Raw genomic sequence first — 56,440 nt, 5'->3', positions numbered from 1 at the left:
TGGAGCCTGTCCATGTATGAAAGATATCCGGGTGAAGTGAACGTGGCCTTACGCGCATCGTGCGCATCCATGTCGCCGCATGGCGGCGGCCAGCATAGCAAAGTTTCGAACCTGCTCCGCCTGAGGGGCCGGTGCGGGACGATCGTTGTTCGTGCAGGCAGCATGCGTCGTCGACGGGAGAACGCGGCGCAAGCATCGTGCGTCAGGATGAACGCACTTCCGGCTCCGCGATTCGCGACGATCGCATGCGCCACTTCGCCGGCGTCATGCCCACCTGCCGTTTGAACACCCGTTGGAACGCGGCCTCGGATCGATAGCCGACCGATTCGCCGATCTCGGCGACGGACATCGTCGTTTGCGCCAGCTTTCGCCCGGCCATCGCCATGCGGATTTCCGTCAGGACATCGCTTGCCGAGCGACTGATTGCCTCGTCGAAGTGGCGTGCGAACGTCGCGCGCGACATGTGGCATCGGTCGGCCAGCTGTGCCAGCGTCCAGGGTTTTTCGGGCTCGTCGAACATGGCTGCGAGCGCCGGCTGCAACCGATGACGTTGTGCCAGTGCAAGCAGCCCGCGCGGCGCGTGGCCTGCCTCGGACGCACTGCGCAAGGTCAACGCGAACAGCGCGCCGGACAGATGATCCACGACCGCGGCACTGCCGGCGCGTTGCTCCAGTACTTCCTCGCGCATCAGTTCGATGACCCGGGCGAGTCGCGTGGCTGCGAACGCGGCGTCGCGCGTCTGTCCATCGACCGCGGTTACGCTGCTCACGATCAGACGTCGCGGCAGATGGCCGCGCAGCAATTGCTGCGGGACAGCGGGCAGCACGAAGCGCCCGCACAGCACGTCGGTGTTCGCATCGGCGCTGCCGTTCGTCGCAACAGTCAGGCCGTTCCTGTGCCGTTCGCGCGTTGCGCGCGGCGCCTCGCCGCTGCCGTCGTGCAGCCGATGGGCGCTGCCGGACGGAAACACCACGATGTCACCCGCCTTCATCCGGAGCGTCGGTTCTTCTTCTCCGCCCGTCTCGCACTCGACGACAGCCTCGCCGCGCAACAGGATGTGATAGGGGAGCTCCCACTCGCTCGACTCGGGATGGTCGATGCGCCACGGCGCGCCGAAGTGGCACCGCACGTCAAGCCGCCCGGTGACCGGCATCATCGACAGCAATCGGTCGAGAATTTCCATATGAGACGTTTGAGCATGGAGTTGAGGCAGTATGGCATTAAAAAAACAGCCGCGCATCCCTACACTGACTCCCATGCCATACGACATGGCTAACCGTTCAACCACGAAGCAAGGAGTCGATCATGTCCCGTCTCACCACCATTCGCCCTGAAGAGGCAACCGGCGCGGCCGCCGAAGTGTTCGCGAAGATCAAGAACGCTGTCGGCAAGGTGCCCAACGCATATGCAACCGTTGGCACGCAAAGCCCCGAAGCGCTCGGCGCGGTGCTGGCGTTCGATGCCGCGGTCGCGGCGAGCACGCTCGGCAAGGCCGATATCGAAGTGATCAAGCTGGCGGTCAGCGAATACGCGGGGTGTGATTACTGCGTCGCCGCTCACACGCTGATGGGCAAGCTGGCAGGCCTGACGAGCGATCAGATGAAGCAGGTGCGCGCTGGCGCGGCTACCGGCGACGCCGCGCGCGATTCGCTTGTCGCGTATGTCCGTACGCTCGTCGGCACACACGGTACGGTTCCCGTTGCGGTCGTCGATGCGGTGCGGGCGGCTGGCTATACGGAACGCCAGCTCATCGAGATCAATCTAGCCATCGCATCGATCACGTTCACGAACCTCGTCAATCGCGTGAACGATACGACGCTCGATTTTCCGGCTGTGAAGTAACGGCCCGTCCGTGCGCGACTTCGGCGACTACTAGAATGCGGAGGTCCGCGGCCTGCGGATGTCGGAAATTCGGCAAGCGTCGACCAACACCACACCGTCGTGGATCGCGCCGGTCAGTTCGAAGGCTGTACAAAACAGACGTGGGGTCAACAAAGGAACGATCACGATGGCTTCCAGAGCCGTAGCGAGTACGGTATAGGCGAGCGCGCTCTCAAAGCAAGCAGTCCAGATTTATTGTCTGGTTGCGTGATTCCGAGTCGACTGCGACAGCCGGCGCCCGGGGGAATTGACGCCGGTCTTCGCGACACCACGCACGACGATTTTATTTCGAGGCACGCAAATCTTTGACTTCTCTGGAACCTTCCGTTGCCGCATCGGTGTCGCCCTTCGAAGTGGCATTTTTTACTTCGCAAACGTTGACAACTTTGCTTCGGTTTGCGTAAAGCGCTGGGGCAGGTGTAGCCTGTCGACAGGCTTTCCGTTGAATTGACGGTCGAATCGGACCAGTGCTGAACGTTGTCTGCCTGTCGTGGCGAATACGCAGTTGGTTGATGTGCACGGGTAAATCTGTGAGGTGGCGCAGCCAATGCGCGATCCGTGTGCGGACCGCGTAGTCGACAGTTTCTACGTAGAAACTCCAGCAAGCGAGTCAGGGCGTGCCTAGGTGTATCGTCAAAGGGCACCGGGGGGCTCTTTGTCGAAGTGGCTCGGTTCCATAGCGGACCATGCTGACGATGCGGCGACTTTCCTGCTGGCGTCCTGGGAGCGAGCAATGATGCGCATGAAGGTTGGCCGGAGTCCCCTGCCCCTTGAGCAGTTCAAGCGAGTCATTTTCACCACGTTGCTCGTGAGGCTGGTCCGGCTATGAAAGGCGAATTCTTCATGAGTTGCGGCCGCCGACGGGGTGAGGGCTCGGGCTGTAGTCGGCCATCATGAGCCATCCGCCGGAAGCGCCGGCCGGACATTCGAATGGCTAAAGCAATCCGAAAGCGGACATCGCCGCACGCGTCAGCCTGCTGAATTCGCGCGCCGGTTGCCCTGCAAGGATATGGACGGTTCGCAAGTATCGCGCCTAGGCGCGATACTATGCATGCGATCGGCGCATAACGGGGCTGTCGATGCCGCATATAAGGAAAATCAACATGGCAGAGAAATTGCAAGAATGTCTGGTGGAGTCTGACGGTGCGCATTTTTACCGGGGCGACCTCCATATCCACTCCTATCCCGCGTCCCACGATGTCACTGACAAGGCCATGACGCCTCAGGCCATCGTTGATACGGCGGTGCAGGAGAACCTGCGGATCATCGCGATTGCCGACCACAACGAGATCGGGAATGTCCAGGCAGCGGTGACGGCAGGGAACGCCGTTGGCGTTCTCGTTATTCCTGCCGTCGAGCTATCCACACCCGAAGGACATTTGCTCTGTTATTTCCCTTCAGTGGCAGCGCTAACCCAGTTTCACGGCCGCCTTGACCTCGCCGATCGCGGTCTTCCCAACAGTCGCTGCCGTAATTCGATGCACGCATGTCTTGATATAGCGCGGGGCTTGGGCGGCTTTTGTGTTCTCGCTCACGTTGACGGCGGTAACGGGTTGGAAACTAACTATCCTGGTGGCTCACCCCACAAGACGGACATCATCTGTCACGACGCCTTGCTCGGGATCGAACTCAGCAGCGCGGCGTCACCAGTGCGATATGCGCCGGATGACCCTGATCAGGTGCGTGTGAATATTGGCCGGCAGCGAATTGAACGGCTGGGTCTGGGCGAGCGCCAGTATCTGGCGCGCATCCTTAGTTCCGACTCTCACACGGTGAACGCCCTTGGCCGCAACGCCAGTCAGGATCGCAAGCTCACCCGCTACAAGATGGCGACCCCTTCGTTTGATGGTTTGCGCCATGCGCTGGAAGAGGGGGACTCCCGTATTCGCCTGGAAGATGAGGTACCTGCCGCGACGCCGTTCATTCTGGGGATGAAGATCGGTGGCGGCTTTCTGACAGGGCAGACCATTCAGTTCAGCCGTAACCTGAACTGCATTATTGGCGGTCGTGGAACCGGGAAATCCACGACGTTTGAGGCCGTGCGCTGCCTGACGGGCACCGAATCCGGTGCAGAGGTCGTCGATTCAGAGGTATGGCCACATCAGTTGCACCTGTTCTGGCAGGACGAGGCCGGCCAGCAGCACTCGTTGTCGAGAGCAATTGGCGGAAGTTTGACAAACCTCGATGATCCACTAGATGGGCCGATCGAATTCGGACTCGACTGTTTTGGACAGGGCGAAGCGGCCCGCGTTCGCGAGCAGGCGAAGGGTGATCCGCTCGCGCTTATGAAGTACCTTGATACCTTTACAGGAGTTCACGACGCGATCGGGGAGGAGCATCTGGTCCGGGACGACCTAGCGGCGCAGCGTAACAAGATTGTCGAGGCAGAGAAGAACGTCGCAGCCATCCCGCAGACGCAGCGTTCATTGACCGTGGTGCAGCAGCAGTTGAAATTGTTCGAGGCCGCAAAGGGCGCTGAAGTGATCAAGCTGCAGCGCAGCCTGGCAATCGAAAAGGCAAAGCGGGAACAACTGAAGGAGAAACTGGGAGATCTGAAGGAATTGGTCGAGGATGCGTCGCTCACCGAGACGGGAGCAGCCCTTCGGTCGATTGTCGATGCCGGTGACGTCGTCACAGGACGTAACGAGGCGGCGGAGATCGTCTCAGCGCTGGACGAATTCGCTGCAGCGGTAAAGCAGGCGCAGGCCACTATCGCAGCAGCGTATACGAAACTCAACGCCACGACGACGTCATCGATTACCAGATGGATGACCAACGAACGTCCGATTCGCGAAGATATTGAGGCAAAGCGGGTCGCGCTGGAGGCGCAAGGCGTCAAGCTAGATATGTCGCATGTCACGAAGCTGACGGCAGAAGAAACGAAGCAGCAGAAACTGCTGACAAACCTCAAGACGTGGGAGCCGCACTTGAAGGCTCTGCGTAGCGAGCATGCGACTATTCTTGAGAAGCGGTGGCAGGCGCGCAAGACGGTTGCAGCACTGCGACAGGCCTATGCAATCAAGGCGTCGCGCGCGCTCGCGGAGGTGCTCTCGGACTTGCAGGTGAAATTGCAATACGTGGAAAGCGGATTTTCCGAAGAGGCGGTGGGCATCATCGCATCTGTGTTGAGCTGGCGAACGGTGAATCACTACAAGGCGCGTGTCATTGTCGAAAAGCTGACGGTGCCAGGACTGCTCGGCGCGATTGCGAAATCCCAAACTGCGCCACTGACGTCAATCAGAATCGAAGACGGTGTTCAGCCGTTTTCGAATGCTGATGCCAGAGAAATTCTGGAGAAGCTCAGCGAACCGTCTATTCGTGCGGCGCTTGAACAATGCCATGTCGACGATCTGCCGAGGTTGACCGTGACACGACGCGTCGGGGAGGGGGCGAACGTCCGATATGCGCAGCGCGATTTTTCCCAACTCTCGCTTGGTCAGCAGCAATCGGTTTTGCTCGCACTGATCCTGTCGTCGGATAGCAAGCGCCCGCTGATCATCGATCAGCCGGAGGATAACCTGGACAGTGAATTCATCTTCCACACTTTTGTGCCAGTCCTGCGTCGCGCGAAAGAACGAAGGCAGGTCATCATCGTCACGCACAACGCGAATATTGCTGTCCTCGGTGATGCCGAACAATTGATTGTCTTTAAGAGCAACAGTGATCACAGCAAGATTGTGGCTCGTGGTTCGATCGACGATACCGATGCGCGGGATGCCGCATGCAAGATCCTGGAGGGGGCACGGGAGGCCTTTACCCGGCGTGCCAGGATCTATGGGATCAAGTGATAGCTTTTAGGGGCGTCGATGTGTTATGTCACGCCTGAGCGAGTTGCAACAGGGTGAACCGGGGACTGGGTCCGGTGATGAGAATACGTTCCACATGCAGCGCGGGTTGAACGTCGGCGAGCAACGAACTGCCGGGTGCGGTCAGCAACTTTGGAACGGTACTTCTACCACCCGGAGTACAGCGCTGGAACGCATGGGTCGCCACGTCTGCGTTAGCGTAGACGTCCTTGAGATGCTGGAACAGGTCGAAGTATGATGACGCCATAGCCGTCGGACGACGTTAGGCGATCCAGCGTTGTGAATATGATGCTATGCGGGGAAGGCGTATGCCAACACGTGAGGAAATGCAGGCCGCAGTTGCCAAAATTCAAGCATATTGTCGGGAATATTCGGGAAAACATCGAGCATTTTTTGATCGATTGCTCGATTCGCTCGATGACATCGAAAGAGTCACGGGAGAAGGACCTGAGAGTCGCCTGAACGCACAGTATCGCACGGCGATTTCAATGCTTATCGAATTGGCAGACCGGCCCAGCACTGTCACTCTGAATCGCGCCCTTGCGCGTATTAATCAACGGGCGGGCTCTGAGTTCAAAGACGTTGTTCTCGTTGGTGGAGCGCGAGATGGGCAAGAGTTGTCCACATTGCTACGAAAACCAGCCAGACGCAACAAGCGGCAGAAAGAAATCATTGAGAAGCTGCGCGGCAGTTTGATGCCTGATCATAAAATATTCAGCCGTCGGGAAAGGGGATAGAGATGGCGAAACCCAGAAAGGGCGCGAGTAAAACCCAAAAAGCACCGCCCGAAATGAATGAGATGGTTGAGGCGCTGCTGAGCATGGCAAGCAATGCCCCTAGCTATACCTTTGAAGACCAGGCCTCTGAGGCCAAGCTGTATGAAATAGTCGTTCTTGCTGAGGTACTGGACGCCTATCCAGGTTCAGTCAGCGCCGTCAGCCCCGGAATGGTGGAGAAGTTCAAGCTCGCTGGAGCTCCCGCGAAAGCGAACAAGGGAAAATTCACATTTTTTGAGCTTAGTCGTGGGAATGCACCGGAGGGCGAAGTTTGGCTTTCGGTTGAAGTTTCGACACTGAGTTGCTACAGAGCCGGAGGTCCGGACGACGCTCTCTCAAGTCGACACGAGATTGATGTCGGTGTCTTCGTTCCACTACCAATGGACTCGTATCCGTCGTTTGAGGAACTGGTAGCAGGCTTCAGCTGTAAGCATATGAATGCCAGCAAAGCTCATATTCGCGAGCTACTTGGCCTGCGCCGCGAGACTGCGATCCTAGGTGGTCCTATTCCGAGCCGCGCTCCATGGCTGGTGGCGGGCGGCCTGCCGGCGAATCCAGCATCGCCGCTGATCTTGATCTCTTCGGATGCTGGGGTGCTCGAGTACGCCTGCCCAATTGACGTACTGGGCGCATACGTTGACTACGTGTGCTTCAACTAAACCGAAGCAGCCGAATGGCCGTTAGCCTTCCAGAAACGGCCGTTGCCTTCGTGTGGGGCCGGGTGGCTCAAACGGGTCGGTAGCGGCCGCTCCCAATGAGAGAGGCGTAGATCGTGGCCTAACTTTAGTTACCGGGCCTGGTCCGAGCTTCGTGTTGCAGCCCTGTTCGGCGGACCAGCCTTGGCTTTCATATCACATCTGGCACTCGGCCGACGCGACTTCGCCTCCCTTCGAAGTTTGGCTAAGGACGAGAGTCCATCATCGCGCGTAGCGGTCGTTGGTGACGTCGTAGCGGTAACGACAAGCCCTTGCCTGGAGCGGCGCGCTCCTATTCGGTCCGGAGCTATGACGTCGTGCAAGACGAGGGGTGGATGCCCGGGCGTTGAAGCGGCCATATCCGATCAACGAACGGGCCGCTAGTCTGAATTGCCGCTGCTATTCAGAGGATTGACCTATAGGTCCCGCCCTCGACGCGTACCGCGGCGCCATTGGATGCGGCGCCTAAAGGACTCGCAAGCAACGCGACCATCGCGGCAATCTCGTCGGCTTCGATCATGCGGGCGATCAGCGAGCTTGGACGATACGTGTCGAAGAAGTGCGCTTCGATTTCTGCATCGGTCATACCGGGCCGAGGCGCGGTTTGCCGAAGATAGGTGACGATGCCTTCGGAGCGCGTGGCGGAGGGCAGTACACTGTTGACGGTCACGCCGGTCCCCTTCGTCAGTTCGGCCAATCCGCGCGAGACCGCGAGTTGAGCCGATTTGCTGACGCCGTAGTGCACCATGACTGGCGGCGTGAACGCGCCGACCTCGCTCGACATGAAAATTACACGCCCCCAGTTCTTCGCAAGCATGCGAGGAAAGTAGTGACGCGACAGCCTGACGCCCGACATCACGTTAACGTCGATCATTCGCAACCAGTCATCATCGGTGATCTCGGCGAACGGCTTCGCTTCGTAGTAGCCGAGATTGTTCACGAGAATATCCGTTTCCGGTTGGGCATCGATCAGTTCCGCGACGCCGCGGTCGTCGCTCACGTCCGCGACGATTCCGTGCACGCTGCCGCGTGGCGCTGCCGTCGAGAGTTCGGCGACGGTTGCGTCGAGCTTGTCCCGTTGCCGCCCAGTGATCGTGACGGCCACGCCCTCCGCGGCCAACGTCCGCGCGATCGCCATGCCGATGCCGGCAGTTGCGCCGGTGACGATCGCGGTTTTTCCTTCAAGTTGCAAATCCACGGTTTGCTTCTCCTTTATTCATCGAGGAACCGGCATGGCCGGCCCGTTGCACGGCATTACTTGAGCCGCTTCAGCATTTCGCCGGCGACGTCCAACGCTGAGGCCGGGTTCTGTCCGGTGATCAATTCACGGTCGGTCACCACGTGCGCGGTAAACGGCACCGTGTTACTGCTATAAATGCCGCCCGCGCGTTGCAGTGCAGTTTGCGGATAGAACTTCATCGCGCCGCCGCCGAGCAGTCCTTTGGCTTGCTCTTCCTCCGCATTGCTGATCACAGTCATCCGGTAACCGGCGTAGATCCATTTCGTGTCGCCGTCGCCCGTGTTGCCCGTCGCGATTTGTCGCGTAAAGCCCGGTGCATCCGGCAGGGTGGACAGCAACGCGATCGGGCCGTGGCAAACGAGCGCCGTGGTCTTGCCGCGGGCGTGAAAGTCGGCCAGCAATCTGCCCACGGCGGGGCTGGTCAACAGATCCTGCATCGGCGCATGACCACCGGGAACATAGACGGCATCGAAGTGCGCGTATCCAATCTGTTCCACCCGCGACAGGCTGATTACCGGCGAATGCTCGCTCGACGCGATATGTAGCCGATCGAGCAAGGCCCGGTAGTCGCGCATTGCGTTGTCGTCGCCGTTGAAGTACATCTTGTCGGCCGACGTGACGTCCATCGTCGGCGCCTTGCCCTCCGGCGTAGCGAAGGTCACCCGATGGCCGGCATCGAGTAGCGCTTTCACGGGCTGCATCAGCTCGTTCAGGTAGAAGCCCGTCGCGAAGACCTTGCCATCCTTCAGGTCGAGGTGATCGGAATCCGACAACACCACGAGCACGTTGGCCGCGTGGGCGCCGTACGCTGCAATGCCGAGCATTGCCGCAACGGCGAGCTTGCGAATCGAATGCGTCGATCTCGTGGCCGAGGGCTTTGACCTGGCGATCCGTCTGGGCGAATTGCCGGACAGCGGCCTGGTCGGGCGCAAGCTTGAGGACGCGGCACCGTGCCTGGTCGCATCGCCCGAGTACGTCGCTCACGCCGGCATGCCGGCAACCGTGGCCGACTTGGAGCACCATCTGTGTCTACCGTTCATGCTGCCCAGCAGCGGCCGCATCGCGCCGTGGGTGTTTCGTGACGGCGACCAAGACATCGATTGGCTGCCGTCTTCGAATGTCGCGGTGTCCGACGATGTACTTGGTGTCGTTTCGATGGCGCAGAGTGGCGCCGGCATCTGTCAAACCTATGACTTCATCGTTCACGATCGGATCCGGGCCGGGCATCTCGTCGAAGTGCTGCCCCATCTGCGGGGCCGCACACGGCCGTTCTCGGTCATTTATGCGCCGCATCGACGCCTGTCGGCCGCCTCCCGGAACTTGATCGATATGCTGATAACTTCGACGGCCGGGGCGTGACCGCGATATGGTTTGAGTAAAGGCATTGAGCATCGGCCGATCCGGCGTATTGGCCGCGAACGGCGAGTCGTTCGCGACGGCGAAAAGCGGCTGCCGACTCGCAACGGACCTTCGCCGATGCATTGCACGATCGCCCCAATGGCGGTCGCACTGTGCAAACGGCCATTGGATGGCATGCGGTGCGGCAACGATACGACGCTGCGCCCACCGACGTTACGTAACACCGAAGCATTCGTAGCACGAATGTAACGAAAACGGCGCCGCTCATGGGCGCGAAACGAGTCGGCCCCGGTCGCGGACGGTCGGCGCGTGAGCACGTGCAGCTTGGGCCGGCGGTGTGGGTTGCCGGGCCGTGCACATCCATGGCATGAATAGTGCTGCTCGTTTCCCGGTCCTCAATCGAACATTCCATTGCCCGGACCGCGAGGAGACCATCATGTATCGAACCCGCATTCTCACGTCCGCCGCGGTGCTGGCCGCTGCCGGCGTGCTGACCGCTTGCGGCGGCAGCGACGTCACCGCGCCGTCGAGCACGTCCGCCAATACCCGCGGCACGACAGTTACCGCCAACAATCCCGGATCGGGTGGCGTGAGCGACGGTGGCTGGAGCACGAGCGGCACGTCCGGCACGCCGGGCACGCGAGGCGTCGTCAATACGGCGGGCGCGCTTGCCGTCACGACCGGCTCGATCGTCGGCGACGTGACGCTGCCGGGCCTCGGCAACGGCGTGACGCGCAGCGCCGGCGACACGATTGCCAGCGTCAGCACGATCACGCGCGCCGCGACAAACGCGCTCAGCGACGGGCTCGGGCAGATCGGCTCGACCGCCAATCCGGTCGGCACGACGGTGGCCGGCCTCGGCGACGTCGTCAGCGTGACCGCGAATCCCGTGACGGGCCTCGCGCAGACCGTCCGCGCGCTCGGTGCCGGACCGTTGGCGCCGCTCGCGCCCGTCACGACACCGGTCGGCGCGGTGCTCGACACCGTGGCCGGCGGCCTCGGCGCCGCGGGCGGCACGCTGGGCTCGGCGCTATCGTCGGGGCCGGTGCAGCAAGTCACGCAACGGGTCAGCTCGGCCGTCACGCCGCTCGTCATCACGGCCGGCCAGGCGACGCAGCAGATCGGCGCGACGACGGGCCTCGGGCAACCGGTGGGCCATCTTCTCGGACAGGTCGGCGGCGCGCTGTCGACGGTGGGTTGGCGACTGGGGGTTCCGACGCAGCCGGCGGTCGGCCCTGCGAGCCAGCTTGCCGCGGCGGCAGGCGCGCTCGTCGGTGCGATCGGCGACACCGTGACGAACGCGGGCGGACTGGTCAACTACTACGGTCCGAACGGCGTGGCACCGATTCCCGGTCTGATCGTGAGCGTTGCGGGCGCGACGGTCACGACCGTGAAAAATGGTCCGCCGGCAGGCGGTTCGGCTGCGTCGGGGCCGCTCGGCGGCGCGCTGTCGGGACTCGGATCGACACCGCTCGGATCGCTGACCGGCGCAATCGGCGGCACGGCCGGCGCGGGCGCGGCGAGCCCGCTCGCGCCGGTGACCAATCTCGTGTCCACTGTCACGGGCTCGCTTGGCGGTGCTGCCGGTGCGGGCGCGGCGAGTCCGCTGGCGCCCGTGACGACCCTCGTGTCGGCGGTAACAGGCACGCTCGGCAGTGCGGCGGCCGGGGGCGCATCGAGCGCGGGCCCGGCGGCGAATCCCCTCGCGCCGCTCACCTCGCTGCTCGGCGGCGTGACCGGCGGTGCCGCGAAGTAACGGTGCACGGAACGGCAAGCGGTAGGGCGGCGTGCGGTGTGCTGCGCGCCGTTCATCGCTCGCCGTTGACGTTCGCGGTTCGCTGCACCGAGCGGCGGGCACTAGCATCCCGACCGCTCGGGTTTTCCCGTCGCCACTATCGTGCTGGATCCGACAAGGCCGCCGCGACGAGCAGCACGGCGCGGATGCGGAGCGCATTCGTGCTGGTGCCGACGCGCGCAGAAGAATCGCCGTGAACCGGCGCCGCTGCTCGCGATCGCATCCCGGACGCGCGCTGCCCCTGGTTGACCGCCGCGATCACCTTCGAACGAATCAGGCGCGCACGCAGCCCGTTGCGGCTGATCCCGGGCAACCGTACGGCGTGGACCTCGTTGCGGTGACAGAGCTCGAATGCGACGCGCGTCACCGTGTCCTCGATCCGTTCGGCAGGCTCTCGTGCGCGCCGCCGCACAGTGCGCACAGCATCTGCTCGAGCGCTACCAGAGCGGCTTGCGCACACCCCTTCAGCCGCGACCGGCGCGCATGACGCCGACAAGGTCAGGTCGGTATCCCGCAACGCGTCGTCGTGGCACACCAGCAGTGCGTGCCGAATCACGTTTTGCGGTTCGCCGACATTACCGGGCCGCGCATGCGCTTCGAGCCGGCGCGCCGCGGCCGTGTCGATGCTGCGCGGCACGTCGCCGGCGCGGCTTCGGTATTCGTCGAAGAAGTGCCGGGCAAGCGGCAGGATGTCGGCGGTCCGTTCTCGCCACGCCGGCACGCCTGCGCAGCAATCGTACTTTCGTTATCAGAAATCGATGTTTCCCGTTCGGCGCAAAACACTGAACACTTTGTCGAGCACGCAGCTGCCGGAACGCGGCGCCCGTCGTCGCGAACCCGACACGCCACCGGCGCGATACCGCGCCACTCGTCAACGGGAACATTGGATGAGCCACACCCTCAACGTCGTCGCCATCTCGGGCGGCCTGCAGCGGCCGTCGCGCACGCTGGCGCTGACGAACGCGATTGTCGCCGCGCTCGGCGACGCGCTTCCGGTCGACACCCGGCTGATCGAACTCGGCGAGATCGGCGGCCGGCTGGCCGGCGCGCTGAAGCGTGCTCAGGTGCCTCCCGATCTCGACGCGCTGATCCGCGCGATCGAGGCGGCCGATGTGCTCGTCGTCGCGAGTCCCGTGTATCGCGCGTCTTACACCGGGCTCTTCAAGCATCTGTTCGACCTCGTGCATCACGAGTCTCTGGTCGACGTGCCGGTGCTGCTCGCGGCTACCGGCGGCAGCGAGCGCCACGCGCTCGTGATCGACCATCAGCTGCGTCCGCTGTTCAGCTTCTTCCAGGCGCGCACGCTGCCGATCGGCGTGTATGCGTCGGAGAGCGATTTCGACCGGTACGAAATCGTCAATCCCGCGTTGCGTGCGCGCATCGCGCTCGCCGTCGAGCGCGCGGTGCCGCAACTGCAGCCGCGCACGCCCGCCGCCGTGGCCGCGTAGCGCCGTTTCGTTTCTCCATTCGATCAGGAGCCCTCATGAGCATTCACGAACCATCAGCCGACGGCGTCAAATTCGCGTACTGGGTGCCGAACGTCAGCGGCGGCCTCGTCGTCAGCACGATCGAACAGCGTACCGACTGGAGTCTCGAATACAACCAGAAGCTCGCGCGCACCGCCGAGGCGGCCGGCTTCGATTACGCGCTGAGCCAGATCCGGTTCACGGCCGGCTACGGCGCCGAATACCAGCACGAATCGGTGTCGTTCAGCCAGGCGCTGCTGCACGCGACCACCAAACTCAAGGTGCTCGCCGCAATCCTGCCGGGGCCGTGGCATCCGGCCGTGGTCGCGAAGCAGCTCGCGACGATCGACCACATTTCCAACGGACGCATCGCGATCAATGTGGTCAGCGGCTGGTTCAAGGGCGAGTTCACCGCGATCGGCGAGCCGTGGCTCGAGCACGACGAACGCTATCGGCGCTCGAAGGAATTCATCCAGGCGCTGAAAGGGATCTGGACGCAGGACAACTTCACGTTCAAGGGCGACTTCTACCGGTTCAACGATTACACCCTCAGCCCGAAGCCGGTGCAGAAGCCGCATCCGGAGATCTTCCAGGGCGGCAGTTCGCGTGCGGCGCGCGACAACGCGGCCAGCGTGTCCGACTGGTATTTCACGAACGGCAATACGCCGGAGAACCTGAAGGCGCAGATCGACGACATTCGCGCGAAGGCCGCCGCGAACAACCATCGCGTGCGGATCGGCGTCAATGCGTTCGTGATCGCGCGCGACACCGAGGACGAAGCGCGGGCCGTGCTCGACGACATCATCCGGCACGCGCACGTCGAGGCCGTGCATGCATTCGGCGATGCCGTGAAGGAGGCCGGCAAGGCTTCGCCGGAAGGCGAGGGCAACTGGGCGAAGTCCACGTTCGAGGATCTGGTGCAGTACAACGACGGTTTCCGCACGAACCTGATCGGGACGCCGCAGCAGATCGCCGAACGGATCGTCGCGCTGAAGGCGATCGGCGTCGACCTCGTGCTCGCCGGGTTTCTGCATTTCATCGAGGAAGTCGAGTACTTCGGCAAGCGCGTGCTGCCGCTCGTGCGCGAGCTGGAAGCGCAACAGCAGACGGTGGCCGCATAAGGCGACTCGGCTGCGCGCTGCCGCCGGTCGCTGCGCGCCGCGGTCCGCTCGATCATGCGAACGTCACGGCCGGCGACGCGCATCGCTACCCGGCTACGTTCGCAACCTCACCGCATGACGTACACGCGGCGCGTGCAGAGCGCTGGTCGCCCGCGCGTCGGCGCGCGTTCCGCGTTACGCAATCGTCGCCATTTTCGCCGCATCGACGAGCATTTCCATGCCGAGGCCGCCGAGCACCGCGCCCATCGCCCATCGCTGCGCGAGCAGCAGCGCCGGCCGCGCCCGCAGGAACGTCGCGATGCCGCTCGAGCAGATCGCGACGAACCCGTTCGCCGCAGCGAACGCGGCGATCAACAGCGAACCGAGAAGCAGCGACTGGCCGAACACGCTGCCGTGCCTGTAATCGATGAACTGCGGCAACAGCGACACGAACAGCATCGCGAGCTTCGGATTGAGCACGCTCGTCGTCGCGCCCATTGCGAGCAGCCGCAGCGGGTGCTCGCTCGGCAGCGCCTTCACGTCGAACGGCGAACGGCCGCCGGGCCGCACGGCCTGCCATGCGAGATAGAGCAGATACGCGGCGCCCACGACGCCGAGCGCAGTGCGTGCATGCGGCACGCTCAGGAACAGCGTCGTGATTCCGAACGCGGCGCCGAACATGTAGAACAGGTAACCGACCATCACGCCCGCCAACGAAATCAGCCCGGCGGTGCGCCCCTGCGCGATCGAGCGCGACATCACGTAGACCATGTTCGGCCCGGGCGTGACCGCGAGCATGCCGCCAATGATCAGAAATCCATAGAGCGAGCCGGAGGTCGGCATGATTGTCGCTTCCTGTAGTGAACGTCGATGGCATTCATTGTCCGGCCATGGAGGCGAACAGTAAAACGGGATAAACTGAATCGATTGATCAGATTTTCTGAATGCGATGAAGAAGCTCGATCTCGACGTGCTGGCGATGGTGGTGGCCGTGACGGAGTCCGGTTCGTTCGCGCAGGGTGCGCAGGCGGTGCATCGGTCGCCGTCGGCGGTGAGCATGCAGATCAAGGCGCTGGAGGATTCGCTCGGCAAGCCGCTGTTCATCCGCGACACGCGCAACGTGACCGCCACCGACGACGGCCGCACGCTCGCCGAATACGGCCGCCGGATGCTGGCGATGCGCGACGAGGCGTGGGCATCGGTCGTGCGGCCGGAGATCCGCGGCCGCGTGACGATCGGCGTGCCGGACGATTACATATCGTCGCTGCTGCCGCAGGTGCTCGGCAAGTTCGCCGCGATGCATCCGCGCGTCGAAGTGCGCGTGATCGGCCAACCGAGCAGTGCGCTGGTGCCGATGCTGAAGGACAACACGGTCGACCTCGCATGCCTCACGCGGATCAAGGGGGTGACGGGCGAACTGATCCGGATGGAACCGCTCGTGTGGGCTGGCTCGCCGAAACGCGACGTGTGGCAGGAACGGCCGCTGCCGGTGGCGTTTTTCACGCACGGCGGCAGCATGGCGCGCGATCACGCGGTCAAGGCGCTGAACCGGCGGAAGATTCCATACCGGATGTCATACGAAAGCCCGAGCTTTCTCGGGCTGCTCAGCATGGTCGAGGCCGGCCTCGCGGTCGCGCCGCTCGCGCGCTGTTGCGTGCCCGATCACCTGTTGCAGTTGTCGGAGAGTCACGGGCTGCCGTCGCTTGGCGAGCTCGAGGTGGTGCTCGCGCGCAGCGCGCAGTCCGCGCGCCCGCCGTGTGACTACCTTGCCGAGCAGATTCTCGGCGAATGGCGCGCATGAGCGCGCTGCATGCACCGGCGCATCAGCACGATTTCAGCAGCCATTCCCGGAACGCCGCCAACGACGGCAGCGTAGCGTTTTCGGGCGGATACACCAGGTAGTAGCTGCGCTGGCTGGTGATCGCGTCGCCGATCGCGACGAGCTCGCGGCGGCTCAGCTCGTCTTCCACCAGCACCTTCGGCACGAGGCCGATCCCGATTCCGGCCCGCACGGCCTGGATCAGATGCGACGTCAGCTCGAAGCTCGGGCCGATCCGCATGTCGCGATGGTCGAGACCGAAATGCGTGAACCATTCGGCCCACGCGTGCTGGTTGCTCGTCACGCCCAGCAGCGTCTGCCCGGCAGCCCATGACGGCGCGTGCGAGTCGGCCTTGCGCCGCCCGGCAGCATCCGGGCTCGCGATCGCGATCAGGAATTCGTTGTACAGCCGGTGCGCGTGCAGCCCGGGCCAATCGCCCGTGCCGACGGTGATCGCCGCGTCGAGATCGTCGGTATGGAAATCGATGCCGCCGATCCGCGAATGCAGGTGCACGGTCACGCCCGGATGCGCGGCGTAGAAGCCGTGCAGGTGCGGCAGCAGCCATTTCGAGCCGAAGGTTGGCAACGTCGCGAGCCGCAGCGTGCCCGCGCCGGCCTGGTGCGACATCGCCTGCAGTGTCGCACCACGAATGCGGCCAAGCGCGCCGCTCAGCTCGACGAAGTAGCGCCGCCCGACTTCGGTCAGCTTCACCGACCGGCCTTCGCGGCGAAACAGCGGCACGCCGAGCTGATCTTCGAGCGTCTGCACCTGCCGGCTGATCGCGCTCTGGCTCAGCGCCAGCTCGTCGGCCGCGCGGGTGTAGCTCTCATGCCGCGCGGCGGCCTCGAACACCAGCAGCAGCGACATCGACGGGGTCAGGTGACGGTAATTCATGAGTTTTATGCAAGTTTTGCCGGAGCAGAATTCGTTTGTTTGGCGCCCGGATTCGCAAGATACTGGATTTCCGGGCTCAGCGGAATCTTGCTCAAAACTCATGGTTCTGACGGGCTCCGCACGCCGGCTTCTCCACCTTGCGCTTTCAACCATGTCGATTGCTTCGTTGCCCCGTCCCGCCAGCCCGCCCGACGGCCGTTACCGTGATTTTCTCGCGGCGCTCCACGCCGCCGGGTTCGCCGGCGAGATTCGGGTCGACCATGCGAACCGGACCGTCCAGGCGACCGACAACTCGATCTACCAGCGCTTGCCGCAAGCGGTGGTTTGCCCGGCGCACGCGGACGACGTGCGGCTGCTCGCGCGCCTGCTCGCCGAACCCGCGCACCGCGACGTCGCGGTGGCCGCGCGCGGCGGCGGCACCGGCACCAACGGACAGTCGCTGACCGACGGCGTGGTCGTGGACCTGTCGCGCAACATGAACCGGATCCTCGAAATCAACGCGCAAGAGCGCTGGGTGCGCGTGCAGCCGGGTGTCGTCAAGGATCAGCTCAATGCGGCGCTGAAGGCGCACGGGCTCTTCTTCGCGCCGGAACTGTCGACGTCGAACCGTGCCACCGTCGGCGGGATGATCAACACCGATGCGAGCGGGCAGGGTAGCTGCACGTATGGCAAGACGCGCGACCATGTGCTCGCGCTCGACTTCGTGCTGTTGGGCGGCGAGCAACTGCACAGCGACGCGCTCGACGACGACGAACTGGCGCGCCGCTGCGCGCGGCAGGACCGCATCGGCAAGGTCTATCGCACCGCGCGCCGGATCAGCGACGAGCAGGCTGCACTGATCGACGCGAAGTTTCCGAAGCTCAACCGCTGCCTGACCGGCTACGATCTCGCGCACCTGCGGGAACCGGACGGCCGCTTCAACCTGAACAGCGTGCTGTGCGGTGCGGAAGGCTCGCTCGGCTTTGTCGTCGAGGCGAAGCTGAACGTGCTGCCGATTCCGAAATATTCGGTGCTGGTGAACGTGCGCTACGCGGGCTTCATGGACGCGCTGCGCGATGCGCGCGCGCTGCTCGAACTCAAGCCGCTGTCGATCGAGACGGTCGACTCGAAGGTGCTGATGCTCGCGATGAAGGATTTCGTGTGGAGCAGCGTGGCCGAGTATTTCCCGCAGGACGATGCGCGCCCGACGCTCGGCATCAATCTGATCGAATTCTGCGGCGACGATGCTGCCGACGTCGATGCACGCGTGCGCGCGTTCGTCGCGCACCTGCGCACCGATACGAGCGTCGAGCGGCTCGGCCATACGATCGCGACCGGCGACGACGCGGTGAAGCGCGTGTACGCGATGCGCAAGCGTGCGGTCGGCCTGCTCGGCAACGTACAGGGCGAGGCGCGCCCGCAGCCGTTCGTCGAGGACACTGCGGTGCCGCCCGAGAACCTCGCGGCGTACATCGCCGAATTCCGCGCGCTGCTCGACGGCCACGGGTTGCAATACGGGATGTTCGGCCACGTCGACGCCGGCGTGCTGCACGTACGCCCCGCGCTCGACATGAAGGATCCAAAGCAGGCCGCGCTGGTGCGGCCGGTGTCGGACGCGGTGGCCGAGCTCACGCAGCGTCATGGCGGCCTGTTATGGGGCGAGCACGGCAAGGGCGTACGTTCCGAATATGCGCCGGCACTCTTCGGCGAGCTGTATCCGTCGCTGCAGCAGCTGAAGGCTGCGTTCGATCCGCACAACCAGCTGAACCCCGGCAAGATCGCGACGCCGCCAGCGCCCGCGCTGCGGCTGCTGAAGATCGACGAAGTGCCGACGCGCGGCGACCATGACCGGCAGATCGACGAGCGCGTGTGGCAGAGCTACGGCACGGCGATGCACTGCAACGGCAACGGGGCATGCTACAACTTCGATCCGGACGACGCGATGTGCCCGTCGTGGAAGGCGACGCGCGAGCGCGTGCAGTCGCCGAAGGGGCGCGCGTCGCTGATGCGCGAATGGTTGCGTCTGCAAGGACAGGCGGGTGTAGACGTCGTCGCGGCGGCGCGTGCGCGGCAACCGTTCGTGCGCGGCTTCGCCGCACGCTGGCGCAACAGCCGCGCGGCGCGCAACGGCGCTGCCGACTTCTCGCACGAGGTGTACGACGCGATGGCCGGCTGCCTCGCGTGCAAGTCGTGCGCGGGGCAGTGCCCGGTCAAGGTCAACGTGCCGGAGTTTCGTTCCCGCTTTCTCGAGCTGTATCACCAGCGCTACCAGCGGCCGCTGCGCGACTATCTGATCGGCTCGCTCGAATTCACGATGCCGTTGATGGCCCGCGCGCCCGCGCTGTACAACGCGCTGATGCGCGCCGGGTGGGTGCGCACGCTGCTCGAGCGGTACGTCGGGATGGTCGATAGCCCGCTGTTGAGCCGCTTCGATCTCGCGGCCGTGATCCGGCAATGGAACGTGCGGCCGGCCGATCCGCACGCGCTCGCCGCGTTGACCGACGCACAGCGCGCGCGCAGCGTCGTTATCGTGCAGGACACGTTCACGCGCCACTTCGACACCGAGCAGCTTGCGACGTTGATCGAACTCGCCGCACGCATCGGCTTCCAGGTGTGGCTTGCCCCGCTCGCGCCGAACGGCAAGGCGCTGCATGTGCAGGGATTTCTGCGAGCGTTCGAGCAGGTCGCGATCCGCAACGCAACGCAGCTGGCCGCGCTCGCGCGCCCCGGTGTCGCGCTCGTTGGCCTCGATCCGGCGATGACGCTCACATATCGGCAGGAATATCTGAAGGTGACGGGCCTCGCCGACGTGCCGAAGGTCGCGCTGCCGCAGGAGTGGCTGGTCGATGCGTTGCCGGAAACCGGCGCGGGCGCGGGTGTCGGTGCGCCGTCCGCAACGTACCGATTGCTGCCGCACTGCACCGAAAGGACCAACGCGCCGGACAGCGGCAAGCAATGGGCGCAGGTATTCGCGCGCCGCGGGCTGCGGCTGACGCTTCAGGAGACCGGGTGCTGCGGAATGTCGGGCACCTACGGGCACGAGGCGCGCAACCTGCAGACGTCGCGCACGATTTACGCGCAGTCGTGGGCCGCGCACGTCGACGCGCCGGTCGAGCACGGAGAAGCGCTGGCGACCGGTTATTCGTGTCGCAGCCAGGTAAAGCGCATGTCCGCGCGGCAACTGCGGCATCCGCTGCAGGCGCTGCTCGATCACGTGCGTGCGACGGGCGCGCGGCCGGGCAGCGCGACGAGCGCAGCCTGATCGCGGCGTGCGCGCGCTGGTCGCCGCGCGGTATGCGACGCTGAATGCGGCATGTCTTCCGCGCGCGCGGCGAACTCGCAAACCTGGCCGATGGCATTCGCGGCATCGATCGCTTGAAGGCGTGCAACCTGGCGCCGATGGAAAAGAGGGGGCGTTTGCCCGACGCGTACCGGATGCCGATACGATCGGTGGCGATCGCATGGCCCGTATCGACTGCGTGCTTCGCGCAGTTCAGGCCCGGCTTGCCGTTATTCCCGACGCAAGCCGCGTGATGCCGCGCGGCGTACAGAGGGTTGCGCGCCAGAGCGACGGCAGGACCCGTCGGCCGCGAAGTTCACGAATCGCCGTTGCGGCGCTTCGCGGAACGTGGCTTGGCTGCCGCGGGAAACGCGCCGACGCCGCGCGGGCGCTTCGGCTCGATGCCGGTCTTGCCGATCACGTGCCGGAAATCGATTTCGTGGGCGGCGAGCGCGCCGATCAGCGTCGCGATGACCGCGAGGTGCGAAGGGACGGTGCCCTTGCTCGAATAGTTGGTGATGGAGCTTTCGTTCATCCGGATCAGCCGGGCGAATTCGCGCGCCGTCAGTTGCGCTTTCTTCAACTCCTGTTGAAATTCCGCATACGCCATCGCACACATGTCGCTTCGTCTCCGAAAAGCTTGAATCGGCCCCGCGCGGCACCGGCGCCGACGGGTGGCGTTCCCGTCGGGCCGGCATCGCCGGGAATTACATCTTCACCTGGTCGAGGAAGGTCTTCTTGCCGGTCTTGTAGCCGTAGATCGAGATGACCCCGTGCGTCAGATCGCCTTTCGCGTCGAACGTCGTCGTGCCGATCACGCCGTCGTACTTCGTCGACGGCATCGCCGCGAGGATCTTCGCCGGGTCCGTCGAGTTCGCGCGCTTCATTGCGTCGACTGCGATGTAGACCGCGTCGTACGCGAACGGCGCATCGAACTTGATGCCCTGGTTGAAGCGCTTCTGGTACTTCGCGAGGAACGCAGCGCCGCCCGGCATCTTCTCGAGCGCCGCGCCCGCCTGCGAGCACAGCACGTTGTCCGCCGCGGGGCCCGCGAGTTCGGCCAGCGAGTCGGTGCACACGCCGTCGCCCGACAGGATCTTCGCGCGCAGGCCGAGCTGCTTCGCCTGCTTCGCAAGCGGGCCGCCGGTGGCGTCCATGCCGCCGTACATGATCGCGTCGGGGTTCTCGCCCTTGATCTTCGTCAGGATTGCGCGGAAGTCGACGGCCTTGTCGTTCGTCGCATCGTGCGACAGCACTTTCAGGCCCAGCGCCTTCGCCTTCTTCTCGAACTCGTTCGCGAGACCCTGGCCGTACGCGGTCGAATCGTCGATCACCGCGACGCTCTTCACGCCTTTCGACTGCGCGTAGCTTGCGAGCGCCGGGCCCTGCTGCGCGTCGGTCGCGACCACGCGATAGGTCGTCTTGAAGCCCTGCTGCGTGTACGTCGGATTCGTGGCCGACGGCGAGATCTGCACGATGCCCGCATCGCTGTAGATCTTCGACGCCGGGATCGACGTGCCCGAGTTCAGGTGACCGATCACGGCGACGACCTTGTCGTCGACCAGTTTCTGCGCAACCTGCGTCGCCTGGCGCGGGTCGGCCGCGTCATCCTGCGCGTCGAGCTGCAGCGTGATCTTCTTGCCGCCGATCGTCAGCCCTTTCGCGTTGATTTCCTCGACCGCGAGGCGCGCACCGTTCTCGTTGTCCTTGCCGAGGTGCGAAATGCCACCCGTCGTCGGTTCGACGCTGCCGATCTTCACGACCTGGTCGGCCATCGCGCCCGACGCGGCCGCGAATGCGGCGGCTGCCAGTGCGACGGTGACCAGGGGTTTGCAGCGCATGCCGACTGTGCTTCGTTCCATCTGCCATCTCCGTTGATTGATAGTTCTCGTACCGTCCGGGCTGCCGCGCCCTCGTGACGCGCCCAGGCTGCCGAACGAGCCCCCGTGACCCGTGACGGGTTCGGCTCGCGTGCCGTCGCGCGGCGCCCGGGCGCGGGCGCGGGCGATTTCGTCTGACGACACGCAATCGTATGAATATATCCGAACGCGCTTGCCGCCGCTGCCGCGAATTACGTAGCCTTGCGCAAATTTGACGCGCTCGTGCTGCGGTTCTGCGTTCGACCGTGCCGTCGCGCGGCGTTCGCATCGCCGATCGCACCGATTATTCGGCGGCGCGGATGCCGCTGACCATGGACAGTGCGATGCAATCAATCGCGAAGTGTTCGGTCGATTCGTCTGCACACTTGCGGACCGGCGCGCGCGGCCGCGTCGATCGCAACGCCGAGACGCAGCCGTCACGCTTTTGATGCAACTAACGGTCATATCCCGCGGCGCCGGCGAATTGGCGCGGGCGCGAACGGGTGACGCAGGTATTCTGCTTTGCAGATTACGGGGCGACTTGAATCCATCGTGACGGGGCTTCCCCGATGGATGTCGCGGGCGCAGCGCGGCTGCCTGGACGTTGTTGCGGCTCGACCGGGAAGGGTGGATCGCCGACAATGCGTGCGCGGAAAACCGGAACATCGTAAAGATGAGCGAGAATCGAGGGTTTCGAGCCGTTCGAATGCACAGGGAATGAGGAATGAATAGACCAGACAAGTCGGCGAAAGCGCGTGCCGCGCTCGACCAGCTTTTTTCGGGCATGGCGCCCGCGGACGCGCAGCAGCGTGCGTCGTCGCGTCCGGGCAATCCGTTCGAAGCGGCGGGCGACGCCGCGGGCGCCGACGGGCGCGTCGAAGTCACGCTGTCGACGCGAATCCAGCTGCGCGGCTATCCGGGCGCGGACGCGTTCATGAAGCGCATGGCCGAGGCCTGGGGTCTTACGTGGGGCCCATACGATGCGGTGCGCGCATCGGCGACGCTGCCGGCCGGGTGGCGTTCGCGCCGGCTGCCGGAAGTCACGCAGATCGTCGACGAACGCGACGTGCTGCGCGCGGAAAGCAGCCTGCAGGGCGGCGAGATGTCGTATCTGAAAGTGCATCCGCGCTACTACATCGATGCGCGCAAGGGGGCCGGCTGGCGCAAGTCGTCGAAGGCGTCCGACGATCCGGATCTCGACGGCCCCGACTGGAACTGCTACGTGATGGATCGGGAAAAGTCCGTCGAAGTGCACGAGCTGACGACGTCGTCGTCGAAGGCCGACCTCGACAACGCACGCGCGACGCTGCTGAAATGGCTCGACGAGCACTACCCGAAACATCGCGATCCGTTCGCATACTGGACGGACTGCGAACGTCCGTTGTAAGCCGCGCACGGCGGCCTGTGATCGCGGAGGCGGCACGTGAAGCGCAATGGTGCGATCCCGGTTTTGTTGGCGGCGTTCGGCGCGGCCGTCGGATCGACCGTCATCGAACTGCTGCTCTGGCCGCTCGCCGGCGAAGACCCGATTCACAATCTGTTTCGCGATGCACGCATGACCGCCGCGCTCGTGATCGGACGACGGGTGCTTGGCGCTCCCGCCGGCTTCGATCCGGCGATCATGAGCGTCGCGACGCTCGTGCATGCCGCGCTGTCGCTTGCCTACGCTGCCGTGCTCGCGAGGCTGGTCCGCAATCTGTCCTCCGGCGCCGCGCTGCTCGCGGGCGGCGTATTCGGTCTCGTGCTGTATGGCGTCAACCTGCATGCATTCACGGCGATCTTTCCGTGGTTCGTTGACGCGCGCGGCGCGATCACGCTCGTTGCACACGTCGTCTTCGGCGCGACCGCGGCCGGCGTGTACTGCGGCGTGCGGTGCGTAACGCCCGGATGATCGCCGGCGGCTTGCGCGCCGCGCTTGCACCACCCGACCCCCGGAATAACCCGGCGTGTTCTATCGTTTACTGGCCGGGTGACTCTGCACGAAGCGTATGCGGACAATCACGCGAAGGGTCGAGCGGTCCGGGGCATCAAAGCAGGAGCCGATCATGTGCGGCTTGTTTCGGTTCGGGATGGGTTTGGTTTGCGTCGGTTGTTCGATGAGCGTCCTGGCGCAAACGTATGACGACTCGACGGATGATGGCGCGACCTGCCGGGCGGTCGTCATGCAGGCGGAAATCGACGGCGCCGAGCAGCAGGTCGTCGGGCGAGCGTGCCGGCAAAGCGATGGCACGTGGCGAATGGTGCAGGCCGCGGACGGCAGCATCGTGTGGTACCCGGACACCGCGTATCCGTATACCGATCCGTGGTACTGGGGGCCCGCGGTTTTCGTCGGCACGGGCGGGCGTTTCGTCTTCATCGACCGCTTTCATCGCCGGCATCACTTCGACCACTTCGGTCATCATCCCGGTCATTTCGAAGGCGGTGTGCGCGGCCGTATCGGCGTGCCGATGGGCGCGGGCTTTCATCGTGAACCGGCCTTCACCGGCGCTCACGGGTTCGGCGGCATGCGACGGCATTGAAGCGGGGCGAAGCGGACGGCGAACGCACACGCAGTGCGCGCCCGCCGGTTCAGCGCGATGCCCGGGGTTCGTCAGAACTTGTGGCGGATGCCGACGACCGCGAGCTCCTGCGTATCCGTGCCCGAGTTCACGCCATATGAACCGACCGATGCCGCAGCCTTCACGATCGCGCCGCTCGCGTTCAGCGTGTTGCCGCTTGCCTTCTGGTAGCCGAACAGCGCATACAGGTCCGTGCGCTTCGACAGCGCATAGTCCGCACCGACGTTCACCTGGTTGTAGTGCGCGGAAGCCGCGCCTGTCAGCGACGTGTAGTTGTAGCCGACCCCCGCGCGCAACGCCGGCGAGAACTGCCAGTTGAAGAACGCCGAGCCGGTGTTGAACTTCGCATTCTGCGTGAAGGCCGACAGGGCGTCCGCGCCGTACTGCGTGTTCGAATACGCGATCCCGACGGTTGCCGGTCCGGCTACGTACTGGCCGGCCACGCGCACGATCTGGATCGACTTCGCACTCGAGAAGCCCTGGTTGATCACGGTATTGAACAGCGTGTCCGAACTGCTCGACCACGTACGCACGCCGTTCGCGACCGTCGAGCCACCGTTCGCGAAGAAGTAGCCGGCACCCAGCGACAGCGGGCCGTTCGCGTAGCTCAGCCCGAAGCTGTACGTGCGGCCACTGCCGGTCGCACCCGCGACGCCGCCGAAGCCGTACAGCGCGGCGAACTGGAACCCCGAGATCAGCGGGCTCGTGTACTTCACCGAATTGCTGACGCGCAGGCTGTTGTCGTAATTGTCGAGGTCTCCCGGCGTTGCGAACACGCCGCCGAAATAGTTGTCCGCGGTGAGGCCCTGCACGAGATCGACGACCGGATCGTACTGGCGGCCGAGCGTTACGGTGCCGTACGAGCTGCTCGCGAGGCCGACGACGGCCTTGCGGCCAAATTCTCGCTGGCCCTGGCCGAGCGCGCCGGTGCCGAGGTTGAAGCCGTTCTCGAGCTGGAACAGCGCGGATAGCCCGCTGCCGAGATCCTCGATACCGCGCAGCCCCCAGCGGCTGCCAGACAGGTTGCCGCTGCTGAACCTGACGAGATTCGACGCGTTGCTGCCATTGGCGTTTTGCGCGTTGTGCACGTACGCGATGCCCGCATCGGCGATGCCGTACAGTGTGACGCTGCTTTGCGCGTGCGCGCCGGTGGCGCAGAGCGCGGCAGGCGCGACGACGAGCGCGAGTGACCGGATTCGTTTCATTGCTGGATTCCCCCGTTGTTCGACAAGTCTGACGAATCGGTGAACGATACGGATCGCGCATCGTTAAGGGAACCAACAAATTGTCGAATCGTTATCAGGCCAGGATCGGCCGCGGTATCGTTGCGCGCGCAACCGGGCCGGCATCGTGCGGCTTCGGGGGCCATGCGGCGCACGGCCCACCCGAAGCCTCGGCGCGCGTCACTGTTCCGCCCCTTCCGCTTCCGCCGTCTCGCCGAGGAAGCCGCCGCTCTGGTGCGCCCACAGCGCCGCATAAATGCCGCCGGCCTGCAGCAACTGCAGGTGCGTGCCTTCCTCGACGATACGGCCTTCGTCGAGCACGATCAGCCGGTCCATCGCCGCGATCGTCGACAACCGGTGCGCGATCGCGATGACCGTCTTGCCGCTCATCAGGCTGTCGAGGCTGCGCTGGATCGCGACTTCGACTTCCGAATCCAGCGCGCTCGTCGCTTCGTCGAGCACGAGGATCGGCGCGTCCTTGAGCATCACGCGCGCAATCGCGACTCGCTGCCGCTGGCCGCCCGACAGCTTCACGCCGCGCTCGCCGACCTCGACGTCGTAGCCGCTGCGCCCGTGCCGGTCGCGCAGGCGCTCGATGAAGTCGGACGCCTCCGCGCGCACGGCCGCGTCGCGCATTTCGTGCTCGGTCGCGTCGGGGCGGCCGTACAGGATGTTCTCGCGCATCGTCCGGTGCAGCAGCGACGTGTCCTGCGTGACCATCCCGATCGCCGCGCGCAGGCTGTCCTGCGTCACGTGCGCGATGTCCTGCCCGTCGATGCGGATTGCGCCGCCGTCCACGTCGTAGAAACGCAGCAGCAGGTTCACGAGCGTCGACTTGCCGGCGCCGGAGCGGCCGATCAGGCCGATCCGCTCGCCGGGCCGGATCGTCAAATTCAGCCCGTCGAACACCGGCGTGTCGTTGTCGTCGTGCGCGAAGCGCACGTTGTCGAACACGATTTCGCCGCGCGGCACAGCGAGCGTCGTCGCGTCGCGCGCGTCGACCACGCTGCGCTTCTTCGTCAGCGTGTTGATGCCGTCCTGGATCGTGCCGACGTTCTCGAACAGCTCGGTCATTTCCCACATGATCCAGTGTGAATAGCTCGACAGCCGCAGCGCCATCGCGATCACGGCCGCGACCACGCCCGCGCTCGCGTCGCCGTGCAGCCACAGGTACAGCGCGACGCCGGTCGAGCCGACCAGCAGCAGCGTCGACAGCAGGTGGTTGACGATCTCGAACGCGCTGACGAGCCGCATCTGCGCATCGCCGGTGACCTTGAACGCTTCCATCGCGCGGCGCGCGTGGTCGGCTTCGCGGCGCGTGTGCGAGAACAGCTTCACCGTGGTGATGTTCGAATACGCATCGGTGATGCGGCCGGTCATCAGCGCGCGCGCATCCGCCTGCTGGCTGCCGACGCGTCCGAGGCGCGGCACGAAGTACGCGCAGGCCGCGCCGTAACCGAGCGCCCACAGCACGAGCGGAATCATCAGCCGCCAGTCGAAGCTCGCGGCGAGCGCGAGAATGCCGATCAGATACGCGGCGACGCCGATCACGACGTCGACCGACATGAACAGCGCGTCGCGCACCGCGAGCGCGGTCTGCATGATCTTGGTCGTCACGCGGCCCGCGAATTCATTCGCATAGAACGACAGGCTTTGGTCCAGCATGAGCCGGTGAAACAGCCAGCGCAGCCGCATCGGGAAGTTGATCGCCAGCACCTGGTGCTTGACCATCGTATGCAGCGCGATCAGCAGCGCGCTGCCGGCGAGAATCGCCGCGAAGCCGGCGAGCGTGCCGAAATGGCGGACGCCGAAGTCGGCCGGCGTCGCCGACGAGAGCCAGTCGACCACGCGGCCCATCATCGCAAACAGCGCGGCTTCGTACGCGGCGAGCGCGGCCGACGTCAGCGCGATCAGCAGGATCCAACCGCGCGCGCCTTTCGTGCACGCCCAGACGAACGAGAAGAACCCCTTCGGCGGCGTGACGGGGTCTTCGAGCGGGAATGTCGGCAAACGCCGTTCAAACCACGAAAACATTGAACCTTTCTCCTTGAACGAACCGGCGACGCTACCGGCCCGGCGTTGCTCGGCGAGCGCGTCGCAGTCGCGATCAGCTCGCGCGCATGCGGCTGCGTTGCCCGAAATGGCGGCGGGCGTGGCGTCCGGCTGGGAGTGTCGCACCGATTCGAGTGCGCTGCAGGCTGCTTGTAAGCGCGGTCTCCACGCCGGTGCCGAACGGCGCAGGCTTTTTCACCTGATCTCGAAAAAATCGCTTGACTATCTACCTACGAGTAGATAAAGTTCGATCCATGGAAACGAAATCGACCGTCCGCGAACAGATTCTCGACCACGCAATCACGCTGATGATGCTGCGCGGTTACAACGGCTTCAGCTATCGAGACCTGTCCGATCTGGTGGGCGTGAAGACGTCGAGCATCCACTACTACTTCCCGTCGAAGGACGATCTCGTGCTGGAAGCAGTGTCGGCATACAGCGACGACGTCCTCGCGGCCATGCGGTCGATCGATCCGGCGTTGCCGGCCGACGTGAAGCTGAGCCTGTATACGAAGCTGTTCGGGCGAACGCTGGGCGACGGCAACCAGATCTGCCTGTGCGGAATGCTGGCGGCCGACATCGAATCGTTGCCGGAGAACGTGCGGCAGGCGGTGCAGGCATTCTTCAAGGCCAACGAGAACTGGCTCGCCGAATTGCTGGCACAGGGCGCGAACGAAGGCACGCTGCAGTTCAGCGGCAAGCCGGAAACGGCGGCGCGCACGTTGTACGCGGCGTTCCAGGGCAGTGTGCTGGCCAGTCGGCTGTTTCATGCGCGGGCGCGTCTCGAGGATGTCGAGGCCGTCTGGAAAACCCGGTCCTGACCGATCGGCAAGCAGTGAGGCGGTTCGCCGCCTTTTAGTGGGATTAATAGTCTATCTTTGAGTAGATAGATCGACGAATGGCGCGGAGGGATTCGAACCTCCGCATTTTTTAGGGATGTTTATCTATCTATGAGTAGATAAACAACGTGATGCCAACGGCGCGGCCGTCGGCGCGCGATCCCGGGTTGGAAGGCTGTTTCACTCACTCATCGTTGAAAAGGAGTCTGATCATGTCGATCGAAAAAGTGCTGTACCGCGCTCATGCAAAGGCCACCGGCGGCCGCGACGGCCGTGCGACCGTGCCGGAAAGCGGTCTCGACCTGAAGCTGACCACGCCGCGCGAACTCGGCGGTGCGGGCGGCGCAGGCGCCAACCCGGAGCAGCTGTTCGCGGCCGGCTACAGCGCGTGCTTCATCGGCGCAATGAAGTTCGTCGCGGCCCGCGACAAGATCGCCATCCCCGCGGACGCGTCGATCGAAGGCAGCGTCGGCATCGGCGCGATCCCGAACGGCTTCGGCATCGAAGTCGAGCTGAAGATTTCGCTGCCGGGCCTCGACCGCGACACCGCGCAAACGCTGATCGACCGCGCGCACGTCGTCTGCCCGTATTCGAACGCGACGCGCGGCAACATCGACGTCACGCTGACGCTCGTCTGATCGCACGCAGTCCGAACCCATCCACCGTCATTCATTGCATTTACCGGTTGAGCCAAGGAGTTTCATCATGAAGATCGTCAAGCCGCTGCTGATCGCCGCCGCCGTTGCAGCCGCGTTGTCCGCGGCGCCCGCCGCTTTCGCGGGCAGTGCCGAAGCCGTCCGTCCCGATACGGCGACGAGCGCATTCCTCGCCGTGCTGAACGGCCAGAAGGGGCCCGGCCTCGAAACGCTGAGCCCCGCGAAGGCGCGGCAGGTGCTGGTCGATGCGCAAAGCGGCGTGAAGGTCGATCTGTCGGGCATCGACGTGTCGTCCCGGACGATCGAGCAGGATGGCCTGTCGGTGCCGATCACGATCGTGCGTCCGCAGCGCGTGACGGGCACGCCGCCGGTATTCATGTTCTTCCACGGCGGCGGCTGGATTCTCGGCGACTTCCCGACGCATGAGCGCCTGGTGCGCGATCTCGTCGTGCAGTCGGGTGCGGTCGCGGTGTTCGTGAACTACACGCCGTCGCCGGAAGCGCACTACCCGGTTGCGATCAACCAGGCGTATGCGGCGACGAAGTGGGTGGCCGCGCATGGCGCGGAGATCGGCGTCGACGGCAGCCGCCTTGCCGTCGTCGGCAACAGCGTCGGCGGGAACATGGCGGCTGTCGTCGCGCTGATGGCGAAGGACAAGGGCGGCCCGGCGATCCGCTTCCAGGGCCTGTTGTGGCCGGTTACGGACCATAACTTCGAAACCGGTTCGTACAACGCGTATCAGCAAGGGCACTTCCTGACGCGGCCGATGATGAAGTGGTTCTGGGACGCGTATACCAGGAACGAAGCGCAACGCAACGACATCTACGCATCCCCGCTGCGTGCGAGCACCGCGCAGTTGAAGGGCTTGCCTCCGGCGCTGATCCAGGTCGCGCAGTTCGACGTGCTGCGCGACGAAGGCGAGGCGTACGGCCGCAAGCTCGATGCGGCAGGCGTGGATTCGACGACGACGCGTTATGACGGCACGATCCACGATTTCGGCTTGCTCAATGCGCTGGCCGACGATGCGCCGACAAAGGCCGCGATGAAGGCGATGGCAAACGAGATCGCGACGCGTCTGAAGTAAGACCTCGCGCGGTATTCGAACAGCTTCGGATGCAAACGATGAAGCGGCGGGCGCGGGCCCGCCGCTTTTTGCATTGGAACGCGCGTTGCGACGAAACGCGACCGTTCGGCTGCATCGAAACGATCGAATCGCCACCGTGCGCTTGCGCGGTCAGGGCCGCGCCGTTTCGTTTGTTGGTACGATCCCGCGTATCGTCAATGCCGGCGCCGCGGGCTGCCGGCCCATCGCTCGCACGGCTGCACGCCGGCGCGGCCACGTTCGGGAGAAGTGCTTCATGCTGCAGGCGTTCGCGGTCTTGCTGACCTTTCAGTGCCTCGGGGAAGGTGTGTCCTATCTGTTCGCGCTGCCGGTGCCGGGCCCCGTGATCGGCATGCTGCTGCTGTTCGGCTTCGTGATGCTGCGCCCCAACGTGGCCGACGCGATCGAGCCGACCGCGCTCGAGCTGCTGCGTCACCTGTCGCTGCTGTTCGTGCCGGCGGGCGTCGGCATCATGGTGTCGGCCGATCGCGTGCGTGGCGATGCGCTGGCGGTCGTCGTCGCGCTGGCGGTCAGCACGTCGCTCGCGATCGCCGTCACCGCGCTCGTCACGCGCGCGCTGCTGCGGCGGCAGCGGCGTGCGGGCGGCGCGGCGGAGGGCACGCAATGACGGCCTTTCCGAAACTCGGCGCGATATGGGTCTATCTCGCCGCGACGCCGCTGCTCGGCCTGACGATCACGTTGATCGCATACCTGATCGCACAAGGCGTCTACGCGCGAGCGCGCTTCAACCCGCTCGCGAACCCCGTGCTGATCTCAGTCGCGCTGATCGTCGTGCTGCTGACAATTACGCGCACGCCGTATCCGACGTATTTCGAGGGCGCGCAGTTCGTGCACTTCCTGCTCGGTCCGGCAACCGTCGCGCTGGCGCTGCCGCTGTATCGCCAGTGGTCGAAGCTGCGGCGTGCGGCGGTGCCGCTGCTCGTCGGGCTGTTCGCCGGCTCGCTGACCGCGATCGTCTCCGCGGTCGGGATCGCCGCGCTTTTCGGTGCGTCGCATCAGACGATTGCGTCGCTCGCGCCGAAATCGGCGACCACGCCGATCGCGATGGCCGTCGCGCAAGCGATCGGCGGGATTCCGTCGCTCACGGCGGGGCTCGTGATTTCGACCGGCATCTTCGGCGCCGTGTGCGCGCGCGGCATCCTGAACGCGCTGCGCATCGACGAGGCGGCGGTCCGCGGTTTCGCACTTGGCGTCGCGTCGCACGGGATCGGCACCGCGCGCGCGTTCCAGGTCAGCGAGGAAGCCGGTGCGTTCGCGGGGCTCGGGATGGGGCTGAACGGCGTACTGACAGCGTTCATCGTGCCGATCCTGTTGCCGGTTTTGTCGCGCTGGATCTGAGCGGTTCAGGACACCGGACGGCGCGCGCGTGCGGATGCTATCGGTTTCCCTGATGGCGCCCGCGCCGGGTTGCCCGCGGCGCCGGCCGGTCAATGCGCGGGCCGCAGACGTATCGCACGCGTTATCAGGAGAATTCAGGAAGCCGCACGGACATTTGCGCGGCGATCGGCTAACGTTGGGTCGGCGCCGTCGTCGCACGCCGGCGTTCGACCCACAACCAACAATCGACAAGGAGAGCCCGCCATGAAAAAGTCTCGGGCGGTTTCGGTGGCAATGGCAGTAACGGTGTCGTTCGGTCTGCTGTCGGCCGCCGTGCCGGTGGCATATGCGCAGGATCCGGCGTCCGCGCCGATGCAGGATTCGGCATCTGCGCCGACGCAGAAGCAACTCGACAAGGCGCAGAAGAAAGCCGCCCGCAAGGCGGCGCGCGCGCGCCACGCGAAGGATCTGAAGGCGATCGGGACCGGCAGCGGCTACCGGCTGACGAACGACCAGAGCAACTATCCGCAGAACGCGGTGGAAAAGACGCCAGCGACCAAGGCGGCGCCGGCCGCGCCGGCATCGGGTCAGTGACCGCAGCTAACCGCCATCGATGACCGCAGGCGGCGGCAACGGCCGCCGTCTGCTCGATGGAAAACGGCGCCGGGTTCGACCGGCGCCGTTCGTTCGCGTGCGGCGCGCAGGCGCCATGTGATGCGGCGCGAGGTTTTCCCGCGCGCGGCATTCGATCGCTTTACGACGCGAGCTTCGCGGCGAGTTCCGCGACGTGCTTGCCCTGGTAGCGCGCGATGTCGAGTTCGTTCGGGCTCGGCTGACGGCTGCCGTCCGCGCCCGCGAGCGTGGTCGCGCCATACGGCGTGCCGCCCGTGATTTCGTTCATGTTGACGAGTCCGCTGCACGCGTACGGCACGCCGACGATCACCATCCCGTGGTGCAGCAGCGTCGTGTGGAACGACGTGATGGTCGTTTCCTGGCCGCCGTGCTGCGTGCCCGTCGACGCGAACACGCTGCCGATCTTGCCGACGAGCGCGCCCTTCATCCACAGGCCGCCGGTCTGGTCGAGGAACGTGCGCATCTGGCCGGCCATGTTGCCGAAGCGGGTCGGCGTGCCGAAAATGATCGCATCGTAGTTTGCGAGTTCGTCGACGGTCGCAACCGGCGCGGCCTGGTCGACCTTGACGCCGATCGCCTTCGCCTGGTCGACGGGAATGGTTTCCGGCACGCGTTTGAGCGTGACCTCGACGCCGGGCACCGATTTCGCGCCTTCCGCGACGTGCTGCGCCATCGTTTCGACGTGCCCGTAGGACGAGTAGTAAAGAACGAGTACCTTGGCCATGTTGCGAATCTCCGAGTAGGGAAGGCCCCGCCTTCAGCGGGGCCCGATGTTCCGAGCGGGCGTCATGCCCATTCGGCCGTCACTTCGACCGGACGCAGGTCGAATACCAGCACTTCCGCATCCTTGCCGTCCGCGAACGTGAGCGCCTGTTCGCCGCGGATGCGCGCGCCGTCGCCTTCGCCGAGCGTCACGCCGTTGACCGTCACGCTGCCGCGTGCGACGTGCACGTAAGCGAAGCGGTCAGGTGCGAGCTCCAGCGTGGCGCGCTCGTCGCCGTCGAACAGGCCTGCGTAGATCCGGGTGTCCTGCCGGATCTTCAGCGAGCCGCCGTTGCCGTCGGGCGACACGATCGGCGCGAGCTTGCCGCGCTTGTCGGCTGCCGCGATGTTCGTCTGCTGATAGCGCGGCTCGGCACCCTTCTCCGCAGGGCCAACCCAGATCTGCAGGAAGTGGACGGGCGTGTCCGCAGAGTGATTGAACTCGCTGTGCCGCACGCCGGTGCCCGCACTCATCAGTTGCACGTCGCCCGGCACGATCACCGACCCGGTGCCCATCGAATCCTTGTGTTCCAGCGCGCCCTCGAGCACGTACGACAGGATTTCCATGTCGCGGTGCGGGTGCGTGCCGAAGCCGCGGCCCGGTGCGACGCGGTCGTCGTTGATCACCAGCAGGTCGGAGAAGCCCACTTGCTTCGGATCGTAGTAATTCGCGAAAGAAAACGTGTGACGGGAACTGAGCCAGCCATGTTCAGCACGGCCACGCTGGTTTGCTGCACGAGTCTCGATCATGATTTTTTCCTGGATCTCGCCGGCCCTCGGAAGTGGGGCCGGCCGTTCGTTGAGATGAATCTTAGGTCAATCTATTTGACAAATAAATCGCCGTAGAGATAATGACTGTCGCTATGGAGTGGACAATATGGAACTCAACGACCTGAGGATCTTCGTCGCGACCGTCGACGCGGGCAGCTTCACGGCTGCGGCCGATCAGCTGATGCTGTCCAAGCAATTCGTGAGCCGGCGCACGATGGCGCTCGAGGCGTCGCTCGGCGTGCGGCTTCTCCATCGCAATACGCGCAATCTCGCGGTGACGGAATCGGGGCAGGAGTTCTATGCGCGCGCGCAGCGGATCCTCGCGGAGGTCGCCGATGCCGAACAGGCGATGTCGGTGCGCAGCACCGAGCTGCACGGGTCGCTGAAGATCAGCGCGCCGCTGTCGTTCGGGATCACGCACGTGTCGCCGCTGATCGCCGAATTCCTGTCCGCGCATCCGGCCGTGCGGCTGAACCTCGACCTGACCGACCGGCGCGTCGATCTGATCGGCGAGGGCTTCGATCTCGTGCTGCGGATCGGCGCGCTCGAGGATTCGACGCTGATCGCGCGACCGCTCGGCGCGTGGCAGATGATTGCGTGCGCGAGCCCCGCTTATCTGAAGCGGCAGGGCACGCCCGCGACGCCGGCCGACCTTGCCGCGCACACGTGCCTGATGTACGGGCGCGAGCGGCGCGTCGGCTGGGAATTCCGGATCGACGGCGTCGCGCGCACGTTCGACGTGCAGGGGCCGCTCGTTGCGAACAACGGCGAAGTCGTGCGCGACGCCGCGATCGCCGGGCTCGGCATCGCGCTGCTGCCGCAGTTCATCGTCGGCGCGGCGCTCGACAGCGGCGCGCTGGTGCCGGTGCTCGACGCGTACGCACCGGCGCCGCTCACGCTGAATGCGGTGTTTCCGCAGCACCGGGAAGGGTTCGTCACGCTGCGCACGTTCATCGCGTTTCTGGCGCAGCGGCTCGCGGACGTCGTGCCTCAGGCGGACGGCGGCGCCGGGCGGCGGCGGTAGCCGGAGCGCCGGACGTGCGGTGAAAGCATCGTCGGTTTCCGGCGCGGCGGTGTCGAATCGAAGTTCACCCGCGCGAAGCGGGGCCAATGCGTGGCCGTGGAGAACGCGCTACGCGCAGCGCTGCGCGTAGCGCGGCGTGCGTGGCCCACACTGCGGGGCGCTGCGCTTCATCCGGTGGCCGGACCACGCGTGATGGGCGCATGCGCTCACGCGACGGCCGCGCGTGCGGCGCTTGGGGCGTCACTTGCCGTCACCGTTACCGTGCGCCCGGTCACGCCAGGACATGGCGCGTGTTACCGGTGTGGATCGTGCGGTCGGTTCGCGTTACGCTTCGGCGGCGGCACCGCATGCGCTGCGTGTCACGCCGGGCATTTTTACGCCGAACTGCATCGGGCACGTAGCTTCTACTCACTGCGATCCACGACGAGTCACGGCCAATGACAATCAAGAATCGTTCGAATGCTCGCACCGGCGCGCGAAAGCGAGCGGCATGTTGCGACCCGCAGAGGCACAGCGCGAGCGGGTGGGCGGCGAGGATATTGGCATTACTGACGATCGCGCCGATCGCCGCGCATGCAACCGGTTTTGACTGTGCGAAAGCGGCTTCGCGCACCGAAAAGACGATCTGCGCGGACGCCGGCCTGTCGTCGCTCGACGATCAGTTGGCACGCGCGTGGAAAAAGACGATCGCGAAAGGCGGCGATACGGCGGCGCTGAAGGCCGAGCAACTGAAATGGCTCAAACAGCGCGACCGGTGCGGCGGCGACGCGCCGTGTCTCGGCGACCGTTATCGCGAGCGGCTCGCAAGCCTGAACGGCGCGCCCCTTGCCGCCGACCGCTGGCAGCAGACGTGGTATCGCGACAGCGACAACCCGTCGTTCGGCGGCGTGCTGACGTTTACCGGCACGGCGCCGCGGCTGCACTTCGAACTAAGCGGCAACAACGGTGCGAACACCGGCGGGCTCGCCGGCGACATCGAACTGCACGGCGACGGCGGCACGTTTCTCCAGGACCAATGCCGGCTCGACTTCAGCCGCAACGGCGGACGCTTGAAAGTCGTACAGCACGGCAGCGATGCCGATTGCGGCGCCGGCGCCGGCGTCCTGTATTCCGGTGACTACGTGACGGCGGCGAACATGCAGGCGAGTTTGCCAGCAGACCTCGTCACGCTGAAGGTGCTGACCGATGCGCGGCAGAACGCAATCGCGCACAAGCTCCTCGGCGCCGACTATCAGACACTCGTCGACATGGTCAATGTCAGGGCGGCCGAGCAGGATCTCGACGGACTGAACGCGGACGTGGAGGCGTACTGGGTGCGCGGGATCGCGGCGACGAATGCGGCGATCGTCATGCGTCGGGGCGCCGATCTGTGGATCGGGCTGCTGGTGTTCGACCAGCATGACAAGGTGCGGATGCGCTACTACACGAACGTCCCGACATGGAAGAAGACCGTGCCGAAGACCATTCGCGCATGGCACGACAAGCTCGACAGCACGTATCCAGTCGACCTGATGTGACCCGATGTGGCGTGATGTGGCCCGCGCAGCGGGGCACCGCGCCGCGAGCCGGCCGTATGTGACGCGTTTGTTACGTGACAATTGTCCACTGCACAGAGACAGCGAATCTTGTTTTGACGGATTGATGATTTGCGATGAGACAGTAGACTGCACCCGTGCTTCGCCAGAACCGCTCCGCGGCGCCAGCCGGCGCGATCGGACGGACTCTTCGGCAGCGGGCCAACGGTCCGCGGTTCGAACTGGCGAGGAGGGTTCGTTGTCGTGAGCAGGTCCGCCGTTGCGGCGGGCGTCGGCACCGAATGCGTCAAACCGTCAAACCAAGGTGATTGCTATGCGTTACGTTTCGCTGGAGTCGAAGAAGGACGAGCTGCTGCTGGCGGCTCGCGTGCTGATGATGATCCTGTTCGTGCTGTTCGGCTGGCAGAAGCTGAACGGCTTCTCGGGCACGGTCGCGTACATGGCGTCGACGGGTGCGCCGTCGCCGGAGCTGTCTGCGGTGATCGCGGTGGCGGTCGAACTGGTCGGCGGCGCGTTGATCGCTGTCGGGTTCTATACGCGTCCGCTCGCGCTGGTATTCGCGGTCTATACGCTCGCGACCGCGTTGATCGGGCATCGCTACTGGGCGCTGCAGGGCATGGATCAGTATCTTGCGATGATCAACTTCTACAAGAACATCAGCATCATCGGCGGGCTGCTGTTGCTGGCGATCAGCGGGCCGGGACGCTACTCGTTCGACCGGAAGTAAGCGAGCGCGGCACAAGTTGTTCGCTGTACGGCAGGCCCGGTGCGCCCGATCGCGCGCCGGGCCTTGCTGCATTGGAGGCAAGCCGACGGGCGACCGAACTCGACATCGGCCGCGCGTTCTCGTATAGATTGGGGCGTCTTCCCCTTTCATCGTTGGCTACCTTGTCGCATCCGACCATCCTGCTCATCGGCGCGTCCGGCCTTCTCGGCCGTGCGGTCGCCGCGTCGCTGTCGCGCGAACCGTCGTTGACGCTGCTCGCGACCGTCCGGAACCCGGACACCGCCGGCGCACGGAGCCTCACGCTGCCGCCGCGCGACATTGCCCGGCTCGACGCGCTCGATCAGCCCGCGCTCGAACACCTCTTCGACATGCACCGGCCGGCGGCCGTGATCGTCTGCGCGGCCGAGCGCCGGCCCGACGTCTGCGAGCGCGACCCCGCGGCCGCGCGCGCGATCAACGTCGATGCGCCCGCGCGCATCGGCGCGCTCGCCGCGCGCTACGGCGCGTGGACGCTCGGCATTTCGACCGACTACGTGTTCGACGGCAACGCGGCGCCCTATCGCGAAGATGCGACGCCGAATCCGCTGAACGTCTACGGCCGCACGAAGCTCGAAGGCGAGGCGGCGTTGCTGGCCGCGTCGCCGCTGGCGTGCGTGCTGCGCTTGCCGCTGTTGTACGGACCGGTCGTGGACTGGCACGAGTCCGCCGTGACGAGCCTCGTGCCGGCGATCGTCGCGTCCGCGCAGCCGGGCGCGCAACCGGCCCGCATGGACGCGTGGGCAATCCGCTATCCGACTTACACGCCGGATGTCGCCGACGTCATCCGCGATCTGACGCTGCGTCATCTCGCGGGCGCGCCCGTCACCGGCATCCATCACTGGTCAGGCGAGGAGCCGATGACGAAGTACGACATCGCGCAGCGCATCGCGGCCGCGCTTGGGCTCGACGCAGCGCTCGCGCGGATCGACACGCCGGCCGATGCGACGCCGCGCCCGTACGATTGCCACCTCGATGCAGCGCGCGTGCGTGCGCTCGGAATCGCTCATGCGACGCCGTTCGATGCCGGCTTGCGAGCGGTATTGCGCGAGGCGCCGCCGCTGCGGTGATCGCGCGGCAGCGGCGGCGAACTGCGCGTTCCGGGTTGGCATGCAGCTCGCCATGCGCGCGTTCCCCTTGCCGCGGCCTGCATGCGCTATGCGGACAATCTCGCGTGCTCGGGCGACGGCGTGCTCGCGCGTGAAGCCGGGGCGGTTGCAGGTGCGGCGTGCTGCAATTGCCATCGACGACGGCTTCGCGATGCAACCGCTCAACACGCGCGTGATGTGCGTGACGCGATGTGCGCCAGCAACGGGCGCGCGTGGTCGTCAGTCGCTATCCGAAACGGGCGCGTGACGGGTTCGATGTCCTGAAGGCCATGCGGATCGACTGCATCCGCCGTCGACCGACGTCGCAGAACCGCGCCGCACACCCGCATTTACGCGCACATCCGGCCGGACGCAATGTGGATGCAGCGCGCCGAATGCCGCGCGCGGACCTGAGCATGCCCAAGCGCGCCGACGCGCAAATGTCCGAACACGACCGATGCGCACTGCTATCATTCGCGCCATGCCGCGCCATGTGTCATGTGCGCGGCGGCCGGCGGCGAGGAGGTCGCCGCCGGCGGTCCGTCGCGGATCCGGACGCGGCCCCGCGCCGTGTTGCGTGGCGGTGCCAAGCGGCTTTCGACGGTTGCTTGCCTTCGGCATACTGCGAAAGTCTTGCGGGCCCGTAAAACCATTCACGTATCGCAACACAGATTGGCGGAACTTCGTGATAGGTTCGGCCATCGGACGTTTTCTGAATAAAAACATGCCCAAAGAGGATGAATACATGACTCAGGCTCTGCAGGAACTCGAAGCACAACTTCGGGACCTGAACATCAAGCTGTCGGAAGCCAAGCAGAAGGAAAAGCAGGCCGCGCTCGCGGCATTCAAGGAACAAGTCGAACTGTTGGGTATCTCGCAGCAGGAAGTGCTGAGCGCCCTCGGCTACATCGTCCAGCGAAAACGCAAGGCGCCTGCCAAGTATTACGATCCAACGACCGGCCGTTCATGGTCGGGCCGCGGCCCCCGGCCCAAATGGCTCGAAGGCAAGGATCTCGATTCGCTGCTCGTCGAACGTGCGGCGAAGACGTGGTGGCCCGGAGACGATCAGGGCTGACAGATATCGCGACGGCACCGGCCGGTGCCGTTCGCCCGCGGCGGCTGTCACGCAGCGCCCGCTTCGTTCGCTTCGTTCTCCCGGTGTGCTGCCTGATTGGGGGATCGCCGGCTTCAAGTTCTTTCGAATTCATTACCGTGCGGCGTACGTATTCGTCTGCGCAGGCGCGCGGCGCTTTCCGCCTGCGCTCGTTTGCGGGCCCGTGATGCGCGGGAACAGGCCGTAGAATGTCGCCCGGACAATTCCTGCAGGGCATCATGGCAGCAAACATGAAATCTCCGGCGCTTGGCGACCCGGCGCCGCCGCGCGCGGAGCAGGCCGGGCAGTACGCGTGGAAGGCGCTGGCGGGCTCGGCGCTCGGCTATGCAATGGACGGCTTCGACCTGCTGATCCTCGGCTTCATGCTGCCGGCGATCACGGCCGCGCTGCAGCTGACGCCCGGGCAGGGCGGCGCGCTCGTCACGTGGACGCTGATCGGCGCCGTCGCGGGCGGCATCCTGTTCGGCGCACTCAGCGATCGCCATGGCCGCGTGCGCGTGCTGACCTGGACGATCATGCTGTTCGCGGTTTTCACCGGCCTGTGCGCGTTCGCGCAGGGCTTCCATGATCTGCTCGTGTACCGGACGATCGCGGGCATCGGCCTCGGCGGCGAGTTCGGGATCGGCATGGCGCTCGCGGCCGAAGCGTGGCCGGCGAGCAAGCGCGCACGCGTGTCGTGCTACGTCGCGCTCGGCTGGCAGGCGGGCGTGCTGCTGGCCGCGTTGCTGACGCCGCTGCTGCTGCTTCATATCGGCTGGCGCGGGATGTTCGCGGTCGGCGTGCTGCCTGCGCTGCTCGCGTGGGTGTTGCGCAACCGGCTGCACGAGCCCGAAGTATTCCAGCAGCGCGCGACGCAACCGCGCGCCAACGCGTTCCGGATGCTCGTCGCCGACCCGCGTACCGCGCGCACGAGCGTCGGCATCGCGATCCTTTGCTCGGTCCAGAACTTCGGCTACTACGGGATCATGATCTGGCTGCCGACGTTCCTGTCGAAACAGATGGGCTTCTCGCTGACGAAGTCGGGACTGTGGACCGCGGCCACCGTGATCGGGATGATGATCGGCGTGTGGGTGTTCGGGCAGCTCGCCGATCGCATCGGCCGCAAGCCGACGTTCCTGCTGTACCAGCTCGGCTCGGTCGTGACGGTCGTCGCATATGCGCGGCTGTCGGACCCGACGGCGATGCTGTGGGCCGGCGCGCTGATGGGGATGTTCGTCAACGGGATGGTGGGCGGCTACGGGACGCTGATGTCCGAAGGCTATCCGACGGCCGCGCGCGCGACCGCGCAGAACGTGCTGTGGAATATCGGCCGCGCGGCAGGCGGATTCGGGCCGGTTGCGGTCGGCGCGCTGGCAGCGCACTACTCGTTCCAGACGGCGATTGCGCTGCTCGCCGGCCTCTATGTGCTCGACATGGTCGCGACGCTGTTCCTGATTCCCGAGCTCAAGGGCGTCGAACTCGAGTGATGTCGGGCCGCCGTTGCATGGTACGGGATGCTGCCTGCGCGTAACCGCCGGCCGGCCGCAGCATCGCACAGGAATCTCCGCGCCGGGAGCGCGTGCTGGCAGTCATGAGCCGGCGGGCCGCGCACGTTGGCTGCCGCGTCGAATTTTCGACGCGAGCCCGCGCGGAAACAGGCGGCGGGATCCCGGCACGCTCGACGGTGTCGGCATCGATTCGCACGCGGCCCCAGCGGTGGCATGCGGCGGCGCTTCTACGCGCTTTCATGCATCATGCGATTGCAGCGACCCGTCGAGCAGCAGGGTCGTGCGAATCCTTGCGTCCGCAGCCGATCCGGAGAACCGACCGACATGCATTCGAATCCCTCCCGCCTTCGTCGCGCCCGCCTGCTCGCCGCGCTGACGATCGCCGCCACTGGCGTTGCCGCGCACGCGGCCGACTGGATCGTATCCGGCAACGACGGCAAATACCAGCGCGTCGAAGGGCGCGACACCTTTCTCGCATCGCCGCCGTCCGATACGCTGACGCTGCTCGATGCGAGCGTGTTTCCGCCGAAGGTCGCGCGTCAGGTCGATGTCGAGAACGGCATTCAGGGGCCGCCGCAGGCGGTCGCGATCGCGCCCGATGCGAAGCTCGCGCTGGTCGGCGCGCCGACGCGCTACGACCAGGCCGCGAAGCAGCTCGTATTCGACACGTTCGTGCAGGTCGTCAACCTCGATGCGTCGCCGGCGTCGATCGCGCGCATCGAGCTCGGCACGCACCCGCAGGGAATTGCGATCGACCGCTCGGGCCGGCTTGCGCTGGTCGCGAACGTCGACGGCAGCGTGTCGATCCTGCGGATCGACGGCACGCATGTGACGCTCGACGGCAGCCTGAAGATCGGCAAGAAGCGGCTTGCCGGAATCAGCTTCACGCACGACGGCACGCACGCGCTGGTGTCGCTGCGCGACGAGCAGGGCGTCGCGGTGCTGAACGTCGACGACGGCAACGTGACCGACAGCGGCACGCGGCTCAGCACGGGCGTTGCGCCGTACACGATCGACGTGTCGAGCGACAATCACTGGGCCGTCGTCAGCAATGTCGGGCTCGCGGGGCTGCCGGGCTATGCAGGCACACTCGCCGGCGATGCGGACTCGGTCGCGCTGATCGACGTATCGCGCACGCCGTTTCGCACGGTCCAGTACCTGACGGTTCCGTCGCTGCCGGAAGGCGTCGCGATCTCGCCGGACGGCAAATGGATCGCCGTGCAGGCAATGGACGGATCAAACCTGACGCCGGACAACCCGGGCCGTCACAAGCTCGGCAAGGTCGTGCTGTTCGAGATCCGCAACGGGCGCGCGGTGCAGACGAGCGAAGTACCGGGCGGCGAAGCCGCGCAGGGGATCGTGTTTACCGCCGACAGCCGGCACGTGCTCGTACAGTTCAACGTCGAGCGGCAACTCGCGCTGTATGCGGTGGAAGGGGGCAAGCTGCGCGATACGGGCAAGCGCATCGCGCTGACGGGCGGCCCGTCGTCGTTGCGGACGTCGCCGCGGTAATGTGCGGCGCCCGCTGGCCGCAGCGACTGAGGCGGCACGAGGCCGCCGCGAGCAGTGTCGCGCTCGTGCGCGCGCGACGGCAAATCGATGAGCGGGCCGGCGCGCCGGCGGCGGCAACGAACCGGTGCGTCGCGGGGTGATGCGATGTTTCCGCGCGGCGGGCGGCTGACTCGCCACGTACGCGCGGTCGTTACGGACGCAGCAGGTCGAATCCGCCGAACACGACCACGCCGCTCAGCGCAATCATCGCGACCGAATGCTGGCCGAAGTAAAGAATCGCGGCCGCGAGCCACGTGGTCAGGCAGAAGGCGCCGATGCGGGCCATCGTGAATTCCTCGAAATGCGTAATGAAGGGTAGTGCGCGCGAAGCGGGCGCGTCGCGATGACGGTGCGTGCGCGACGCTTGCACCGCGACTGCGACGGACGGCATCGCATGTCGCGTCCGACCGGGCGTGCGCGAGTGCGGGGAGCCGCGCGGCGTTGCCTGAAGCGGCCGGAACGCAACCGATGGCGTGCCATCGCAGGCCAACTCGCAATATTACCAGCGCCTTCTGCGACTCATTCTGGCCCCGTCGGAAATTCGGCGGCGCAGCGGGCTGGCGGCACGCACACCGGCATGTACGCGCGTCGTGCCGAGACGGTACGCACGCCCATTAAAGTTCGATATGACGAATGCCGTAAACCGGTTGCAAGGTAATTCCGTTCAACCGACTCGAGTCGCACACTCATTACGGACCGACACGATGCAGATCGATCTTTCTTCCGCCGCGCAGACCCCGCTCGCCACCGGCAACGCGACCGCCAGCCCGTCCGCCGCCGGTGGGACGCCGACGGCGTCGTCGGCCGCCTCGTCGCCGACGGGCGGCGCAGCGCCTGCCGATGCCGCGGGCCAGACGCCGGGGGCGGCGGGATCGTCGGGCGAGGATCCCGCGGTCGCGCAGCTGAAGCAGCTGATCGAGCGCTTGCAGAAACAGCTCGCGCAAGTGGAGCAGCAGATGGCGGCCGCCGCGCAGCGCGCGAAGAGCGACCCGGCCGCAGCGGTCGAACAGCAGACGCTCAGCGCCGAAGCCGGCACGATCTCCGCCGCGCTGTCGAGCGCGATCGCGCAGCTCGCGCAGGCGATCCAGAAGTCGGGCGGCTCCACGTCCGGCGGGCTGGTGTCAACGCAGGCCTGACCCGCATCGCAGCGACGCGGCGCAGCGCCCGCTGGCGCGCCGCGTCGCGCACATGACGTTCGCAAGCGCGCGCAATTCCGGGCGCGACGCTGACTGACGGCCACGCAGGGCGTCAGCCACTTCCCGCGGCAGCGCGCATCGACGCAGCGATGCGCGGGTTTCTCGACCGGTTGCCGCGCTGACATTCGCATGACCGGCTCCTGCGCCGCATAAGATTTTCTTTCGGCACGCGCAACATATCGTCGATTGTTGGCGGCCGGCCGTTGGTGGATAGTCCTGCTTCGGCGGGCCGCTGCTGCATCCTCTACGTGGTGCGGCCCGATCTGTTGTCCACACAACCATTCCGGAAAATCGAAGGAACCGTACTCATGCGATTCAACGCGACACGATTCGCCGCGATCCTGTTCGTCGCCGCGTGCGCCGCCGCGCCGACCGGCCGCGCGACCGCCGCCACGCAGGACGACATACATGCCGCCGTGACCCGCCACGTCGCGCCGCTGATGAAGCAGTTCGCGATTCCCGGCATGGCGATCGGCGTCGTCGCCGACGGCAAGCCTTACGTGTTCGACTACGGCGTGATGTCGACGCAAACCGGCAAACCCGTGACCGGCGACACGCTGTTCGAAATCGGTTCCGTCAGCAAGACGCTGACCGCGACGCTCGCGTCGGACGCGCAGGAGAGCGGCGACCTGTCGCTGTCGGATCCGGCCGGCAAGTATCTGCCCGCGCTGACGCGCACGCCGTTCGGCCGCGTGACGCTGCTCGAGCTCGGCACGCACACGCCGGGCGGAATGCCGCTGCAGGTGCCGGACAGCATCCACGACGACGGCGCGCTCCTGGATTATCTGCAGGCGTGGCGGCCTGCGTACGCGCCGGGCACGCGCCGTACGTATTCGAACGTCGCGATCGGAATGCTCGGCGAACTCACTGCGAAGGCGATGAACCGCGATTTCGCGGCGCTGATGGAGCAGCGTCTGTTTCCCGCACTCGGGATGACGCACACGTACATCAACGTGCCGCCGGCGCGCGAGGCCGACTATGCACAGGGCTATACGAAGGACGGCAAGCCGATCCGGATGGCGGGCGGCATGCTGTGGCAGCCGGCCTACGGCGTCAGGACGACGGCGGCCGACCTGCTGCGCTTCGTGCAGGCGAACATGGGACTCGTGGAAACCGCGCCGCGACTGCAGCGCGCGGTGGAGCGCACACATACCGGCTATTTCCGTGCGGGCCCGCTCACGCAGGATCTGATCTGGGAACAGTATCCGTATCCGGTCGCGCTCGCGACGCTGCTCGAAGGCAACGCGCCGACGATGCTGTTCGATGCGACACCCGCGACCGCACTGAAGCCGCCGCTTGCGCCGCGACCGGATACGTGGATCAACAAGACCGGTTCGACCAACGGCTTCAGCACTTATGTCGCGTTCGTTCCCGCGAAGCGGCTCGCGATCGTAATGCTCGCGAACCGCAGCTTCCCGATCGAGGATCGTGTGAAAACCGCGTACCGGATAGTCGAGTCGCTGGGCGGCAACCCGTAACGTGCGGTGCGGCCGATGATGCGGAATCGTTTCATCTGCGGCCCGCGCATTGGCGCAGTGCGATCCATATCCCCGTCGAGTCCGGATCGAGGCGGTGGGCGTCGCACTACCGAGCGCTTTCCCCCGAGGCTCTTGTCCGGTTGAATGAATCGCGACCACACTCACATAGTTGTGTGTGCAACGAATTCAATATTTTGATGCCGCGGAAAACACCTCCTTCGCGAAATCGTTGTTGGTCCGCGATCACGAAGCGACGCCCCGATTTCATCGGCGGCGTTGCCGGACGCGCATGCCGCTTGAACTGTCCCCGCGCACGCGGTCGCAGATGGGCGGCTCACTTCATCGATTAGACCGGAAAGGACTCAACTGTGTCGAATTCCGTCTTGGACAGACTTAACCCGCATGCCTAGACTGAGCTCGTTTTCCGTTACTCGCTGGAGAAAATCATGAGTCTCAAAGGCAAGCTGCCCGCAGAAAAGATCCTTGGCTTCGGTACCGCACCGCTCGGCAACATGTTCCGCAACATCCCCGATGCGGAAGCGGCGGCCACCGTCGAGGCCGCATGGCAGCAGGGCATCCGCTATTTCGATTCCGCGCCGTTCTACGGCGCCGGTCTTGCCGAAATGCGGCTGGGCGATGCACTCGCGCACCATTCGCGTGACGAATACGTGCTGAGCACGAAGGTCGGCCGGGTGATCCTCGACGAAGTCGAAGACGTATCGGCGCGCGATCTCGGCGAGAAGGGCGGCCTGTTCGAACACGGCCGGCCCAACCGCATCGTCAACGACTACTCGGCCGACGCGACGCTGCGGTCGATCGAAGACAGCCTGAAGCGGCTGCGCACCGATCGCCTCGACATCGTGTGGGTGCACGACATCGCGCAGGACTTCTACGGCGACGAATGGCTCGCGCAATTCGAGGTCGCGCGCAAGGGCGCGTTCCGTGTGTTGAGCAAGCTGCGCGACGAACGGGTGATCGGCGCGTGGGGTCTCGGCGTGAACCGTGTCGAACCGATCGAGCTGGTGCTCGATCTCGCCGAGCCGCAACCGGACGGCATGCTGCTGGCCGGCCGCTACACGCTGCTCGATCACGAGCGCGCGTTGCAGCGCGTGATGCCGGCGGCGGCCGCGCAGGGCGTCGGGATCGTCGTCGGCGGCCCGTACAGTTCGGGCGTGCTCGCAGGCGGTACGCACTTCGAATACCAGAAGGCGTCGCCGGATATCCTTGCGAAGGTCGACCGGATCAAGACGATCGCCGCGCGCCACGACGTGCCGGTCAAGGCAGCCGCGCTGCAGTTCTCGATGGCGCATCCGGCGACCGCAGCGGTGATTCCCGGCGCAAGCCGTCCGGAGCGGATTGCGGAAGACCACGCGGCGCTGAACGCCGTGATTCCAGCCGACTTTTGGCGCGACATGCGCGAACAGGGGCTCGTCGCGGCGAACGCACCGCTGCCGATCGATCGCTGATCGTCGAAGGTGATGACGTGGCAAATGCAAGGGCAAGCATCGAGCTTCCGGCTTCGGCCAACACGGTCTGGAAATTGATCGGCGGTTTCGGATCGTTGCCCGACTGGCTGTCGTACATTCCGGCGAGCGAGCTCAGCGAAGGCGGCCGCGTACGCAGTCTCGTGAACCCTGACGGCGACGCGATCGTCGAGCGGCTGGTTGCGTTCGACGATGCCGATCGCAGCTATACGTACGCGATCCTCGCGGCGCCGTTCCCGGTCGCGAACTATCGCTCCACGTTGCGCGTGCGCGAAAACGGCCCGAATGCGTCGACGGTCGAGTGGTCGGGCACGTTTACGCCGAACGGCGCGTCCGATGACGACGCGATCAAGCTCTTTCGCGGCATCTACGAAGACGGTCTCGCCGAACTGGCGAAGCGGTTTGCGGCGTGAGTGCGTGATCGCGTGATGAAGTCGCGCGCGCAGTCAGCCAGTGGCGGCGGCTGTGTCGGCATCTGCGGACTTCGTGTTTCGTTATGGGGTCCGTGCGCGACGCGCACCGGACCCGACATTGCCGTGCGTGCGGCGATTATCCGACGGAAGCACGGAGGCATCGGTCGGCCGCACCGGAGCACGGGAGCGCCGGCAAACCGGCAAACCGGCAAACCGACGGCGATGCACGCGTCCCGTTCCACTCGATGGGGTGACGCGTCACCGCAAGAGCCGCGCACAGCGGCCTCCGGCAAGCGGGCGATAACGAACGGTTATACCGGTATCACTTCCTTTCAATTGTCGTGCGGCCGATGACTCCGTATGCTGGCCGATTGCGCGGGTTTTCCGGTGACGGGCATGCGGCCTGTCCGAACAGCGCTGTGCATCTTGTCAGGGCGCGGCGCGTAGCCGCGCACGTTTCGATCGGACGGCGCGGTCCGACGGCAACATGCAGTGAGCCGCGTTGCGCGACGCCAGCCCGATACAAGTCAACACAACGCATAAGCGAACCCGTCATTCGATGGCGTTTGCATCGATTCACCTACAGAGGACACGACGGAAATGACTATCGCAGGCAACCTGCTGATCGGCCAGCGCGCGCGGCGCGGCACGAACGGCGACATATACGCGATCGACGCAGCCAGCGGCGAACGCATGGAACCCGCGTTCGGCGGCGCAAGCGTCGCCGATCTCGACGAAGCATGCGCGCTCGCATGGGCCGCGTTCGACACGTATCGCGAAACGAAGCCGGAAGCGCGCGCGGCGTTCCTCGACACGATTGCGTCAAACATCGTCGCGCTCGGCGACGAACTGGTCGAGCGCTGTGTTGCCGAAACCGGTCTGCCGCGCGCCCGCATCGAGGGCGAGCGCGGCCGCACGGTTGGCCAGCTGCGAATGTTCGCCGACGTGGTGCGCGCCGGCGACTACGTCGAAGCGCGCATCGATCCTGCGCAACCGGCGCGCCAGCCGGCGCCGCGTCCGGATCTGCGCCTGCGTCACATCGGCGTCGGGCCCGTCGCGGTGTTCGGCGCGAGCAACTTTCCGCTCGCGTTTTCGGTGGCGGGCGGCGATACGGCGTCCGCACTCGCGGCCGGCTGCCCGGTGATCGTGAAGGCGCATCCCGCGCATCCGGGCACGTCGGAACTCGTCGGGTCGGCCGTGCAGCAGGCGGTGAACACGTGCGGGATGCCGGAAGGCACGTTCTCGCTGCTGTTCGACAGCGGCCTCGAGATCGGCCAGGGGCTGGTGCGTGATCCGCGCATCAAGGCGGTCGGTTTCACCGGTTCGCGCCACGCGGGCACCGCACTGGTCGCGATCGCGAATGCACGCCCCGAGCCGATTCCGGTGTACGCGGAGATGAGCAGCATCAATCCGGTGCTGCTGTTTCCGAACGCGCTCGCCGCACGCGGCGATGCGATCGCGCAGCAGTTCGTGCAGTCGCTGACGCTCGGCGCCGGCCAGTTCTGCACGAATCCCGGGTTGATCTTCGCGGTGGACGGCCCGGCGCTCGAGCGCTTTACCGCCGCCGCCGCGGAACGGCTCGCGCACGCGCCTGCTGCGACGATGCTCACGCCGGGCATTCACCGCGCGTTCGAGCGGTCGGTGGACGCATTCGCACAGCATCCGGAGGTGCGCACGGTCGCACGCACGCATGCGCCGACCGCCGCGAACCAGGGGCACGGCGCATTGTTCTCGACGAGCGCGGACGCGTTCCGCAAAGCGAAGGCGCTGCACGAGGAAGTGTTCGGCGCCGCATCGCTGATCGTCCGGTGTCCGGATCTGAACACGATGCTCGAACTGATCGAGTCGCTGGAAGGGCAGTTGACGGCGGCGCTTCATATCGATGAAGCCGATTACGCCGCAGCGCGTGCGTTCCTGCCGGCGCTGGAGCGGCGCGCGGGCCGCGTGCTCGTCAACGGTTTCGGCACCGGCGTCGAGGTCGCGCATGCGATGGTGCACGGCGGCCCGTATCCGTCCACCGCGGACGGGCGCTCGACGTCGGTCGGCACGCTCGCAATCCGCCGCTTCCTGCGGCCGGTGTGCTACCAGGACATGCCGGATGCGCTGCTGCCCGATGCGCTGAAAGCGTCGAATCCGCTGGCGATCAACCGGCTGCTCGACGGGAAAGTGACCCTCGCGGAGTAACGCAGGTAGGGGATGCCGGCATCGGCGAATGCGCATGTGCATGTCGTTGCGTGCGCATCGATGCCGGCCGATCGATTTCAGCCGCGTCTGCCGCGAGCGCGCGCGTCGTCCGTCAATCGTCGATCACGCCGGTTCGGCGAGCGTGCTTTCGTGCGGGGACCACGGCGACACGGCGCGCTGCACCGTGTGCCGCAGGCGGCGCCTGCCGTGGTCGACGCAACGTCCCCGCTGCGCGACGCGAACTGCCTCATTCGACCGTTGCGACCGCTTCCCCGCCCGTCAGAATTTCGCGAAACACCCCGACCAGCGGCCGCAGATTGACCTTGTGCCAGGCCGCCCATAACGGCGTGCGATAACTGAACCACGGCAACTCGCGCACCACGACGCCTCCCGGCACCTGCTGACGCAGACTCTGCTGGATCATCGTCAGGCCGAGCCCGGCGGCGACGAGGCCGAGCGCCGCGAGCGGCTCGCTCGCCTCGACGGAGATGTCCGGCGAGAAGCCGGCCTTCGCGCACGCGGCGACGAACGCGCCGTGGCGCGGCGCGCTTTCCTGTTGCGCGACGCCGATCCAGGGTTGCGTGGCGAGATCGTCGGCCGTGAGCGACTTCTTCTTCGCGAGCGGATGTTCTTCGGGAAGCGCGAGCAACATCGGATCGTTCAGCACGCGCATCGATTCGAGCTCGGGATCGTCGGGCGCGGGCGGCTCGGTGACGAGCGCGATGTCGAGGCTGCGCTCGCGCAATCCTTCGAGCTGTGCGGAGGACGTGTAGTTGTACAGCGCGATGTGGACGGCCGGGCGGTCCGCACGCAGCGCCTTCAGCGCACGCGGCAGCACGCCCGAGTGCGTGGCCGTTTCGACGTAGCCGATGCAGAGTCCGCCTTCGTCGCCACGGCCGAGCCGGCGCGCGAGCGATTCGAGCCGGTTCGCGTGGCGCAGGAACGCCTGTGCTTCGCTGAGGAACGTGCGGCCGTCGCGCGTCAGGCGAATGCGTTGCTGGCTGCGTTCGAACAGCGTCAGGCCAAGCTTGTCCTCGAGCTGCGCGATTTGCCTGCTGAGCGGCGACTGCGAGATATGCAGGCGTTCCGCAGCGCGCCCGACGTGTTCCTCTTCCGCGACTGCGATGAAGTATTGAAGCTGGCGGATGTCGAGCATGTAAGACCTTTGAATACTCAAGTATGCCTAATTATGTCCGCGCGGGGCGTCGACTTCAACCGGCCGGCGTGCACGGGACGGAACCGCGATGCCTGCGGCGCGCCTGGACGCGAAACGAACGCTTCCGATACCGGCACACCCGCGCACGAGCGAACCCATCGTCATGCTCGATCGCGGACTCGCCCGAGCAACTCGCGTCGAAGGCGTTCACGATGCGGGCGAACGTGAGGGCGAAACTGCCGCGTCCGGTGGCATTCTCGCCGGTCAGGTAGCGAGCCGCGGGCTCTGCAGCGTCTCGACGAGCATGCGCGCGCCAGGCGTCAGGTGCGCGAACGCGCGGGCCACCACGCCGAACGGCTCGTCGAGCGTCGGGATCGCGACCGGCAGGCACGCGACGAGACCGAACCGTTCGCCAAATTCCGCGACTTCGCGCGGAATCACCGCGACGAGTTCCGGGTTTTCCTGCAGGAGTGTCAGCGTCGCGAACGTCGACGCCGTTTCGATCGGATAGCGCGGCACGTCGATGCCGGCATCGGCGAGCGCGCGTTCCAGTGCGAGCCGCATCGGCGTGTTGACCGGATAGGCAACCCACTCGACATCGGCGAGATCGCGCAGCGTCAGCGTGTCGCGCCCGGCGAGCGCATGCGTGCGCGCGGTCACGACCGCAAGCGGCTCGGATTGGAGCGGCACGCAGTCGTAGGCTTCGGGCCGCCGGCCGTTGCCGTTGCGGCAGATCGCGAGATCGATGCGGCCCTCGTCGATCAGCGCGAGCAGGCTCGCGCTCGTGCCTTCGACGATCTCGACCGACAGGTGCGGCTGGCGTCTGCGCAGGTCGGTCAGTGCGCGCGTGAGCAGCGGCACCGCGCCCATGATCACGCCGACGGCGAGGTGACCGCCATGTCCCTGCGTGATTGCGAGCACTTCGGTATGCAGGTGTTCGAGGTCGCTGTAGATGAGGCGCGCGTAGCGCGTGACGCAGCGGCCGAGGTCGTTCGCGACGAGCCCCTTCGGTTGCCGCTCGAACAGCGGCATGCCCAGGATGTCCTCGATCTCGCGCAGCACCTTGGTCGCACCGGGTTGCGAGATCGCGATTTCTTCGGCGGCCTTGTGCAGCGAACCGTGGTTTTCCAGCGCGATCAGCAGCTTCAACTGCTTCAGGCGAAGACGCGACGCGATGTTCGCGAGAGAGGGAACGGCCAGCGGCTTCATGGCAACGACCAAACCGAAAGCGGCGATTATAGCCGTGTTCGGGCTGGCGGCGACCCGGATGACTCATGCGGCGCGGACTCGCGCGTGCGCGGCGAATCCGCGCCGAACGCGTCGCGATGGATGATTCGCGCCGTCGATTCATTTGGGCGACCGGCTCGACGCTCCAGCGGGGCGCAAATCGGGAACAGCGTTCGCCAACCGGTCGCGCTGACACGACATTGATCGGACGATATGAACGAGAACCGTCGAGTGCGCACGTGATTTTCTGACACATGACGCGCGTACCGTGATCGGAAACGGATACCACGCGTCGAGCGAAAAGCCCATGCGGCGACGCCGATGACAACAGGCCGGTGCCGTATCACGGGGGCGTCACATGCTGACGAGAGACTATGTGGAGCGCGAGCTGTCTCACATCGGGAAAATGGTCGCGCTGCTGGAACGCGACGCGCAAGCCGGCAGGGCGGCGATGCCGTATGCGATGCGTGTGAGCCGTCCGAGCTACTGGCGCGAGCGGATCGACGCGTTGCTGACGATTCCCGGCATGCCATGTCATCTGACGAAGCTCTGCCATGCGCTGCTCGCGAAGATCGCCGGGATCGAGTCGCGCAACGGGGCAGCGAAGTAGCGCGGGAGGCTGCTTCGACGCGCTCGCGATCGCGTCGCCCGCGCCAAAGAAAAAGCCACGGAACGATCCGTGGCTTTCGGTCCGGGTATGCGGCCGTTTTGGCCGCATCGTCGCGCGCGCTTACGCGATCGTCTTGGACCAGTTCGCGTACCAGTTGCGGAACAGCGTGTACTGCGCTTCCGCGTAATTGCGCTGTGCGTCGCTCAGCACGTCGGTTTCGTTGAAGTGCAGCGTGTATTCCTTGTCGCCGTTCAGCACCATCAAGTGCTTGTAGAACAGCACCAGATCGCAGCCTTCGTCGAACGACGACAGCACGGCCAGCGCCGCTTCCAGTTCCTTCGCACGCACGCGCGCCACCGCGTCGCCTTGCGCGGCCTTCTTGCACAGGTCGACCAGTTGCAGCACTTCACGCGGCAGCGCGTTGCCGATGCCGGTAATCGCGCCGGCCGCGCCGCAGTTCACGAAGCCATGAAACACTTGCGTGTCGACGCCGGCCATCAGCGTGACGCTGTCGTCCTGCGACGTGATGTTCTCGGCCGCGTAGCGCATGTCGGCCGCACCGCCGAATTCCTTGAAGCCGATCAGGTTCGGGTGCTGACGGCGCAGTTCGAAGAACAGATCGGCGCGGGTCGCGAAGCCGTAGTACGGGCTGTTGTAGATCACGGCCGGCAGGTTCGGCGCCGCGTTCAGGATCGCGGAGAAGTGTGCCTTCTGCGCAGCCGGCGATGCGCCACGCGACAGCACGCGCGGGATCACCATCAGCCCGTGCGCGCCGACCTTCGCCGCATGCGCGGCGTGCGACACGGCCTCCTTCGAGTTGACCGCGCCCGTGCCGACGATCGTCGGCACGCCGGCTTCGACGAGGCGCGCGACGCCTTCCTGACGTTGCGCTTCGGTCAGCAGCGGCCAGTCGCCCATCGAGCCGCAATACACCACCGCGCGCATGCCGAGTGCCACCAGCTCCTTGCCCTTCTTCACCAGCGCGTCGAAATCCGGCTGACGGTCGGCGGTGCACGGCGTCATCAGGGCCGGAATGGTGCCGGTAAAAATGTTGTCGCTCATCTCGTTTCCTCATTCAGATAGGGTCAGCTGCCATTGCCGGCAGCGTGGGCCGCATGCGCGCTCGCCGTCTTGGTCCGCCTCATGCGATTCGGACGGCGGCCGGCCGCCTGCTGTTTGCCTCGGTGCCGAAACGTTGCCTCCGGTTCCGCCCGAGAGTCAGCCAATCGACAAGCGCATTCTAGCCAGTCCGCATATTTTATACAATATAAAATAAAAAGGGCGTGACGACGGGTCGGGTTTCGGGCGCCCGGAAGGGCGCCGGGCGGCCGCGTCGCGGCCTCCGAGCGAGATGTCCGGCGCGTCGCGTCAGGCGACGCGACGGCGCGCACGAACGCGTGACGCGGACGACGGAAGCGCGTTCGCACGCATGGAAGCCACCCGCGATGGTGGCCTTGTCGTGCGCGCCGTGGAACGCGAGCGTCGAATCGACGGCGGTACGCGGGTACGGCGTGCGGCCCATGCGGGTCCCGGCGCGCGCCTTCGGTTGCCTCAAGGCCGGGCGACCAGACGCTGCGCCCACCGCGCTGGGCCGCAGTCCCTCTGCTAATATCGTAGAAAATATGCAATCGCCGCCGCCGCGCCGGCGTCAGCCTTACCGCCTTTCCCCGCCCACACCGCTACATGAACGAGAAACGCCCAGCTCTTGTCTACGCCACGCGCGCCGAGGCCGCAGCGAACGAATTGCGCCGCCGCATCCTGACGGGCGAGTATGTCGACGGCTTCCAGCTTCGCCAGGATGCGCTCGCGACTGAACTCGGCATCAGCCGGATTCCGTTGCGCGAAGCGCTCGTGCAGCTGGAGAGCGAAGGGCTCGTAAAAATTCTGCCGCACAAGGGCGCGATCGTGTCGGAGTTGTCGCCGGAGGACATCACCGAGTTGTTCGAGCTGCGCGCGTTGCTCGAACCCGTGCTGCTGAAAAAATCCATCCCGAAGCTGACCGCCGACGATTTCGCGCGGCTCGACGCGATTCTCGACGAATACAGCGCAGTGCTGCATGCGAGCCAGTCGGGGCGCTGGGGCGAACTGAATACGGAACTGCATCATCTGCTGCTGTCCCGCGCCGAACAACCGAAGACGGCGGCGATCGTCGCATCGCTGCTGCAGCAGACCGACCGCTACACGCGCGTGCAGCTGTCGCTGTCGGAAGCCGCGCGCGACGTGGCCGAATCCGAACATGCCGAACTGGTCGCGCTGTGCCGCAAGGGCGATGCGCGCGCGGCTGCATCGTTGCTCAAGCGGCATATCGAACACGCGGGCAACGAACTGAACGCGTTTCTGCGGGACCGGCGCGTGGGCCGCTGAGCGGGGGCGCGTCTCGAACCACCTTGGCTGCCGCGTGACGGCGGCGTCCAGCCCCGAATTGAAATCGCCTGCGTTGCACCGGCAACGTGTTCGATTGCAGCGCGTCGAATCGCGTACCTACGTTGCGGCTCGCGCCTAGCCGCCGCCGATTCCCTGCAACACCTTCCCCGTGCCGCCGCACACGGTACACGGCTGTCCTTCCACCATTCCGGTACCGCGGCACACGCCGCATACGTCTTCGCCGACGCCGGGCGCATCAGGCGGCCCGTCGTCGCCCGGGTTCAATGGCGAATCCTCACGCTGTCCGTCTTGCGGTTTGCTCGTTTGCATCGCTTGCCTCCATGAGCGTTTCGGCTGTCACGGCGCGCGCATTGTTCGTGCCCGTCGTGGCGGTGCGCGGCCGGCCATGCGCCGGATGCGGATGGATGGAGGGCGACGCGCATCCGCAGCCTGGGCTTGCATTGAGCGGATGAAGGCGTGTAGCGGGGCGCTTCGCAGCGATGTTGTGGTCAGTCGTCAGATAACAAGCAGGATGGAATGAGAGCACCACCAGCTGCGCGTCAACCCTTACTACGGAGCCAGCTCGCATGATCGCTCATTTCCGGAAAACGTTTCTCCGCACTGCGGCCGAATATCGAACCTCATTGCCCGGCACCATGACGAAAACGCACAACGAGAAGGCTTATAGGGTATGCACCAAGTGAGTTAAACGATTAACCGACGTACATTCCGGTCAACACGTCATACAACGTATGACTGCGGTTCGGCGAACGTCGCGCTTGGGCCCACGCGCAAGCCCCCGGACCCGCGATGACATAACGAGCAACCAGCAAGGAGACTGACGATGAAGCACCGATTCACTCGCTCCCGCACCGCATTGGCCGTCGCGCTGATGGCCGGCTTCGCGGTGTCCGCGCACGCCCGCGTGTTCCGCTCGGCGGATGTGCACGGCGACAGCTTTCCGACCAACATGGCGGTCAAGTACATGGGCGACGAACTGTCGAAGCTCACGGGCGGCAAGGATTCGATCAAGGTGTTCGGCAACAGCGCGCTCGGCTCCGAAAAGGACACGGTCGACCAGGTGCGGATTGGTGCGATCGACATGGCGCGCGTGAATGGCGCATCGTTCAACGAGATCGTGCCCGAGTCGCTGATCCCTTCGTTCCCGTTCCTGTTCCGCGACATCGATCACTTCCGCAAGGCGATGTACGGTCCGGCCGGCCAGAAGATTCTCGACGCGTTCGCGGCGAAGGGAATGATCGCGCTGACGTTCTACGAGAGCGGCGCGCGCTCGATCTATGCGAAGCGCCCGGTACGCACGCCGGCCGACATGAAAGGGTTGAAGGTGCGCGTGCAACCGTCCGACCTGATGGTCGACGAGATCAGGGCGATGGGCGGCACGCCGACGCCGATGCCGTTCGCCGAGGTGTACACCGGCCTGAAGACGGGCCTCGTCGATGCAGCGGAAAACAATCTGCCGTCGTACGAGGAGACCAAGCACTTCGAGGTGGCGCCCGACTACTCTGAAACGCAGCACGCGATGACGCCGGAAGTGCTGGTGTTCTCGAAGAAGATCTGGGACACGCTGTCACCGCAGGAGCAGGCGGCGATCAGGAAGGCGGCGGCCGATTCGGTGCCGTACTACCAGAAGCTGTGGACCGCGCGCGAGGCCTCCGCGCAGCAGACGGTGACGAAGGGCGGTGCGAAGATCCTGCCTGCCGCGCAGATCGATCGCGCGGCGTTCGTAAAGGCGATGCAGCCGCTGTGGGCGAAGTACGAAAAGACGCCGCAGATGAAGCAGATCGTCGACGAGATCGAGGCGACCAAGTGACACGACGCACTTCCGTGACTGGCGCCGCGGCCGTCGGCTCGCCGGACGCGG

The 56,440-nt window shown here is 65.5% G+C and carries 51 protein-coding genes and 1 pseudogene (1 of these 52 cut by a window edge); 34 read left to right on the top strand and 18 right to left on the bottom strand.

Annotated elements, in window-relative coordinates:
• Both KDW55_RS24665 and KDW55_RS24660 read right to left on the bottom strand, forming a co-directional pair.
• A protein-coding gene (locus KDW55_RS24665) for a LysR family transcriptional regulator (RefSeq protein WP_069242289.1) crosses the window boundary here: on the bottom strand, window positions 1–14 show its start. The gene continues 892 nt to the left of window position 1, outside the view; the window shows 14 of its 906 coding nt (coding positions 1–14); it begins with the start codon at window positions 12–14; its stop codon lies off the left edge, out of view.
• Between the two features lie 188 nt (window positions 15–202).
• Complete coding sequence (locus KDW55_RS24660; RefSeq protein WP_249174057.1) at window positions 203–1,183, bottom strand: AraC family transcriptional regulator; 981 nt, start codon at window positions 1,181–1,183, stop codon at window positions 203–205.
• 122 nt (window positions 1,184–1,305) lie between these two features.
• Here KDW55_RS24660 and KDW55_RS24655 point away from each other — a divergent pair, with 122 nt between their 5' ends.
• The 4 genes from KDW55_RS24655 to KDW55_RS24635 all read left to right on the top strand — a co-directional run bounded on the left by KDW55_RS24655 (window position 1,306) and on the right by KDW55_RS24635 (window position 7,122).
• Window positions 1,306–1,842 carry a carboxymuconolactone decarboxylase family protein gene (locus tag KDW55_RS24655; RefSeq protein ID WP_038571416.1) on the top strand — a complete coding sequence of 179 codons (537 nt, stop codon included), beginning with the start codon at window positions 1,306–1,308 and terminating at the stop codon, window positions 1,840–1,842.
• Between the two features lie 1,142 nt (window positions 1,843–2,984).
• Window positions 2,985–5,669, top strand: coding sequence for a TrlF family AAA-like ATPase (locus KDW55_RS24645; RefSeq protein ID WP_212161306.1), 2,685 nt, complete (start codon window positions 2,985–2,987; stop codon window positions 5,667–5,669).
• Between the two features lie 344 nt (window positions 5,670–6,013).
• Window positions 6,014–6,424, top strand: coding sequence for a hypothetical protein (locus KDW55_RS24640; protein WP_212161305.1), 411 nt, complete (start codon window positions 6,014–6,016; stop codon window positions 6,422–6,424).
• Between the two features lie 2 nt (window positions 6,425–6,426).
• The gene (locus KDW55_RS24635; protein ID WP_212161303.1) at window positions 6,427–7,122 is read left to right on the top strand and encodes a hypothetical protein; all 696 of its coding nucleotides are present in this window, start codon (window positions 6,427–6,429) and stop codon (window positions 7,120–7,122) included.
• A 439-nt stretch (window positions 7,123–7,561) separates the two neighbouring features.
• Here the strand turns inward: KDW55_RS24635 and KDW55_RS24630 are convergent, their stop codons facing one another.
• Both KDW55_RS24630 and KDW55_RS24625 read right to left on the bottom strand, forming a co-directional pair.
• Entirely contained in the window at window positions 7,562–8,356 is a 795-nt protein-coding gene (locus KDW55_RS24630; RefSeq protein WP_212161302.1) for an SDR family oxidoreductase, read from the bottom strand.
• Window positions 8,357–8,412: 56 nt separating this feature from the next.
• On the bottom strand, window positions 8,413–9,222 hold the full coding sequence (locus KDW55_RS24625) for a type 1 glutamine amidotransferase domain-containing protein (protein WP_212161301.1): 810 nt from the start codon (window positions 9,220–9,222) through the stop codon (window positions 8,413–8,415).
• A 31-nt stretch (window positions 9,223–9,253) separates the two neighbouring features.
• On the opposite strand from KDW55_RS24625, the pseudogene KDW55_RS24620 reads away from it, so the two are divergent.
• A pseudogene (locus KDW55_RS24620) lies at window positions 9,254–9,757 on the top strand (substrate binding domain-containing protein); the annotation flags it as partial.
• 436 nt (window positions 9,758–10,193) lie between these two features.
• The gene (locus KDW55_RS24615) at window positions 10,194–11,513 is read left to right on the top strand and encodes a collagen-like triple helix repeat-containing protein (RefSeq protein WP_212161300.1); all 1,320 of its coding nucleotides are present in this window, start codon (window positions 10,194–10,196) and stop codon (window positions 11,511–11,513) included.
• Between the two features lie 136 nt (window positions 11,514–11,649).
• On the opposite strand, the gene KDW55_RS24610 is transcribed toward KDW55_RS24615, so the two are convergent.
• The gene (locus KDW55_RS24610; RefSeq protein WP_212161298.1) at window positions 11,650–12,273 is read right to left on the bottom strand and encodes a hypothetical protein; all 624 of its coding nucleotides are present in this window, start codon (window positions 12,271–12,273) and stop codon (window positions 11,650–11,652) included.
• 166 nt (window positions 12,274–12,439) lie between these two features.
• Here KDW55_RS24610 and msuE point away from each other — a divergent pair, with 166 nt between their 5' ends.
• Window positions 12,440–13,000 carry an FMN reductase gene (gene msuE, locus KDW55_RS24605; RefSeq protein ID WP_212161297.1) on the top strand — a complete coding sequence of 187 codons (561 nt, stop codon included), beginning with the start codon at window positions 12,440–12,442 and terminating at the stop codon, window positions 12,998–13,000.
• 35 nt (window positions 13,001–13,035) lie between these two features.
• A complete protein-coding gene (sfnG, locus tag KDW55_RS24600) occupies window positions 13,036–14,139 on the top strand; it encodes a dimethylsulfone monooxygenase SfnG (protein ID WP_038571464.1) in 1,104 nt (367 codons plus the stop codon).
• A 174-nt stretch (window positions 14,140–14,313) separates the two neighbouring features.
• Here the strand turns inward: sfnG and KDW55_RS24595 are convergent, their stop codons facing one another.
• Window positions 14,314–14,961, bottom strand: coding sequence for a LysE family translocator (locus tag KDW55_RS24595; RefSeq protein WP_069242302.1), 648 nt, complete (start codon window positions 14,959–14,961; stop codon window positions 14,314–14,316).
• A 106-nt stretch (window positions 14,962–15,067) separates the two neighbouring features.
• On the opposite strand from KDW55_RS24595, the gene KDW55_RS24590 reads away from it, so the two are divergent.
• Window positions 15,068–15,919 (top strand): LysR substrate-binding domain-containing protein, encoded by an 852-nt coding sequence (locus tag KDW55_RS24590; RefSeq protein WP_059544847.1) that lies wholly within the window; start codon window positions 15,068–15,070, stop codon window positions 15,917–15,919.
• 22 nt (window positions 15,920–15,941) lie between these two features.
• Here KDW55_RS24590 and KDW55_RS24585 read toward each other — a convergent pair whose 3' ends face one another.
• Window positions 15,942–16,832: a LysR substrate-binding domain-containing protein gene (locus KDW55_RS24585; RefSeq protein ID WP_059544846.1), complete on the bottom strand. Its 891-nt coding sequence runs from the start codon at window positions 16,830–16,832 to the stop codon at window positions 15,942–15,944.
• A 151-nt stretch (window positions 16,833–16,983) separates the two neighbouring features.
• Here KDW55_RS24585 and KDW55_RS24580 point away from each other — a divergent pair, with 151 nt between their 5' ends.
• Complete coding sequence (locus tag KDW55_RS24580; protein ID WP_212198061.1) at window positions 16,984–20,073, top strand: FAD-binding and (Fe-S)-binding domain-containing protein; 3,090 nt, start codon at window positions 16,984–16,986, stop codon at window positions 20,071–20,073.
• A 334-nt stretch (window positions 20,074–20,407) separates the two neighbouring features.
• Here the strand turns inward: KDW55_RS24580 and KDW55_RS24575 are convergent, their stop codons facing one another.
• On the bottom strand, window positions 20,408–20,710 hold the full coding sequence (locus tag KDW55_RS24575) for a hypothetical protein (protein WP_038571482.1): 303 nt from the start codon (window positions 20,708–20,710) through the stop codon (window positions 20,408–20,410).
• Between the two features lie 88 nt (window positions 20,711–20,798).
• Complete coding sequence (locus KDW55_RS24570) at window positions 20,799–21,953, bottom strand: branched-chain amino acid ABC transporter substrate-binding protein (protein WP_038571485.1); 1,155 nt, start codon at window positions 21,951–21,953, stop codon at window positions 20,799–20,801.
• 721 nt (window positions 21,954–22,674) lie between these two features.
• Here KDW55_RS24570 and KDW55_RS24565 point away from each other — a divergent pair.
• The 3 genes from KDW55_RS24565 (at window position 22,675) to KDW55_RS24555 (ending at window position 24,469) form a co-directional block, all read left to right on the top strand.
• Window positions 22,675–23,337, top strand: a complete 663-nt coding sequence (locus KDW55_RS24565) for a hypothetical protein (RefSeq protein ID WP_059544838.1) — start codon at window positions 22,675–22,677, stop codon at window positions 23,335–23,337.
• 36 nt (window positions 23,338–23,373) lie between these two features.
• Window positions 23,374–23,841: a hypothetical protein gene (locus tag KDW55_RS24560; RefSeq protein ID WP_038571492.1), complete on the top strand. Its 468-nt coding sequence runs from the start codon at window positions 23,374–23,376 to the stop codon at window positions 23,839–23,841.
• Between the two features lie 154 nt (window positions 23,842–23,995).
• Complete coding sequence (locus KDW55_RS24555; protein WP_038571497.1) at window positions 23,996–24,469, top strand: hypothetical protein; 474 nt, start codon at window positions 23,996–23,998, stop codon at window positions 24,467–24,469.
• Window positions 24,470–24,540: 71 nt separating this feature from the next.
• Here KDW55_RS24555 and KDW55_RS24550 read toward each other — a convergent pair whose 3' ends face one another.
• Window positions 24,541–25,713, bottom strand: coding sequence for a porin (locus tag KDW55_RS24550; protein WP_038571500.1), 1,173 nt, complete (start codon window positions 25,711–25,713; stop codon window positions 24,541–24,543).
• A 198-nt stretch (window positions 25,714–25,911) separates the two neighbouring features.
• Window positions 25,912–27,765, bottom strand: a complete 1,854-nt coding sequence (locus tag KDW55_RS24545; RefSeq protein ID WP_059544836.1) for an ABC transporter ATP-binding protein — start codon at window positions 27,763–27,765, stop codon at window positions 25,912–25,914.
• A gap of 272 nt (window positions 27,766–28,037) precedes the next feature.
• Here KDW55_RS24545 and KDW55_RS24540 point away from each other — a divergent pair, with 272 nt between their 5' ends.
• From KDW55_RS24540 to KDW55_RS24515, 6 genes are all read left to right on the top strand, one after another.
• A complete protein-coding gene (locus tag KDW55_RS24540) occupies window positions 28,038–28,604 on the top strand; it encodes a TetR/AcrR family transcriptional regulator (RefSeq protein ID WP_038571511.1) in 567 nt (188 codons plus the stop codon).
• Between the two features lie 230 nt (window positions 28,605–28,834).
• Window positions 28,835–29,260 (top strand): organic hydroperoxide resistance protein, encoded by a 426-nt coding sequence (locus KDW55_RS24535; protein WP_038571516.1) that lies wholly within the window; start codon window positions 28,835–28,837, stop codon window positions 29,258–29,260.
• Window positions 29,261–29,327: 67 nt separating this feature from the next.
• Window positions 29,328–30,362 carry an alpha/beta hydrolase gene (locus tag KDW55_RS24530; protein WP_069242306.1) on the top strand — a complete coding sequence of 345 codons (1,035 nt, stop codon included), beginning with the start codon at window positions 29,328–29,330 and terminating at the stop codon, window positions 30,360–30,362.
• A gap of 274 nt (window positions 30,363–30,636) precedes the next feature.
• The gene (locus KDW55_RS24525) at window positions 30,637–31,008 is read left to right on the top strand and encodes a CidA/LrgA family protein (RefSeq protein WP_069242469.1); all 372 of its coding nucleotides are present in this window, start codon (window positions 30,637–30,639) and stop codon (window positions 31,006–31,008) included.
• Window positions 31,005–31,739, top strand: a complete 735-nt coding sequence (locus KDW55_RS24520) for an LrgB family protein (RefSeq protein WP_212161295.1) — start codon at window positions 31,005–31,007, stop codon at window positions 31,737–31,739. The genes KDW55_RS24525 and KDW55_RS24520 overlap by 4 nt, the downstream gene beginning before the upstream one ends.
• A 243-nt stretch (window positions 31,740–31,982) precedes the next feature.
• Window positions 31,983–32,312 (top strand): hypothetical protein, encoded by a 330-nt coding sequence (locus tag KDW55_RS24515; RefSeq protein ID WP_069242307.1) that lies wholly within the window; start codon window positions 31,983–31,985, stop codon window positions 32,310–32,312.
• A 160-nt stretch (window positions 32,313–32,472) separates the two neighbouring features.
• Here the strand turns inward: KDW55_RS24515 and wrbA are convergent, their stop codons facing one another.
• Window positions 32,473–33,075 carry an NAD(P)H:quinone oxidoreductase gene (gene wrbA / locus KDW55_RS24510; RefSeq protein ID WP_038571532.1) on the bottom strand — a complete coding sequence of 201 codons (603 nt, stop codon included), beginning with the start codon at window positions 33,073–33,075 and terminating at the stop codon, window positions 32,473–32,475.
• 62 nt (window positions 33,076–33,137) lie between these two features.
• Entirely contained in the window at window positions 33,138–33,863 is a 726-nt protein-coding gene (locus KDW55_RS24505; RefSeq protein WP_038571534.1) for a pirin family protein, read from the bottom strand.
• Between the two features lie 127 nt (window positions 33,864–33,990).
• On the opposite strand from KDW55_RS24505, the gene KDW55_RS24500 reads away from it, so the two are divergent.
• The 7 genes from KDW55_RS24500 to KDW55_RS24470 all read left to right on the top strand — a co-directional run bounded on the left by KDW55_RS24500 (window position 33,991) and on the right by KDW55_RS24470 (window position 42,407).
• Window positions 33,991–34,908 (top strand): LysR family transcriptional regulator, encoded by a 918-nt coding sequence (locus KDW55_RS24500; protein ID WP_038572322.1) that lies wholly within the window; start codon window positions 33,991–33,993, stop codon window positions 34,906–34,908.
• A 437-nt stretch (window positions 34,909–35,345) separates the two neighbouring features.
• Complete coding sequence (locus tag KDW55_RS24495) at window positions 35,346–36,425, top strand: lysozyme inhibitor LprI family protein (protein ID WP_209825877.1); 1,080 nt, start codon at window positions 35,346–35,348, stop codon at window positions 36,423–36,425.
• 331 nt (window positions 36,426–36,756) lie between these two features.
• The gene (locus KDW55_RS24490; RefSeq protein ID WP_038571540.1) at window positions 36,757–37,170 is read left to right on the top strand and encodes a DoxX family protein; all 414 of its coding nucleotides are present in this window, start codon (window positions 36,757–36,759) and stop codon (window positions 37,168–37,170) included.
• 161 nt (window positions 37,171–37,331) lie between these two features.
• Window positions 37,332–38,276 (top strand): SDR family oxidoreductase, encoded by a 945-nt coding sequence (locus KDW55_RS24485; protein WP_069242308.1) that lies wholly within the window; start codon window positions 37,332–37,334, stop codon window positions 38,274–38,276.
• A 763-nt stretch (window positions 38,277–39,039) separates the two neighbouring features.
• The gene (locus KDW55_RS24480; protein ID WP_038571545.1) at window positions 39,040–39,369 is read left to right on the top strand and encodes an H-NS histone family protein; all 330 of its coding nucleotides are present in this window, start codon (window positions 39,040–39,042) and stop codon (window positions 39,367–39,369) included.
• A gap of 257 nt (window positions 39,370–39,626) precedes the next feature.
• Complete coding sequence (locus tag KDW55_RS24475; protein WP_212161338.1) at window positions 39,627–40,874, top strand: MFS transporter; 1,248 nt, start codon at window positions 39,627–39,629, stop codon at window positions 40,872–40,874.
• Window positions 40,875–41,219: 345 nt separating this feature from the next.
• On the top strand, window positions 41,220–42,407 hold the full coding sequence (locus KDW55_RS24470; RefSeq protein ID WP_212161294.1) for a YncE family protein: 1,188 nt from the start codon (window positions 41,220–41,222) through the stop codon (window positions 42,405–42,407).
• A gap of 190 nt (window positions 42,408–42,597) precedes the next feature.
• Here KDW55_RS24470 and KDW55_RS24465 read toward each other — a convergent pair whose 3' ends face one another.
• Window positions 42,598–42,837: a hypothetical protein gene (locus KDW55_RS24465; RefSeq protein WP_052110921.1), complete on the bottom strand. Its 240-nt coding sequence runs from the start codon at window positions 42,835–42,837 to the stop codon at window positions 42,598–42,600.
• A gap of 313 nt (window positions 42,838–43,150) precedes the next feature.
• On the opposite strand from KDW55_RS24465, the gene KDW55_RS24460 reads away from it, so the two are divergent.
• From KDW55_RS24460 to KDW55_RS24440, 5 genes are all read left to right on the top strand, one after another.
• Window positions 43,151–43,582 carry a hypothetical protein gene (locus KDW55_RS24460; protein ID WP_038571554.1) on the top strand — a complete coding sequence of 144 codons (432 nt, stop codon included), beginning with the start codon at window positions 43,151–43,153 and terminating at the stop codon, window positions 43,580–43,582.
• Window positions 43,583–43,950: 368 nt separating this feature from the next.
• Window positions 43,951–45,120, top strand: coding sequence for a class C beta-lactamase (gene ampC, locus KDW55_RS24455; RefSeq protein WP_069242310.1), 1,170 nt, complete (start codon window positions 43,951–43,953; stop codon window positions 45,118–45,120).
• 446 nt (window positions 45,121–45,566) lie between these two features.
• Window positions 45,567–46,586, top strand: coding sequence for an aldo/keto reductase (locus KDW55_RS24450; protein ID WP_069242311.1), 1,020 nt, complete (start codon window positions 45,567–45,569; stop codon window positions 46,584–46,586).
• A gap of 17 nt (window positions 46,587–46,603) precedes the next feature.
• Window positions 46,604–47,017, top strand: coding sequence for an SRPBCC family protein (locus KDW55_RS24445; RefSeq protein ID WP_212161293.1), 414 nt, complete (start codon window positions 46,604–46,606; stop codon window positions 47,015–47,017).
• A gap of 600 nt (window positions 47,018–47,617) precedes the next feature.
• Window positions 47,618–49,201 (top strand): aldehyde dehydrogenase (NADP(+)), encoded by a 1,584-nt coding sequence (locus tag KDW55_RS24440; protein ID WP_212149638.1) that lies wholly within the window; start codon window positions 47,618–47,620, stop codon window positions 49,199–49,201.
• A 247-nt stretch (window positions 49,202–49,448) separates the two neighbouring features.
• Here KDW55_RS24440 and KDW55_RS24435 read toward each other — a convergent pair whose 3' ends face one another.
• Both KDW55_RS24435 and KDW55_RS24430 read right to left on the bottom strand, forming a co-directional pair.
• Window positions 49,449–50,357: a LysR substrate-binding domain-containing protein gene (locus tag KDW55_RS24435; RefSeq protein ID WP_212161292.1), complete on the bottom strand. Its 909-nt coding sequence runs from the start codon at window positions 50,355–50,357 to the stop codon at window positions 49,449–49,451.
• A gap of 264 nt (window positions 50,358–50,621) precedes the next feature.
• Window positions 50,622–51,566 (bottom strand): LysR family transcriptional regulator, encoded by a 945-nt coding sequence (locus KDW55_RS24430; RefSeq protein ID WP_069242313.1) that lies wholly within the window; start codon window positions 51,564–51,566, stop codon window positions 50,622–50,624.
• A 376-nt stretch (window positions 51,567–51,942) separates the two neighbouring features.
• On the opposite strand from KDW55_RS24430, the gene KDW55_RS24425 reads away from it, so the two are divergent.
• A complete protein-coding gene (locus KDW55_RS24425; RefSeq protein ID WP_069242314.1) occupies window positions 51,943–52,194 on the top strand; it encodes a hypothetical protein in 252 nt (83 codons plus the stop codon).
• A gap of 120 nt (window positions 52,195–52,314) precedes the next feature.
• On the opposite strand, the gene KDW55_RS24420 is transcribed toward KDW55_RS24425, so the two are convergent.
• Window positions 52,315–53,256, bottom strand: coding sequence for a dihydrodipicolinate synthase family protein (locus tag KDW55_RS24420; RefSeq protein WP_038571588.1), 942 nt, complete (start codon window positions 53,254–53,256; stop codon window positions 52,315–52,317).
• A gap of 621 nt (window positions 53,257–53,877) precedes the next feature.
• On the opposite strand from KDW55_RS24420, the gene KDW55_RS24415 reads away from it, so the two are divergent.
• On the top strand, window positions 53,878–54,558 hold the full coding sequence (locus KDW55_RS24415) for a GntR family transcriptional regulator (protein WP_038571590.1): 681 nt from the start codon (window positions 53,878–53,880) through the stop codon (window positions 54,556–54,558).
• 135 nt (window positions 54,559–54,693) lie between these two features.
• On the opposite strand, the gene KDW55_RS24410 is transcribed toward KDW55_RS24415, so the two are convergent.
• Window positions 54,694–54,888, bottom strand: a complete 195-nt coding sequence (locus tag KDW55_RS24410) for a hypothetical protein (protein ID WP_038571598.1) — start codon at window positions 54,886–54,888, stop codon at window positions 54,694–54,696.
• Window positions 54,889–55,402: 514 nt separating this feature from the next.
• On the opposite strand from KDW55_RS24410, the gene KDW55_RS24405 reads away from it, so the two are divergent.
• Complete coding sequence (locus KDW55_RS24405) at window positions 55,403–56,389, top strand: TRAP transporter substrate-binding protein (RefSeq protein ID WP_038571600.1); 987 nt, start codon at window positions 55,403–55,405, stop codon at window positions 56,387–56,389.
• The last annotated feature ends 51 nt before the right edge of the window (window positions 56,390–56,440 follow it).

The sequence above is a fragment of the Burkholderia sp. AU19243 genome, from assembly GCF_018148075.1.
GTDB lineage: Bacteria > Pseudomonadota > Gammaproteobacteria > Burkholderiales > Burkholderiaceae > Burkholderia > Burkholderia latens_A.
Note: the sequence above shows the minus strand (reverse complement) of the source record. Positions and strands in the feature narration are given on the sequence as shown.

What these genes read in the sequence shown, in the direction of transcription:
- ampC (WP_069242310.1), top strand. Translation starts at nt 43,951, where the DNA reads ATGCGATTCAACGCGACACGATTCGCCGCGATCCTGTTCGTCGCCGCG.
- KDW55_RS24540 (WP_038571511.1), top strand. Translation starts at nt 28,038, where the DNA reads ATGGAAACGAAATCGACCGTCCGCGAACAGATTCTCGACCACGCAATC.
- msuE (WP_212161297.1), top strand. Translation starts at nt 12,440, where the DNA reads ATGAGCCACACCCTCAACGTCGTCGCCATCTCGGGCGGCCTGCAGCGG.
- KDW55_RS24440 (WP_212149638.1), top strand. Translation starts at nt 47,618, where the DNA reads ATGACTATCGCAGGCAACCTGCTGATCGGCCAGCGCGCGCGGCGCGGC.
- KDW55_RS24660 (WP_249174057.1), bottom strand. Translation starts at nt 1,183, where the DNA reads ATGGAAATTCTCGACCGATTGCTGTCGATGATGCCGGTCACCGGGCGG.
- KDW55_RS24595 (WP_069242302.1), bottom strand. Translation starts at nt 14,961, where the DNA reads ATGCCGACCTCCGGCTCGCTCTATGGATTTCTGATCATTGGCGGCATG.
- KDW55_RS24640 (WP_212161305.1), top strand. Translation starts at nt 6,014, where the DNA reads ATGCAGGCCGCAGTTGCCAAAATTCAAGCATATTGTCGGGAATATTCG.
- KDW55_RS24480 (WP_038571545.1), top strand. Translation starts at nt 39,040, where the DNA reads ATGACTCAGGCTCTGCAGGAACTCGAAGCACAACTTCGGGACCTGAAC.
- KDW55_RS24655 (WP_038571416.1), top strand. Translation starts at nt 1,306, where the DNA reads ATGTCCCGTCTCACCACCATTCGCCCTGAAGAGGCAACCGGCGCGGCC.
- KDW55_RS24515 (WP_069242307.1), top strand. Translation starts at nt 31,983, where the DNA reads ATGAAAAAGTCTCGGGCGGTTTCGGTGGCAATGGCAGTAACGGTGTCG.
- KDW55_RS24565 (WP_059544838.1), top strand. Translation starts at nt 22,675, where the DNA reads ATGAATAGACCAGACAAGTCGGCGAAAGCGCGTGCCGCGCTCGACCAG.
- KDW55_RS24625 (WP_212161301.1), bottom strand. Translation starts at nt 9,222, where the DNA reads ATGCTCGGCATTGCAGCGTACGGCGCCCACGCGGCCAACGTGCTCGTG.
- KDW55_RS24500 (WP_038572322.1), top strand. Translation starts at nt 33,991, where the DNA reads ATGGAACTCAACGACCTGAGGATCTTCGTCGCGACCGTCGACGCGGGC.
- KDW55_RS24475 (WP_212161338.1), top strand. Translation starts at nt 39,627, where the DNA reads ATGGCAGCAAACATGAAATCTCCGGCGCTTGGCGACCCGGCGCCGCCG.
- KDW55_RS24525 (WP_069242469.1), top strand. Translation starts at nt 30,637, where the DNA reads ATGCTGCAGGCGTTCGCGGTCTTGCTGACCTTTCAGTGCCTCGGGGAA.
- wrbA (WP_038571532.1), bottom strand. Translation starts at nt 33,075, where the DNA reads ATGGCCAAGGTACTCGTTCTTTACTACTCGTCCTACGGGCACGTCGAA.
- KDW55_RS24530 (WP_069242306.1), top strand. Translation starts at nt 29,328, where the DNA reads ATGAAGATCGTCAAGCCGCTGCTGATCGCCGCCGCCGTTGCAGCCGCG.
- KDW55_RS24405 (WP_038571600.1), top strand. Translation starts at nt 55,403, where the DNA reads ATGAAGCACCGATTCACTCGCTCCCGCACCGCATTGGCCGTCGCGCTG.
- KDW55_RS24570 (WP_038571485.1), bottom strand. Translation starts at nt 21,953, where the DNA reads ATGGAACGAAGCACAGTCGGCATGCGCTGCAAACCCCTGGTCACCGTC.
- KDW55_RS24575 (WP_038571482.1), bottom strand. Translation starts at nt 20,710, where the DNA reads ATGTGTGCGATGGCGTATGCGGAATTTCAACAGGAGTTGAAGAAAGCG.
- KDW55_RS24435 (WP_212161292.1), bottom strand. Translation starts at nt 50,357, where the DNA reads ATGCTCGACATCCGCCAGCTTCAATACTTCATCGCAGTCGCGGAAGAG.
- KDW55_RS24545 (WP_059544836.1), bottom strand. Translation starts at nt 27,765, where the DNA reads ATGTTTTCGTGGTTTGAACGGCGTTTGCCGACATTCCCGCTCGAAGAC.
- KDW55_RS24410 (WP_038571598.1), bottom strand. Translation starts at nt 54,888, where the DNA reads ATGCAAACGAGCAAACCGCAAGACGGACAGCGTGAGGATTCGCCATTG.
- KDW55_RS24505 (WP_038571534.1), bottom strand. Translation starts at nt 33,863, where the DNA reads ATGATCGAGACTCGTGCAGCAAACCAGCGTGGCCGTGCTGAACATGGC.
- sfnG (WP_038571464.1), top strand. Translation starts at nt 13,036, where the DNA reads ATGAGCATTCACGAACCATCAGCCGACGGCGTCAAATTCGCGTACTGG.
- KDW55_RS24495 (WP_209825877.1), top strand. Translation starts at nt 35,346, where the DNA reads ATGACAATCAAGAATCGTTCGAATGCTCGCACCGGCGCGCGAAAGCGA.
- KDW55_RS24415 (WP_038571590.1), top strand. Translation starts at nt 53,878, where the DNA reads ATGAACGAGAAACGCCCAGCTCTTGTCTACGCCACGCGCGCCGAGGCC.
- KDW55_RS24420 (WP_038571588.1), bottom strand. Translation starts at nt 53,256, where the DNA reads ATGAGCGACAACATTTTTACCGGCACCATTCCGGCCCTGATGACGCCG.
- KDW55_RS24535 (WP_038571516.1), top strand. Translation starts at nt 28,835, where the DNA reads ATGTCGATCGAAAAAGTGCTGTACCGCGCTCATGCAAAGGCCACCGGC.
- KDW55_RS24425 (WP_069242314.1), top strand. Translation starts at nt 51,943, where the DNA reads ATGCTGACGAGAGACTATGTGGAGCGCGAGCTGTCTCACATCGGGAAA.
- KDW55_RS24520 (WP_212161295.1), top strand. Translation starts at nt 31,005, where the DNA reads ATGACGGCCTTTCCGAAACTCGGCGCGATATGGGTCTATCTCGCCGCG.
- KDW55_RS24615 (WP_212161300.1), top strand. Translation starts at nt 10,194, where the DNA reads ATGTATCGAACCCGCATTCTCACGTCCGCCGCGGTGCTGGCCGCTGCC.
- KDW55_RS24645 (WP_212161306.1), top strand. Translation starts at nt 2,985, where the DNA reads ATGGCAGAGAAATTGCAAGAATGTCTGGTGGAGTCTGACGGTGCGCAT.
- KDW55_RS24550 (WP_038571500.1), bottom strand. Translation starts at nt 25,713, where the DNA reads ATGAAACGAATCCGGTCACTCGCGCTCGTCGTCGCGCCTGCCGCGCTC.
- KDW55_RS24450 (WP_069242311.1), top strand. Translation starts at nt 45,567, where the DNA reads ATGAGTCTCAAAGGCAAGCTGCCCGCAGAAAAGATCCTTGGCTTCGGT.
- KDW55_RS24465 (WP_052110921.1), bottom strand. Translation starts at nt 42,837, where the DNA reads ATGCCGTCCGTCGCAGTCGCGGTGCAAGCGTCGCGCACGCACCGTCAT.
- KDW55_RS24470 (WP_212161294.1), top strand. Translation starts at nt 41,220, where the DNA reads ATGCATTCGAATCCCTCCCGCCTTCGTCGCGCCCGCCTGCTCGCCGCG.
- KDW55_RS24430 (WP_069242313.1), bottom strand. Translation starts at nt 51,566, where the DNA reads ATGAAGCCGCTGGCCGTTCCCTCTCTCGCGAACATCGCGTCGCGTCTT.
- KDW55_RS24580 (WP_212198061.1), top strand. Translation starts at nt 16,984, where the DNA reads ATGTCGATTGCTTCGTTGCCCCGTCCCGCCAGCCCGCCCGACGGCCGT.
- KDW55_RS24590 (WP_059544847.1), top strand. Translation starts at nt 15,068, where the DNA reads ATGAAGAAGCTCGATCTCGACGTGCTGGCGATGGTGGTGGCCGTGACG.
- KDW55_RS24460 (WP_038571554.1), top strand. Translation starts at nt 43,151, where the DNA reads ATGCAGATCGATCTTTCTTCCGCCGCGCAGACCCCGCTCGCCACCGGC.
- KDW55_RS24490 (WP_038571540.1), top strand. Translation starts at nt 36,757, where the DNA reads ATGCGTTACGTTTCGCTGGAGTCGAAGAAGGACGAGCTGCTGCTGGCG.
- KDW55_RS24585 (WP_059544846.1), bottom strand. Translation starts at nt 16,832, where the DNA reads ATGAATTACCGTCACCTGACCCCGTCGATGTCGCTGCTGCTGGTGTTC.
- KDW55_RS24635 (WP_212161303.1), top strand. Translation starts at nt 6,427, where the DNA reads ATGGCGAAACCCAGAAAGGGCGCGAGTAAAACCCAAAAAGCACCGCCC.
- KDW55_RS24555 (WP_038571497.1), top strand. Translation starts at nt 23,996, where the DNA reads ATGTGCGGCTTGTTTCGGTTCGGGATGGGTTTGGTTTGCGTCGGTTGT.